Below are 57,671 nucleotides of genomic sequence, written 5' to 3'. Positions count from 1 at the left end.
TGACGGCTGGGAAAAATTCTAAACATCGCGCACCCGGTTATTCGGCTATTTACAACGAGCCGGATAACCGTTGTTCCCCTGTTGGCGGTCGTCACCCTTCATTGCTTGCAGCAATTTCATCAATCACGATACACAATCACTGGATCATCGCCTAACTCTCCATTAGGCTGTGTCCCTCGTTAAATTGCGCGCTTTCGCGCAGGGTGCATCCGTCAGTGGCACTGTATTGATCGTGTGTGCAGTCGTCAATTCCACGGCCTGTTGCGGGCAACGCCTGAAGACGGTATGGCGCCGCATAAAGTCACACCTGCTGGAGAACGATAATGTCATCACCTTTGACCCAAGAAGCCGCCCTGGTACATGAAGCGCTGTTGGCGCGCGGACTGGAAACGCCGCTGCGCGGGGAAATGCTGGACCGGGAAACCCGGAAAAGCCGCATCGCGGAACACATGACGGAAATCATGAATCTGCTCAGTCTGGATTTGACGGACGACAGCCTGACAGAAACGCCGCACCGTATCGCCAAGATGTATGTCGAAGAGATTTTCGCTGGTCTGGATTACACCAACTTCCCCAAAATCACCATCATTCAAAACAAGATGAAAGTGGATGAGATGGTGACGGTGCGCGATATCACGCTGACCAGCACCTGCGAGCATCACTTTGTGACCATCGACGGCAAAGCGACAGTCGCCTATATCCCTAAAGATGGCGTCATCGGCCTGTCCAAGATCAACCGCATCGTGCAATTTTTCGCTCAGCGTCCGCAGGTACAGGAGCGTCTGACCCAGCAAATTTTGATCGCGCTGCAAACACTGTTAGGCACCAATAACGTCGCCGTTTCTATCGATGCTGTGCATTACTGCGTCAAAGCGCGCGGTATCCGCGACGCCACCAGCGCCACTACCACCACGTCGCTGGGCGGTCTGTTCAAGTCCAGCCAAAATACGCGTCAGGAGTTCCTGCGCGCGGTGCGCCATCACAACTAATGGTTCGCAGAAAAACTCACCGGCGTCTGTGCAAAGACGCCGGTTGTTTTGCATCCCTCACACCGCTCTTTTCCCTTCGTTTGCGCTATCCCTTTGCCCCTGGTGGTAAAACCGTAGGTTTTTAGGCTATCAGTCATTACAATTTATGAACCGAACAATCCCTAGATTTACTTAGACTGCGAGCTACCTTTACGCCTATGGTCACTCCATCCCGAGTACAACAACCCCGCATCGCCACGTTGGATTTTGTCCGCGGCGTGGCGTTGCTTGGCATTCTGCTGATGAACGTTTCCGCCTTTGGTTTGCCCGAAGCCGCCTACCTCAATCCCGCCTATAATGGTCTGCCCTCTGTGCGCGATGCCTGGACCTGGGCGATCATGGATATTTTTGTGCAGGGGAAATTTCTGACTATGTTTGCCTTGCTGTTCGGCGCAAGCTTACAACTGTTACAGCCGAGAGGGCGGAGCTGGATCCACGCACGACTGTTCTGGTTGATGATCTTCGGCCTGATTCACAGCCTTTTCTTCTGGGATGGCGACATTCTGCTGGATTACGGGCTAATTGGTCTGGTGTGTTGCGGCATGCTGCGGATGGCTGACAGCCCCAGCATGTTGCTGCGCGCAGGGACGATCATGTATCTGGCGGGCATCGCCATACTGGTGGTGTTGAGCCAACTACTGAGCCAAACCGGCGGCCGATTTTGGCAACCGGGTCCCGCCGATCTCGCCTATGAGGCGCACTGGTTGGTGACCGGCGGCCCGGAAGCCTGGAGCAATCGCCTCTCAATGCTAAGCCAAAGCCTGTTGTCGATGGGCGTGCAGTACGGTTGGCTGCTTTGTGGGGCGATGCTGCTTGGCGGCGCGCTAATGCGCAGCGGGTGGCTGAAGGGCGAATTCAGCCTGAGCCACTATCGTAAAGTCGCGTTGGTGTTGCTGGTCCCCGCGCTGATCATCGACAGTGCGGGCGTGGCGGCGCAGTGGCATCTGAACTGGGAGTATCGCTGGTGCGGACTGTTGTTGCAGATCCCCGGCGAACTGAGCGCGCCGCTGCAAGCCATCGGCTATCTGGCGCTGTGCTATGGTTACTGGCCGACGCTGCGGCACTGGCGTTTGACGAAGTGGATTAGCGATATCGGGCGGATGGCGCTAAGCAGCTATCTGCTGCAAACGCTGATCTGCACCACGCTGTTCTACAGGCTGGGCTGGTTCATGAAGCTCGACCGGCTGGCGCTGTTGGCGTTGGTGCCGCCGATATGGCTCGTCAATCTGCTGTTCGCGCATTACTGGCTGCGGGTCTTCCGGCAGGGGCCGATGGAGTGGTTGTGGCGTCGTCTGACGCGGTTTGTCGCGGGCAAGCCCGATGTCGCCATCAGCGAATAAATCCGGTCTGCTCAAGGATGGAATGCGTCGGCGGACTTCTTGCCGATCGCTTCCGTCGGGGAGGCCGGCAGATACTCGGGCGGCACGGCCGGATAACCTGGCTCATCGGCGGAAATCGTATGAGGGGCGGGGATCGGGATCATCGGACCGAGAAACCGTGGTTCGCGCTTCAAAATATACAGATCGAACAACGTGCCCAGACGGGCGCCGAACTCCCGAATCCTTACCATCCAAATATCCTTAGGCGACGGCACCGCATAACACTGGGCCTGAATACCCAGATGCAGCGCAATAAACAACGCGCGTTCACAGTGGAAGCGCTGGGTGATGATGGTGAAGTCATTGGTGTCGAATACTTTGCGGGTGCGAACAATCGAGTCTAGCGTGCGGAAACCCGCGTAGTCGAGCACGATATCCATCGGCGCTACGCCTGCGGAAATGAGATCCCGCCGCATTGTCATCGGCTCGTTATAGCTATGCTGCGCGTTGTCGCCGCTGAGGAGCAGATAACTGACTTTCCCGCTGTTATAGGCGTTAAGCGCGCCCTGAATGCGGAACAGATAATATTGGTTAACGCCGCCTGCGCGGTAGTATTTTGCCGTCCCCAGCACGACGCCGACGGGGCGGGCGGGAAGGTCTTTCAGGTCGTCGAAAATGTAGGGGGCCGTGCGCCAGCTGATGCAGCGATCAAGCAGAAATGCGCCTCCTGCCAGCACCAGGATGCTGGTGAAAAGACCAAATGTCAGGCGTTTCCACATGCGTCTGCCTTACTCAGCACGAATCAAATCATGCGGCAAGGCTACTTTACCTGCCTGGCTCGCGCAAGGCGAAGCGTCCCGGCGGAACGCTTAATGATGAATTTTAGTGCAAGGGATCAATCAAAAGGACAATAACACCGGGGACGGGAGGAACAGTCTTCCCCGGTGCGGCCTTATCAGACCCGGCTGCCCCACAAGTCATATTCGTCTGCGTGTTCAATTTTCACCGTGACGATATCGCCCGGCTTGAGGCGAGTTTCGCCATTCAGATAGACCGCGCCGTCGATTTCCGGGGCGTCGGCCATGCTGCGGCCGATGGCGCCTTCTTCATCCACTTCGTCGATTAATACCGGCAGCGCCAACCCGATTTTCGCCTGTAGTCGCTGTGCGGAAATCTGCTGCTGCAACTGCATGAAGCGGTGGTAGCGCTCCTCTTTAATCTCTTCCGGTACGGGGTCGGGCAGCGTATTGGCGGTGGCGCCTTCCACCGGACTGAACTTGAAGCAGCCCACGCGATCCAGCTGCGCTTCTTTCAGGAAATCCAGCAGCATCTGAAAATCCTCTTCCGTTTCGCCGGGAAAACCGACGATGAAGGTTGAGCGCAGCGTCAGCGCCGGGCAGAGTTCGCGCCAGCGTTTGATGCGTTCCAGCGTGCGCTCGACCGCGCCGGGGCGCTTCATCAGCTTGAGGACCTTCGGACTGGCGTGCTGAAGCGGAATATCCAGATACGGCAGAATTTTGCCTTCCGCCATCAACGGGATGACCTCGTCGACATGTGGGTAGGGGTAGACGTAGTGCAGGCGGACCCAGATCCCCAGCGTCGCCAGCTGCTCGCACAGGCTGACCATGCTGGACTTGACCGGCTGACCATTCCAGAAACCGGTGCGGTGTTTGATGTCGGTGCCGTAGGCGGAGGTATCCTGCGAAATGACCAGCAGTTCTTTCACGCCGGCGTCGGCCAGACGCTTGGCTTCATCCAGTACGGAACCGACCGGACGGCTATCCAGTTTTCCGCGCATTGAGGGGATGATGCAGAAGGTGCAGCGATGATCGCAGCCTTCTGAGATCTTAAGGTAGGCATAGTGACGCGGCGTCAGCTTCACGCCGGATTCGGGCACCAGGCTGGTGAATGGGTTGTGTTCCGGCTGTGGAACATAATGATGGACGTGCGATAGCACCTGCTCGTAGCTGTGCGGCCCGCTGATCTCCAGCACGTTGGGATGCACTTCGCGGATTTGATTTTCTTTGGCGCCGAGACAGCCGGTGACGATGACTTTACCGTTTTCATTGAGCGCTTCGCCGATGGTTTCCAGCGACTCCTGAACGGCGCTGTCAATGAAGCCGCAGGTGTTGACGATCACCAGATCGGCGTCGTGATAGCTCGGTACGACCTGATACCCTTCGGTGCGCAGCTCCGTGAGAATGCGTTCGGAGTCCACCAGGTTTTTGGGGCAGCCCAGGCTGACAAAACCAATTTTATTGCCCTGCGGCTTGTCGCCGCCATTCTTTTGCCGGGCCAGCGTTTTCTCCGGGGCCGCCAGCGTGGTGGTCTGCGAAGGATCGAAGGTGTTAACAGTCATAGCGTCTCATACATCGGGTTGTACGGGAAAAGTCGGCGGATTATACCTGAATCAACGGCAGGAAACAGATCCGGCCGCCAATCTTGACGGCGGATCGGGGCGTTTAGCTGAGGGGGATCATGACTTTGCTTTTGAACGCCGGACGCGTCGTCAATTGCTGGTACCAGCGCTCCAGATGGGGACGAGGCTGGCGTGTGATGGGCATGCCGAACCAGCCGTAGGCGATGCAGCCCAGCGGGATATCGCCGACGCCGAAGTGCTCTCCGGATAACCAGGGCTGAGTCGCCAGTGCGCTATCGGCAATGCTCAGCAGCGATTCGCAACGGTCAATATGGGCTTCCACGGCGGCCTTATCGCGCTGGGCGGGAGGCGTGCGGATCATATTGATGAAGACAGGGCCAAAAAACGCCGCAAAAGAAAGCGCCCAGTCCATCCATTTTTCCGCTTCCGCGCGCGCTTTCGGGTCGGCCAGATAGAGAGAACCTTGTCCATACTGTGCCGCCAGATAACGCACGATGCTGTTGGACTCCCACAGCACCAGCTCATCGTCCCGCAGGCAGGGGATCAGTCCGTTGGGATTCAGCGCCAGATAGTCGGGATCGTGATTACCCCCGAAAGTCCCACCCAGCGGAATGTGCTGGTATGTCAGTCCCAGCTCCTCCGCGCACCAAAGTACCTTCTTCACGTTCGTCGAGTTCTCGCGTCCCCACAGGGTTAGCATTGTGTTTATCCTTCTGTTACGTTTTGACCATCAAGGTCGATGAGACCAGGTGGCCAAGCGCCAAAAACAGGTCCCTCGTTATGCCGGTATAATCATAGGGTTTTTTATTATTTATTTATTACGCTGATTCCCCTAATAATCATGATAACCAATGACAACAATGACTCAGACAGGAAGGGTATTATGACATTTTCGCATGCTATGCGAGCGACGTTTGCCGCCGCGCTGTTGGCCTCGGGTATTCACGGCGCTTTCGCTCAGAGTGACGCACACACCATCGTATTCGGCGTCGCGCCTGGCCCCTACGGCGATATGGTTAAACAGGCCATCAAACCGGAGCTGACGCAGAAAGGCTACAAAGTCGTGGTGCGTGAATTCAGCGACTACGTGCAGCCGAACCTCGCGTTGTCGAACGGCAGCATCGACGCCAACCTGTTTCAGCATACTCTTTATCTGGACAAGTTCGCGGCGGATAAAGGTCTGAAACTGACCCGACTGATCGCGGTGCCGACCGCCAGCATGGGTTTCTATTCGCGCAAAATCACCTCGTTGGATCAACTGAAGAAAGGCGACATCGTGACGTTATCCAACGATCCCACCAACCTGGCCCGAGGCCTGCGTTTCCTACAGTCGCTGGGGCTGATTACCATCAAGCCGGACATCGATCCGACCAAAGCGTCGGAAAAAGATATCGTGGGCAACCCGCGAGGGCTGGTGTTCAAACCGCTTGAAGCCGCTCAGCTGCCCCGCACGCTGGATAGCGTGACGGCCTCGTTGATCAACGGTAACTTCGCCATTTCCGCCGGACTGAAACTCTCTTCTGCGCTGAAGCAGGAGACGCTGGATGAAAACCTCAAGAACGTGATTGCCGTTCGGACGGCGGACGTGGATAAACCGTTCGTGAAGGACATCAAAGCCGCCGTCGAGTCGCCGGCCTATGCGGCGGTTATCGATAACCCGGCGACGATGTTCAGTCAGTTCCAGAAACCGGAATGGATGCACGCGCAGACGCCTGCGCCGACGGCCGCCCCATAACGGTCCGGCTGCGTGACCTTTTATAGAGCCGGTCAGTGACCGGCTTTCTGTTGTTCCGTTATTCGGTTGGGAGCGCGCGAACCATGATTCGCATAGACAACGTCAGCGTTGACTTTCCTCATGGAAAACAACGAGAAACGAAAGCAGTGGATAATGTTTCATTGCATATCCGCCGGGGCGATGTGTATGGCATCGTCGGGGCGAGTGGGGCCGGGAAAAGTACTTTGCTGCGCACCGTCAACCTGTTGCAGCGCCCGACCTCGGGCCATGTCAGCGTGAACGGCGTGCGCATCAGCGACCTTCGCGGCGCCAGACTGCGGCACTGTCGCCAAAAAGTCGGCATGATTTTTCAGCACTTCAATTTAATGCAGACGCGCACCGTCGCGCAAAACGTTGCGTTCAGCCTGAAGTCAGCGGGTAAGTCCCGGGCGGAGATAGAGCGGCGGGTGCCGGAGATTCTGGCGTTGGTCGGGCTGGCGGATAAGGCTCAAGCCTACCCCGCGCAGCTCAGCGGCGGGCAGAAGCAGCGGGTCGGCATCGCGCGGGCCATCGCCAACCATCCGGAAGTGCTGTTGTGTGATGAGCCGACCTCGGCGTTGGATCTGGAAACCTCTGCCGCGATCCTCGCGTTGCTGAAAGAGATCAATCTGAAGCTCGGTATCACCATCGTGCTGATCTCTCATGAAATGAGCGTCATTAAGACGATCTGTAATCGCGTAGCGGTGATGACCGGCGGGCGCGTGGTGGAAGAGGGTGAAGTGTTCGATATTTTCGCGACGCCGCAGCATGATTTCACTCGCCAGCTGGTGTCGCATACGCTGAATCTGGAGCTGCCTACCCGGCTGAAAGAGGAGTTGCGGGGGACGCTGCTGAAGATCCTGTTTGTCGGCGATTCCGCCGAACAGCCGGTCCTGTCGGATGTCGCGACGCGCTTCGGCGTGTCCGTGAATATTCTGCACGGCAAAATCGAGTATATCGGCAATCGGGCGCTGGGGATTTTGGTGGCGTTACTGACGCACGCGACGGACCCGTTGCAGGTGACGGCCGCGGTTGAGTATATCCGCCATAAAACCGCTAACGTGGAGGTGCTGCATGGATGAATTGTGGGGTGATTTGATCGCCGCTTTCAGTGAAACATTCCAGATGGTGGGTATTTCTACCTTCTTCGCCGTAATCGGCGGCTTGCCGCTTGGGCTGTTGATCTACGTCACCGATCGACATCTTTTCTGGGAGAACCGCTTTTTCTATCTGCTCAGCACCGTGCTGGTGAATATCATCCGTTCTATCCCCTTCGTCATTTTGCTGGTGCTGCTGCTGCCGTTGACGCAGATCCTGCTCGGCAACACCATCGGCCCTATTGCGGCCTCGGTGCCGATGTCCGTCGCCGCTATCGCTTTTTATGCGCGGCTGGTGGACAGCGCGCTGCGGGAAGTCGATCCGGGGATCGTAGAAGCCGCTGAGGCGTTCGGCGCCAGTCCGATGCGTATCATCGGCACGGTGTTGCTGCCGGAGGCACGATCCGGACTGCTGCGCGGCCTGACGATTACGCTGGTCAGCCTGATCGGCTACTCGGCGATGGCGGGTATCGTCGGTGGCGGCGGAGTGGGGGATCTGGCGATCCGCTTCGGCTACTATCGCTATGAAACTCAGGTCATGATCGTGACGGTCATCGCGCTGGTGATTCTGGTGCAGATTGTACAAACGCTAGGCGACTGGCTGGCGAAACGCGCCGATAAACGCGAACGCCGCTGATCGCCTTCAAGCGCTTTTCTCACTGCCCGAGGGCGGCGGTGGGAAAAGCGTGACGAGTGGCTTCCCGCTTTTTCCACTGACACCCTCGCTGTTTCATCGCATCCACGCTCTTATCAAGGTTTGAGTAACTTTACACACTGAGACGTTTTATTACGGCACATGAACGGCTAATTTTGAGTGTGTCAGAATATGTCTGCATAGAGTTTCTCTCCGTCATTAACGACGTAAGGACAGAGCGGTTAAACGATGAAAATAATGAAGCGTTTTCCCCACTTACAGGCTGGTGTCGCCAGCCTGCTCTTCGTAACGGTATCCTCCGCCGCTGCGGAACAAGCGCCGCCCCCGCCTCAGATTGAGGCAAAAGCCTATATCCTTATGGACTTCAATAGCGGCCAGGTGCTGGCCGAATCCCAGGCGGATGAACGGCTCGACCCCGCTAGTCTGACCAAGATCATGGCCAGCTACGTGATCGGGCAGGCGGTAAAAGCCGGTAAAATCAACCCGACCGATGTGGTGACCGTCGGAAAAGATGCCTGGGCAACCGGTAATCCGGCGCTGCGCGGTTCCTCGTTGATGTTCCTGAAACCCGGCGACCAGATTGCGGTGTCAGAACTGAACAAAGGCATCGTCATTCAGTCCGGCAACGATGCCAGCATCGCGCTGGCGGACTACGTGGCGGGCAGTCAGGACGCATTTGTCGGACTGATGAATCAGTACGTCAAAGTGTTGGGGTTGACCAATACGCATTTTCTGACGGTTCATGGGCTGGATGCCGAAGGACAGTACAGCACCGCGCGCGATATGGCACTTCTTAGCCGGGCGCTAATCCGCGATGTGCCTGAGGAGTATGCATTGCATAAAGAGAAGTCTTTCACCTTTAACAATATTCGTCAGATGAACCGCAATCGTCTGCTGTGGAGCAGCAACCTGGCCGTGGACGGGGTGAAGACTGGGCATACCAGCGGCGCAGGCCATAATCTGGTGGCTTCCGCTACGCAAGGAGAGATGCGCCTGATTTCTGTGGTGCTGGGCGCGCCGACCGATGCTATACGTTTTCGCGAAAGTGAAAAGCTGCTGACCTGGGGATTTCGATTCTACGATACGGTCACGCCCGTACGCAGCGATACGGTGCTGACGACGCAACGCGTGTGGTTCGGCGAGAGTGCGCAGGCGCGTTTAAGCGTGGCTGAAGACGCCGCGCTAAGTATACCCAAAGGGCAGGGAAGAAATCTGCGGGCCAGCTATACGATCAGCTCGCCACCGCTGACGGCGCCGCTGAAAAAAGGGCAGGCCGTCGGGACGGTGGATTTTCAGATTGAGGGTAAATCTATCGCTCAGCGTCCGCTGGTGACGATGGACGACGTTCCGGAAGCCGGGTTCTTTAGCCGCATGTGGGATGCGGTGCTGATGAAGCTGAATCAGTGGTTTGGCGGTCTGTTGGGGTAAGCAACTGACCTGGCGTCTTCGGTGGCGGGGTGAGCAATTGAATGCCCTGTTCGGCGCAGTAGCCGGTGTAGTCGGCGGCCGGTAAACGATCGCTGACCAGTGCATCGAAGAGCGTCAGTTCGCCGATGCGGGCCGGACTGCGTTTTTCGAACTTGCTGTTGTCGACAACCAGAACATTACGTTGACTCGCCGATAACGCGCGGTGTTTTATCGCCAGTTCGGCGACATCAAGACAGGTGGCGCCCACTTTGAGATCGACTCCTTCCGCAGAAATAAACGCGACATGCGGGCAGAGATGGTCCATATCGTGCTGGTGGCCGATAGGGGTAAACAGGGCTTTGCTCGCGTTGAACACTCCGCCTAGCAAAATCGCCTGACACAAGGGCTTGGTTTGTAGCGCCATAAAGGTATTGAGCGAGTAACAGACGCCAGTAAAGCAGATATCGTCCGGGATCGCTTCGATGATGAAGCTGGTCGTGGTGCCGCAGTCGAAAAAGACGATATCGTTGGCTTCAACCAACTGTGCCGCTCGCTCGCCGGTCTGGCGCTTCTCTTCCACCTGACACTGTTCCCGATCGGCAATGAGATAACCGCCGACGTTGTGGCTTCTGGGATCGCTGACCACATAGCCGCCCAGCAACATCACGCTGGTCTTTTCACTGTTCAGGTCGCGTCTCACGGTCATCTCAGAAACGCCCAGCAACAGCGCCGCCTCTTTGAGGTGCATTTTGTCGGTTTTCTTTAAAGCTCGTGCCAGTGTATTCAGCCGTTCGATGCGGCGCATTACCATGATGGTCCCCAGTAAATAATGTCAATAATGTGCTATGCGGAAGGCATCCGTCTCCGTGTTAACGATGCCCTCATCGACAGCAATAGGCTGTTGCCAACGCGAGGTTGCCCAAGTTCAGAGGTCTAAAGGGTGGCGCACAGCGTGTTCTGTGTGCCGTGCCAGGGTGCGGACAACCGCAGCCTGAAGCAGCAGGAACAGCCATGTTCATGCGGGAAATAGCCTGAGCCGGTGAGTCGGCAGACGGGACAGTAATATAGCGGTTTAGCTAACGGTGGTGCAAACAGACGGTAAGAAACTAATAAAACATGCATTCAAATAAGCATAACTAATTACAATTCAAGGTAATTAGCTTCCTATTTAAGTTATGCGTTCGCAAATTAAGCTGAGAAGCCGGGGATGACGGATTGCTTCTTCCCTCAGCGGCAAAAGTGACGCGGTGTCACTTATTAGACGCAGCGCGCGGAGATAAACGGAAAGGCGAGTTTACCGCGCTGCGCTTTTCGATCAATTTTGGTTTGTTTTCATACGCGTTCCGTTACAACGGCAGCTCCGGCCAGATGATGACAATGAGCGACCCCGCCAGCGTCAGGAGAACATTGGCGATGGCATACGTCCCTGCATAGCCAAGCGCCGGAATATTGCTGCGCGCTGCATCACTGATGATATCCATGGCAGGAGCGCAGGTACGGGCTCCCATGATGGCGCCGAATAGCAGCGCGCGGTTCATGCGGAGGATATAAACGCCGAAGAGAAAACAGATAAATACCGGCACCAAACTGACCAGTAGTCCGGACAGCAGCATTTGCAGACCAATGGCGCCCAGGCTGCTGTTAATGGTGCCGCCCGCGCTAAGACCGACGCCAGCCATAAAGACCATCAGCCCGAACTCCTTCACCATGTTCAACGCTCCCTGCGGGATATAGCCGAAAGTAGGGTGGTTGGCTCGTAGAAAACCCAGCATGATGCCTGCGAACAGCAGCCCTGCGGCGTTGCCGACGCCGAATGAAAAGTGGCTGAACTGGAACGAGATCAGCCCGATCATAATGCCGATGATAAAGAAGGCGCAAAAGGCCAGCAGATCGGTGAGCTGGCTATGAATAGAGATAAACCCGATGCGGTCTGCAATGTTTTTCACTCGTCGGGTGTCGCCGCTGACCTGCAAAACATCCCCTTTGTTCAGCACCACGCCGTCGTCAATCGGCATTTCAATCTGGCTACGGACGATGCGGTTGAGAAAGCAGCCGTGGTCGGTCAGCTTGAGTTGGCTAAGGCGCTTGCCGACGGCATTATGGTTTTTCACCACGATCTCTTCGGTGACGATGCGCATATCCAGCAGATCGCGGTCGAAGACCTCTTTGCCGTCGCGAAAGTTGGGATTGAGCCGGGCGTGGGCATCCGGATAACCGACCAGCGAGATTTCGTCGCCCAGTTGCAGCACCGCATCGCCGTCCGGACTAGCCAGAATACCGTTACGTCGGATGCGCTCGATATAGCACCCTGTTTGACGGTAAATGCCCAACTCACGCAGATTTTTGCCGTCGGCCCAGGCCACCAGCTCCGGCCCGACGCGATAGGCGCGGATAATCGGCAGATAGATCTTGCGCTGACTGTCGGCGTCCAGGCCGCGCTCACGTGCGATTTGCTGAGCGCTGGTCGGCAGATCCTGATGTTGCAGTTTAGGTAAGTAGCGCGCGCCAAAGATCAGGCTAACCAGGCCGATGAGATAGGTCAGGGCATAGCCCAGGCTGAGGTGTTCCTGTTCGATGCCGAGCATGGGCGTGGCTCCGAACGCGTTTCTGAGCGTGTCGCCTGCGCCGACCAGTACTGGAGTTGAAGTCATCGAGCCTGCTAGCATCCCGGCGGTCAGTCCGATCCCCCAGCCGAAAACCTTTCCCAATATCAGAGCAAGTATCAACGCGCTGCCGACCATAATCAGAGCCAGCATCAAATAGTTTTTGCCGTCGCGGAAAAAAATTGAAAAGAAGTTGGGGCCAGCTTCGACGCCTACACAAAAAATAAACAACATGAATCCCAGGCTGAGGGCTTCGGCATTGATGGCGAAATGTTGTTGGCCCAGAAACAATGAGACCACCAAAACTCCAATAGAATTACCAAGTTGTACGGAACCTAGCCTTAACTTCCCTAAACAAAGACCCAAACACAGAACAACGAACAGCAGCAGAATGTAATTCCCGTTTAACAAATCAGCGACGTTTATATTCATGGGATGCAACTTATTTTTTACTATTAAGTTCTTGATATAAAAGTAATTTAGGCTAAATTTACTCCATCACAAGGACGCTGGCGTCGACAGCAGAGTTGCATGAAATGAAGGGAATCAGCCGTGTCTGTAACGATTGGTGTGGCGGTCGCTATTCTAAAAGTTTATTTGCGTGACAACCAGCTGTGTATGCAGATAAAACGCGCCAAGAGCAACGTCTTGGCACATCAGGGAAATACCATGATGGGTGGCCTGTGCTGTATGACGAGGCCGGAAGGTATTGTCACCTGTTTATAGTGAGAAGACGAAGCATGGCAAACAATAAAGGTTGGATTGGGATAATCAGTTGTCTTGTGTTGTTTACACTGGTTTTTCTCAGTCAGAAGATGATGTCGTTCAAAGTGACGACGGTACAAGGGAGTAATGGAGAGCCGGGCATGTTGCTGTTTTTACTGCCAGGTATGATCTCCAGCTATCTGACGGGTTGCGACAGAATGCGCTATACCCTGATTGGCTCCTTGATCGCAGTTCCTCTTTGTCTATGGCTGCTGCGTTCAGGCCATGCATCTTGCGGATCATTCTGGCAAGACCTGGCGTATGTGGTGGTGTCTGTATTCTGGACTCTACTGGGTGGGTTGCTTGTGCTGTTTCTGAGGGCGGTGGTCCGTCATTTTTTTCACAAATAACATTCGAGGGTTCTACTCAATTTCGTCAAAAGAGCCAAGTCATTCGTAGAGTCAGTCTGCTCGATCGATATAAGAAAGGCGCGGGCAGCGCCTTCTGTTGGATCAATGCTCACCAAGTGACGCTGTCACTTGAACAGATTTAGATGTTCTTTCGCATAAGCTTCAAAATCCGTGCAGCCGCCGATGTGCTGCTCATCAAGGAAAATCTGCGGAACGGTCATAACCGGTTTGCCGACGGTTTTCGACAGGTCTGCTTTTGTGATCCCTTCTTCCTGAATATCCACGTAGCGATAGTTGAAGTCATCGCGCTGAGCGGTCAGTTTTTCCGCCAGTTCTTTGGCGCGTACGCAATAGGGGCAACCCGGACGTCCGAAAATTACAGCAAACATGCTTACTCCTTTATTCAAACTTAAATTTAGCCAACCCACCTACTATGCCCGCTCGACCAATTAATAAAAAGCAGTCATTGCCTGTCGTATTGATTTCTTAAGGCTATCGATACCGCAATGATGACGAGCGCATGACGTTGTGAGTCGGGCGGGCTGTCTTATAATTGTGGGCTAAGCGACGTTTGCTGTCGCCTTTGTACCCGTTGATTGTCGCGCTGTCGCCGACTGCCGGCGCGACAGCCCTTTTATTACGCGTGAGGATTGCCATCGTGACTCCCACTATCGATTTACTGTGTCAACACCGCTCCATTCGCCAATTTACCGACCAACCGCTGACGGAAGAGCAGCGTCAGGCCATTTTTCAGTCCGCCCGAAGTGCCTCGACCTCGAGCCTGTTGCAATGCAGCTCGATTATACGTATTACCGATAACGCGGCGCGTCAGGCGCTGGTCACATTGAGCGGCGGCCAGGCGTACGTGGCGCAGGCAGCGGAATTCTGGGTTTTTTGCGCGGACTTCAACCGACACCTACAAATCTTCCCGGCGGCGGAAGTGGGGCTGGCGGAGCAACTATTGCTGGGCTGTATCGATACCGCCATTATGGCGCAGAACGCGCTGGTCGCGGCGGAATCGCTCGGGCTGGGCGGCGTATATATCGGCGGGATCCGCAACCACATCGCAGAGGTAACGGAGTTGCTGGAACTGCCTGAGCAGGTGCTGCCTCTATTTGGGCTGTGCCTGGGCCATCCGGCCGCTCAGCCGGATCAAAAACCGAGACTGCCCGCAGAGTTGGTGATCCACGAAAATACTTACAAGCCGATGGATAAAAGGGTGCTGGCGCAATACGACCAGCATCTGGCGGAGTATTACCAGCACCGCAACGGTAATCAACGAAGCGGTGACTGGAGTGATCATATCAGAACGGCGCTGGCGAAAGAGCAACGTCCATTCATTCTGGATTATCTGCATCGTCAGGGATGGATCAAACGCTGACGGCGCATGGCGTAATAAATACCGGTGTCGAGCCGCACTCCATCTTTCCGTTGGCGATAATGACCACTTGAAAAATGGACTGGCCGTTTAGGCAGCAAAAACAGGGGGACTCGGCGGCGTCGCTATTGATATACTAGGCTCGCGTTCGGGCACAGTGTCAGGCAGCAGAGGTACGATGGCGTTCAATCTGTTTTACGCTATCGTTGTTGTTCGACAGCGTTGTGACTGTTCGTCACTCCCCGCAAGCTTTATGCGCATGCCCAGAGGTGTCGCCGTTGCTTCCACCTGCGGGAGTATTATTCCGGATATAGGCTCACGATAGTCTTGCGGGCCGGTGTTTTTTTTCACTGATAGGTAAGTAATGAGGCAAGTTTATATGGATTCAATCATCGTCCCTGATTTGAATGTGCTACGGCGGTGGCTGGATCAACTGGGCATCATTTATTTCGAATGTGACTCCTGTGAGGCGCTGCATTTACCCCATATGCAAAATTTTGACGGCATATTTGATGCCAAGGTCGATATCGTTGACAAGGTCATCGTATTTTCCGCGTTGGCCGAAGTGAAGCCGACCGCGCTTATCCCGCTGGTGGGAGACCTGAGCCAGACCAATGCCAGTTCTTTGACAGCCAAGGTATTTTTGGACATTCAGGACGACAACCTTCCTAAGCTGATCGCTTGTCAAACCTTTAGCGCAGGCGCGGGGATCACTCTTGAACAGTTCCGCTACTTCATGCAGCAGGCCGAAGAGCAAACGTCGATGGTGATTATGGAAGCTGGCGCCAATAATCTGCTGTTTATTGGCGATGAAGAAGAGAGTCCTGCTAGTCGTGTTATCGCGCCCAGTCTTCATTGATCGTGTTAGTAATCAGTCAATACCATCGCATTTTCTTATTTTTATCCCTCAAGATTTTATTTTAGTTTCATCGCCTATTTGCCATATATTCCACGGCATTTAGGCGACATTGGATGTGTACTAGCAACCAAATACAAGTAAATCCTTCATAAACCCCGGTTTTAACTCCCCTCTATGGTGCCTCCAGTTCAGTACGGTTATGCTTTAAAGCGGTAGGTGTGCATGAGGTCCGCCGTGCTTCGACGGTCAGTCGCTATACTGAATTCTGACGTAAGTCGGTGAAAACACATTGCGAATGCTGCCCAGCTCGACACACTCGCGTTATTGATAGATTCACTGTTGATCCTAATTTATCCCCTGAGATGGAGGACTGAACGGATGTTCACCCAACATATAAAATGGTTATCGGGTGTGGTTGCCGGTGTGCTGATGGCCGCGTCCGTCACGGCATCGGCGGAAGATAAAACGCTGCATGTGTACAACTGGTCTGACTATATTGCGCCGGATACGCTGCAGAACTTCCAGAAAGAGTCGGGCATCAAGGTCGTTTATGACGTGTTTGACTCAAACGAACTGCTGGAAGGCAAACTGATGGCGGGCAGCACCGGATTTGATCTGGTAGTGCCTTCGGCCAGCTTTTTGGAGCGCCAGCTCAGCGCAGGCATTTTCCAGCCGCTCGATAAAAGCCGGCTACCTAACTACCAGAACCTCGATCCTGAGCTGATGAAACTGATTGAGCCTCACGATCCGGGTCATCAATATGCGGTGCCGTATCTGTGGGCGACCACCGGTATTGGGTATAACGTCGACAAGGTTAAAGCGGTACTGGGCAAAGACGCGCCGCTCGATAGTTGGGATTTGGTGCTGAAGCCTGAAAACCTGGAAAAACTGAAAAGTTGCGGCGTTTCCTTCCTCGACGCGCCGGCGGAAATTTATGCCACCGTGCTGAATTATCAGGGCAAAGATCCTAATAGCACCCAAGAGAGCGACTACACCCAATCCGCCAACGACCTGCTGCTGAAGCTGCGCCCGAGCATCCGCTACTTCCACTCCTCGCAATACATCAACGATCTGGCTAATGGCGATATTTGCGTTGCTATCGGCTGGGCAGGGGACGTTATGCAGGCGGCGAACCGCGCTAAAGAGGCGAAAAATGGCGTCAATATCGGCTACAGCATCCCGAAAGAGGGCGCGCTGGCTTTCTTCGACGTGCTGGCGATCCCAAAAGATGCCAAAAATCTGGATGAAGCCTATGCGTTCCTTAACTACCTGCTGAAACCGGATGTGATCGCAGGCGTCACTAACTACGTCTATTACGCTAACCCGAACAAGGCCGCTTTGCCGCTGGTGAAAGACGACGTTAAAAATAATCCGGGCATTTACCCACCGGCCGACATTCGCGCCAAGCTGTTTACGTTAAAAGTACAGTCCCCGAAAATCGATCGCGTGATCACGCGTTCGTGGACCAAGGTCAAAAGCGGTAAATAACGCACCTTCTGACCTCGGCAATCAGGCGGCGACGATCGCCTGATTGCCCCTTCATTTGTCGCAGTCAGCTGACTGTGATGTATCTTGCTTCTGCCGGAGAGCACTATTTTGAACGAAGCGATTTCCCGCCCTCAGTCTAAAACCCAAAAGGCGGCCACTCCGTTGCTGGAGGTCCGCAATCTGACCAAATCCTACGACGGGCAACTGGCCGTCGATGACGTTAGCCTGACCATCTATAAGGGTGAACTCTTCGCTCTGCTCGGTGCGTCCGGCTGCGGTAAATCCACGCTGCTGCGTATGCTGGCTGGCTTTGAACGGCCGACGCAGGGGCAAATTATGCTGGACGGTCAGGATTTGTCGTTAGTGCCGCCCTATCTACGTCCTATCAACATGATGTTTCAGTCCTACGCCCTATTCCCCCATATGTCCGTAGAGAAGAATATTGCTTTCGGCCTCAGGCAGGACAGGCTGTCGCGCGGAGAAATTAAAGATCGGGTGGCGGAAATGCTCTCGCTCGTTCACATGCAGGAGTTCGCCAACCGTAAGCCGCACCAGCTTTCCGGTGGTCAGCGTCAGCGCGTTGCGCTCGCGCGAAGTCTGGCGAAACGCCCCAAGCTGCTGCTGTTGGATGAACCGATGGGCGCCTTGGATAAAAAGCTGCGCGACCGGATGCAGTTGGAAGTGGTGGATATTCTGGAACGGGTCGGCGTTACCTGCGTAATGGTCACACACGACCAGGAAGAAGCGATGACGATGGCGGGACGTATCGCGATCATGAATCGCGGGAAATTTGTGCAGATCGGCGAGCCGGAAGAGATCTACGAAAATCCGACTACCCGATTCAGCGCGGAGTTTATTGGCTCGGTGAACATGTTCGAGGGGCTGTTGCAGGAACGTCAGGACGATGCATTCATCCTACAAAGCCCGGGGCTGGTGCATCCGCTCAAGGTGGCTTCCGACGTCTCGGTGGTCGACGGCTTACCGGTGTCCATCGCGTTGCGACCCGAAAAAATCATGTTATGCGAAAATGAGCCGGAAGACGGCTGCAATTTTGCGGTGGGTGAGGTGGTGCACATCGCTTATCTGGGCGATTTATCGATCTATCACGTTCGTCTTAAAAGCGGACAGGTTCTCAGTGCACAGTTGCAGAACGTCTACCGCTATCGCAAAAATGCGCCGACGTGGGGCGATGAAGTGCGGTTGTGCTGGGATGCGGACAGCTGTGTGGTGCTGACGGTGTAGCTGGGGAGCACACATCAATGACGATCTTATCTGAACAACATCAGACAACGGGGAAAACCGTCGGCCTGCTCAGGCGCTGGCGGATGCGGTATGGCCACAAAGTGGTGATCGCGCTGCCGTATTTATGGCTCCTGTGTCTGTTCATGCTGCCTTTCCTGATTGTTTTCAAAATCAGTCTGGCGGAAATGGCGCGTACGGTGCCGCCCTATACGGACCTGATGACATGGGCCGATGGCACGTTGAATATCGCGCTGAACATCGGTAACTATTTGCAGTTGTTGTCCGATCCGCTCTACATCGAAGCTTATCTTCAGTCGCTGCAGGTCGCGGCGATTTCGACGCTGCTGTGTCTGCTGCTCGGCTATCCGCTGGCCTGGGCGGTTGCCCACAGCAAGCCCTCTACTCGCAATATTCTCTTGCTTTTGGTGATCCTGCCGTCGTGGACGTCGTTCCTGATCCGGGTTTATGCATGGATGGGGATCCTCAAAGAAAACGGCATCCTGAACAACTTTCTGATCTGGCTGGGTGTCATCGACAGTCCTTTGACGATCCTGCACACAAATCTGGCGGTCTACATCGGAGTGGTGTACTCCTATTTGCCGTTTATGGTGCTGCCGATCTACACGGCGCTGACGCGTCTGGACTATTCGCTGGTGGAAGCGTCGCTGGATCTCGGCGCTCGGCCGTTTAAAACGTTCTTCAGCGTGATCGTGCCGCTGACCAAGGGCGGTATTATCGCCGGTTCGATGTTGGTGTTTATTCCGACGGTCGGCGAGTATGTCATCCCGGAACTGCTGGGCGGCCCGGACAGCATCATGATCGGTCGTATTCTGTGGCAGGAATTCTTCAATAACCGCGACTGGCCGGTGGCGTCCGCAGTGGCGACGGTGATGCTGCTCCTACTGATTGTCCCCATCATCTGGTTCCATAAACACCAAAATAAAACGGCGGAGGATCAGGCATGAATGATTTACCCGCAGTGCGATCCCCCTGGCGTATAGTAATTTTGGTGCTGGGATTTACCTTCCTGTATGCGCCGATGCTGATGCTGGTGGTCTACTCATTCAACAGTTCCCGCCTGGTGACGGTATGGGCCGGATGGTCCACGCAGTGGTATACGGCGTTGTTCCATGACTCTGCGATGATTAGTGCGGTTGTGCTCAGCCTGACCATTGCGGCGGCGTCGGCGACGATGGCCGTCGTGATTGGGACGATGGCGTCGCTGGTGATGGTGCGTTTCGGCACCTTTCGCGGTTCGAACGGCTTTGCCTTCATGCTGACTGCGCCACTGGTGATGCCCGACGTTATCACCGGGCTGTCGCTGCTGCTGCTGTTCGTCGCGTTGGGTCATGCTATTGGCTGGCCGGCGGAACGCGGTATGCTGACCATTTGGCTGGCCCATGTCACCTTCTGCTCCGCCTATGTGGCGGTAGTGGTGAGTGCGCGCCTGCGTGAGCTGGACCACTCGATTGAAGAAGCGGCGATGGACTTAGGCGCCACGCCGCTCAAAGTGTTTTTCATCATCACCGTGCCGATGATTGCCCCCGCGCTGGTTTCCGGCTGGCTGCTGGCGTTTACGTTGTCTCTGGACGATCTGGTGATCGCCAGTTTTGTCTCTGGACCCGGTGCAACCACGCTGCCTATGCTAGTCTTCTCCAGCGTGAGGATGGGTGTAAATCCTCAGATCAACGCGCTGGCTTCGTTGATACTCTTGGTGGTCGGCATAATTGGTATCATCGCCTGGTGGTTTATGGCTCGTGCGGAAAAACAGCGGCAGCGCGACATGCAAAAAGCCCGTCAGGGCTGAGCGTCACACGGCGAGTAAGCGCCGGTTCATTAGTCGTGATAACGCCACCTTCATTCGGGGTGGCGTTATGTTTAGGGGGAGAGACCTATTCTGTCTATAAAAAAAGATGTAGTGCGTTTGTACCGACGCGGCACGCCTGTCGCGGTGATGGTGGCGGGAACCGGTATCATCGCCACCCGCTGCGTGGGGCTGGCGTTGGTGATTGGCGAGCTGGGGCCTGGCGGGTTCGGCGGCTGGCTAAGCGACAGCGCAGCGCAATGGGACACCACGCTACTGATGCTGGCGGCGTGGTTGCTGTTCTGCCTTGAGGTTCGTTGCGGTTTTGCGGTGCTGTATGGACGTAACTGGGGACGCTGGTGCTATCTGGCTTGCCAATGTCTGACGATGCTCTACATTCTCATCGCATCGGTGGCAAATGTGTTGCCGCCTATCTTTTATCTGAGCGCCGATGATGAGATGGGTGTGCTTCAACAGCTGCTGGAGCACAAGGCGGCGGATGTGGTCACGCTGCTGCTCCTGTTTGTCCCCAAGCGCAGCCAACGCTTTTTTATGCGTCACAAATAATCTTTCGCTGATGGGGGTGCTACAATTCGCCTCCTTTGGTTTCTTAACAGGTTTCAGATTTACCGTGATGGATTGCGCCCGCTACAACGACGGCACCTGCCGTTCCTGCCAATGGTTGGAAAAAGAGTATCCGCAGCAGTTGGAAGACAAACAGCAGCATCTCAACGAACTGCTGGCAGACCATCCGATTCGTCAGTGGCTGCCCGCGTTTCCTTCGCCGCATAGCGCTTTTCGCAACAAAGCCAAGATGGTGGTGAGCGGTAGTGTCGAGCGCCCGCTGTTGGGCGTACTGCATCGCGACGGTACTCCCGTCGACCTGTGTGACTGTCCGCTTTATCCCGACAGTTTCCAACCTGTCTTCACAGTACTGAAAACGTTTATCGCGCGGGCGGGATTAACGCCTTATCAGGTGGCCCGTCGGCGTGGCGAGCTGAAATATCTGCTGCTCACGGAAAGTCGGTCGAACGGGCATTTTATGCTGCGGTTTGTTTTGCGCTCGGAAACCAAGCTGAACCAGCTGCGCGCGGCTCTGCCGTGGCTGCAGGAACAGCTGCCGCAGCTGGCGGTGATCTCCGCCAACATTCAGCCTGTGCATCAGGCGATCATGGAGGGGGAGCAAGAAATTCCGCTCAGCCGCCAGCAGGTGCTGGAGGAAACGTTCAATCAGATACCGCTCGCCATCCGTCCGCAAAGTTTCTTCCAGACCAACCCTGACGTGGCCGCTTCGCTATACGACACCGCCCGACGCTGGGTGCAAGCGCTGCCGGTCCGCAGCCTGTGGGATCTGTTCTGCGGCGTTGGCGGATTTGGACTTCACTGCGCGACGCCGGAGATGACGTTGACTGGTATTGAAATCAGCGCCGAGGCTATCGCCTGCGCGCGACGCTCCGCCGAACAGCTCGGGCTGAATAAAGTGCACTTTGACGCGCTGGACTCGACGCGGTTTGCCACCGGAGAAGGCGCGGTGCCGGATTTGGTGATTGTGAATCCGCCTCGTCGCGGCATTGGGGACGACCTTTGTCAGTATCTCAGTCGGATGGCTCCGCTGTATATTCTGTATTCCAGCTGTAATGCTCAAAGCATGGCGAAGGATATGTCGCGGCTCGCGGGCTATCGCGTTGAGCAAATCCAACTGTTCGATATGTTTCCGCATACCGCTCATTATGAAGTGCTGACCTTGCTGAAGCGGGTAGCGTAAATTCAGCGCAGGGTTTCAGACCGAAATAATGTCGATGGGAAACGTCTGCGAGTTGAATCAGGCAGGCGATGCAAAGCATGAAAAGGGAGAGCGGTGATGAATGGGGCGGGATGAAGTCGGGCTGCACCGCAGCCCGATGACGTTAGCGAGTGTTGGACTTACTGCGCCGGGAACCACTTATCGCTAATCGTTTTATAAGTGCCGTTCGCCTTCACATCGCTCAGCGCCTGATTCAATTTCGTCAGTAAGGCGGTGTTGTCCGGACGTACGGCAATCCCCAGACCGATGCCGAAGTAGACCGGGTCGGTGATTTTTTCACCCACCGTCCCCAGTTCAGGACTGTTTTTCAGCCATTCATTGACGACAGCGGTATCACCGAATACCCCATCGATGCGGCCGTTTTTGAGGTCAATGATGGCGTTTTGGTAACTATCGTAAGACACCGTCTGTATCTCAGGATGTTTGTCATTGAGGTATTTTTGGTGAGTGGTGCCGTTTTCCATACCGATACGCTTGCCTTTGAGATCGGCAAATGTAGCGAACTTACCTTTCTGCGAGATCACAATGGCGGAATTGGCATAGTAAGGCTGTGAAAATGCGACCTGCTTGCTGCGTTCCGATGTGATGTCCATACCGGAAATGACGGCGTCGTAACGACGGAATTTCAGTGCCGGGATGAGGCTGTCGAAAGCCTGATTGGTGAAAGTACATGTCGCCTTCATCTGATCACACATCGCCTTGGCCAGATCGATATCGAAGCCGGCGATCTGATTATTCGCGTCCATGAATTCGAACGGCGGATAAGTCGCCGAAGAGGCAAACCGAATGCTGTTTGCTGCCGTCGCGCCAAAGGTCATTCCCGCCAACAGCGTGGCAAGTACCCATTTCTTCATTGTGTTCACTCCAGATCGTTATTGTTAGACGAAATCATGTTCCGCCCTAGAGGCTTACCTTGCCATTGAGTGAATTTATATGCAAATAAACTAACTGTAAATTCAATAATGCAAAAGGCGATTGACGGTACTAAAGAAGAGGAACGCTCGCCGATAAGCGACGCATCTCATTCATCGGGCGGGCATGCTGAGTGCACAAAAAAGCCCGAGAGAGTCTGGCTCTTTCGGGCTGGCGAATCACGATTGTGCATCGTTACGCATCATGACTTTCAAAGGCCAAAGCCCTGCGCTCAACCATCCGCAGAATTAACGTTAGCAGACCATTCACACAAAGGTAAACGATGCCGGCCGCGCCGAACACTAAAACGTCATAAGTCCGACCATACAGCTGTTGCCCGTAGCCCATCACATCCATGAGCGTAATTGTGTAGGCGAGGGACGTCCCTTTAAACACCAGCACGACTTCATTCGAGTAGGACGACAGCGCGCGTTTGAAGGCGAAAGGCAGCAGAATGCGCAGCGTCTGGCGTTTGTTCATCCCGAGAGCTGAGCAGGACTGCCACTGTCCGTCTGGAATAGCGCGTACCGCGCCATAGAACAGCTGGGTGGTGTAGGCGGCGCTATTGAGCGCCAGCGCGATCATGGCGCACAACCACGGCTGAGAGAACAGCGACCACAGCCAAGGGATCTGCTTGATGGCGTCGAACTGGCCCGGACCATAGTAGATCAGGAAGATCTGCACCAGCAGCGGGGTGCCGGTAAACAACGTAATGTAAGCGCGGGAGGCCGTGAAGAGCAGCGGCGTCTTCAGCGTCAGCACGATGGTCAGCAGCAGCGACAAAAATAGCGCCACAACCAGCGCGGTGACCGTGAGCGTGATGCTGGTATGTAGCCCTTTGAGCAGCTCAGGAATGTAGTCAAGCATCAGGAGGGCCTCCGTTCGAAGCGAGTGGCGCGGGTTTCAATACGTTTAAGGACCCACTGGCTCAACAAGGTGATTACCAGGTAAATGGCTGCCGCCATCATGTACCAGGTGAAAGGCTCTTGGGTACGCGTTGCGATGCTTTTGGTCTGCAGCATGAGATCGTTGACGCTGATAAGCGAGACCAGCGCCGTGTCTTTCAGCAGCACCAGCCACTGATTTCCCAGCCCTGGCAACGCATGGCGCCACATCTGCGGCATGATGAGGCGTCGGAAGATCGCGCCTTTTGTCATTCCGAGCGCCTGTCCGGCCTCCCACTGACCGCGCGGGACCGATTTCAACGCGCCGCGGAGCGTCTGTGACGCATAGGCGGCATACAGCAGAGCCAGCGCGATCACGCCGCACAGGAACGGGCTAACCTCAAATGTCTCAATATCCAGCTGCACCGGGATTTGGAACAGATACAAATTGATGCTAAATCCGTCCGCCAAAATCAGCAGTAGCTGGGAAGAGCCGAAGTAGATAAACAGCACGACCAGAATTTCAGGTAGGCCGCGCAGCAAAGTTACCAATGCGGTTCCCGCAGCACTGACGATTTTCCAGCGCGCCGTTTCCCACAAGGCAAACAGCATCGCCAAAATCAGGCCTAAAAACAGGGCGCAAAGGGCAAGGCCGACGGTCATTCCGGCGGCGCTGGCTAAAGGGTGTAATTCAATCATCGGGTATCAGACTATTGCTGGAACCATTTTTGATAAAGGGCCTGGTAAGTCCCATCCTGTTTGATGCTGTTCAGCGCGTCATTGAATTTCTGCAGCAGCGCATCATTATGCAAACGAACGGCGATGCCCAGACCGGCGCCAAAGTACGCTTTGTCCGTCACCTTATCGCCGACGACGGCCAGATTGGGGTTCTGCTTCAGCCATTCGTTGACCACGGCGGTATCCCCGAATACGGCAGAAACACGGCCGTTTTTCAGATCCAGCACCGCATTCTGATAGCTGTCGTAAGGCACGACGGTGATGTCCTGATGCGTTTCCAGCAGGTACTTCTGATGGGTGGTGCCATTCTGCACGCCAACGCGTTTGCCTTTAAGCGCGGAAACATCCTTCACGCTGTCTTTCTGTGCGATGAACAGTGCAGAGTTGTCATAGTACGGTTGGGTAAAGTTGACCTGTCGCTGACGCTCCGGCGTGATGTCCATGCCAGCGATGACGGCATCGAAGCGACGGAATTTCAGGCCCGGTATCAGGCTGTCGAACGACTGATTGTTAAACGTGCAGGTCGCTTCCATTTTCTGACACAGGGCATTAGCCAGATCGATGTCAAATCCCTGAATCTGGTTATCCGCACCGACAAATTCGAAGGGGGGATAAGAGGCTTCGGTGGCGAAACGCAGGGTGTTTGCTGCGCTAGCTGACAGGCTCACTCCGGCTAGCAGCGCGGCCACAAATACCTTTTTCATAGGGCTTTCCTGAATCATCAGTGTGATAGGTAGCTGGCAAACTCTTGGGTTTGCGGCTGTGTGAAGTGCGAGGCGTCGCCATGCTCCACAACGCGTCCGTCTTCCATATACACTACGCGGCTGGCGGTTTTGCGCGCGAAATCGACCTCATGCGTGACGATGACCTGGGTGATGCCGGTTTGGCTCAGCTCCTGAATGATGCCCACGACCTGTGCGGTGATTTCCGGGTCCAGCGCCGCGGTGGGTTCGTCAAACAGCAGGACCTGAGGTTCCATCATCAACGCGCGGGCAATCGCGACACGCTGCTGCTGTCCGCCCGAAAGATGCAGCGGATAGCGGTCGGCGAAGTCGTTCAGACGCAGGCGTTGCAGCAGTTTTTCAGCACGGGCACGAGCCTCCTGACGGCCTAAACCCAGCACGCGGCAAGGCGCTTCGACCAAGTTCTGTTGCACCGTGAGATGCGGCCACAGATTATACTGCTGAAACACCATTCCTACGTTCTGGCGGAGTTCGCGAATAGCGTCGTCACCTGGCGTGCGGGTGAAGTCAAACTGTTTACCGGCGATAGACAACGAACCGGAACGCGGCATCTCCAGCAAGTTTAGCACTCGCAAAAGGGAGCTTTTTCCCGCACCGCTGGGGCCTAACAAGACCAGTGTTTCACCGGCCGGACAGTTAAGGGTGACATCGAATAGCGCCTGATGCGCCCCGTAGAAACAGTTGATGCTGTTTAGTTGAATACTCATGCGCAATAATTGAATAGACATTGATGCCGCAAATGGTAACGTTGGCAGAATAGTTATGCAATCGCCACGGGTTAAAATTTGCAAACATGCGTTTTATTGGCTACTTATTAGCATAAAATTATGCCTCACTGTCTTCATCTCCTGATTTCTCAGATGATATACACATCCAACAAACGATTATCCATCGCCTTATCTACTTTCTACAGCAAAACAGTGGTGAATACGCCGGAGGATTCGGCGCGCCAGCAGGCTATACTGTCGTCTCGGATTTAGCGCAGGCGACGTCACCTTTTTATTGTCGCTGCGCGAACATCCTAACGATGTATTCGACGACTCATCCGCATATTTCTAGGAGATTGCCATGCAACTGTCTACGACCCCCACGCTGGAAGGCTTTGTGATTACTGAATACTGCGGCGTGGTCGCGGGCGAAGCGATACTCGGCGCAAATATTTTCCGAGATTTTTTCGCCGGGATCCGAGATATCGTCGGCGGCCGCTCAGGCGCTTACGAGAAAGAACTGCGGCGCGCGCGCCAGATTGCGTTCAAAGAACTGGAAGAACAGGCGGCTGAATTAGGCGCTAATGCCGTGGTAGGCATTGATATAGATTATGAAACCGTCGGCAAGGACAGCAGTATGCTGATGGTCACGATCAGTGGTACTGCCGTCAAACTCAGCCGCTAACGGTGGCTGGCACATGCGTAGCGTGTTGTTTTTCGGGTTTCTGACGATGTTGGCCGGATGCAGAGCGCCCGTCTCGGACGAGCCTGTATCGCACATTGGCCGAGACTACCAACTGTATACGGCCGATGTTTCGCGTAATCAGACCTCCCGCGTCAGACTACTGGTCATTCACTATACTGCGGAAGACTTTGATAGTTCGCTGCGTCTCCTGACGCGGGGAGAGGTCAGTGCGCACTATTTGATCCCCGAAAAGCCGCCGCTCAGCGCGGGCGTCCCCGTGGCATGGCAGCTGGTGCCGGAGTCTCAGTCCGCATGGCATGCGGGGATCAGCTATTGGCGCGGTGCGGTTCAACTGAATTCTGTCTCCGTGGGGATTGAGCTGGAGAATCAGGGTTATCGTTGTTCGTTGTTGGGGGGATGTCGCTGGGTGCAGTATAACCCGCAACAAATGGCGCTGCTGACGCATCTGGCGCGAGATATTCTGGAACGCCACCAGATTGCGCCTCAGAATGTGGTCGCCCACAGCGATATCGCACCGCAACGGAAGGTTGATCCCGGACCGTTATTCCCCTGGAAAGCGCTGGCGGAGGCCGGTATCGGCGCCTGGCCTGATGCGGGCCAGGTAGAGTTTTATCTGGCGGGCCGCGCGCCGGATGAGCCGGTCGCTGTTCGTCCGCTGCTGGATAAGCTGGCCCGCTATGGCTACGAGGTGGATGGCAAGATGACGCCACGACAGCAACAGCGCGTGATCGCCGCCTTCCAAATGCATTTTCGCCCCCAGCGTTACGACGGTGTTCCCGACGCGGAAACCGAGGCTATTGTGGATTCGTTGCTAGAGAAATACGGCGGCCAGTAGCGGTATACAGACTTAGGCGACGAACAGCGCAATCAGGATCGGCGACAACAGACTCAGTATGAAACCGTGCACAATGGCGGGTGGAACCATGTCGACGCCGCCGCTCCGTTGTAGTACCGGTAGGGTAAAGTCCATCGAGGTGGCGCCGCACAGGCCAAGTGCGCTGGCGCGTCGGGAGCGAATGAGGTTCGGGATCAGCATGATGGCGATCAACTCGCGCGCAAGGTCATTAAAGAACGCTGCGCTGCCGATGACAGGACCGTAGGCATCGGTCATCAAAATGCCCGACAACGAGTACCAGCCATAACCGGAGGCCATTGCCAGACCGGTTTTCAGGGGCAGGCCGAGCAGCAGCGAAGCGAGAGCGCCGCCGCACAACGCGCTGACGGCCACGACACCAGCGATGATCGTGCCGCGACGATTAATCACGATTTGCCGCAAGGTCATACCGCTATTGCGCAGTTGGATCCCGACCAGGCATAGCAGAACAAGCAGCGCATATTCCCCTCCCGATGCCGCAAATTTTAATGGAGGCCACTGGCTTAGCCCTAACAGGAATCCCACAAACACCACCATGCAGAGTTGCAGAGATTCCAGCATCATTTTTAGTCGGGAAGGGGTCTCTTCGTGGGTAACCGCTGTGGCGGTCCAGGTGCTGCGTTTTTCCAGCAGCCACAGCGCCAGCAGATTCGCCGCTATAATGCAGGCGGTGCTGACGGCGGCATATTGCAGCACGGCCAGTAGGTTGCTGCCCAGATTTTCCAGAAATGCCAGACTGATGCCCATCAGGAACAAGATCACATACACCATCCAGCTCAGTAGACGGTTCACCCCTTGTAGCATAGTTTTATTGCGCACCGGGATCAGATAGCCAACGATCAGCGGCAGCAAAATAATCAATAATCCTGAATACATGGGGAAGACCTTCCTCGGGAGAGTGGCGCGGTTTGGCAGGCAAGATAAGTTGTAATTGAGTGATTTTAAATAAAAAAAGAAAATGGGTAAAGCGGTGGCGAGGGGAGATGTCGACTTGTCTTCCTGTTGGTAATGACGTAACCGATGAGGGGGCAGATGTATCGGGAACGCGTTGATATTGGGGGGGCGGGAGATTAACCGGCGGTCTCTGGCGCGGGATAACTTCCATTTCATCCCCGGCGACGAGAACAGCCGCGAAAACCATCAGCAGGTCGTTTTCACGTTTTGTGAAACCGATGTCGGCACCATCTGTCCGCGCGCTATCTTAAGTTGTTGCTCTTATTTATTCACGGCGCCGACCGCCTAAAACGGATCATCTATCGCCTGGAAGGCGAGGTCGATGAACTAAACACGGTCATGACACGGCAAAGTTTTCTGTATGAGCATGGGCAATCGCGTTCTTTGCAGAATAGTGATGCGCTGATTCGTCCTATGTTTTCACGTGTGCTGTGGCTGGCTGATTAGCGGACAGGGATGACATCTTGGCTTGCCGGTTGTGCCAGCCTATTAACGTTTATCTCGTACTGAAACCTTTATTGCATCAACTCACCTTGCTTAATATAAAGAAATTTCGGATTAAATTTATTATTTCACATCAAGGCCCAATGTTTTTTTACAGGAGAAGGGAAAGTCATTATAATCCCGCCGATTTTTTTTGTTCCTGTTTTATATAAAACTTCATTTCACTAAAGCAGAAAAATAAGGATATGTTTTGATGGAAAATGCAAAGGCGATAATCTCTTCTCGGCCCATCTTTATTTCCCGTCCCGGCATTGCCAGTAGTCTAGGTGCATTTATTGCGGGTTTGTTAATATTGTGTGGTGCTTTGTTGTTTGCTAAAAGCGAAGTGCCTGATATTTATCGTGACTACATCATCAATAAAAGCCCATTGGTCATCGAGAATTCGGATATTTCCAACGGGGAATGCCGAATGAAATACAGCATCACATTTTGCTCTGCGGATGTAAAATATAAGTATAAAAATGAAAATCATGCTTCAAAGATTAATATCCTGTTTCTGGATCTTTCTCGCGGCAATTACACAACGGATGTCGTTATCTCGTCTGAGCATCCTGAATTAGCGACGCTAACGCTGGGATTAGACAAGTTGAATAACCGAATTATCGCCGCTGGCGGGCTTATCGGTGCTTTACTTATTCTGGCTGCTCTAAGCTTAATTAACAGCGTGAAGTTTTTTCGTGCCGGCCGCCGAGCGAAATGTTTGTCGGAATTAACGCTCGTTCCTGTCGAGACAGACGAGATCAGAAAATTGCTTTTCATACGAGTGCTGCCGTATACCTATATCGGCGAAGATAAAAAGAAAATTAAACTGGCGAGTCTGCTGAAGAGAAACGAACAACCTATTTATCTGGACGACAGTAAGAAACGAGCGTGGGCGGTCTTACTAAAAGAAGCCAATATTCCTGTTTTACTCGATGACCGTTTGATGCGACTAGAGCTGAGCGATGAAGAGCGCGAATCACTTCGCGCCGCGTTCGCAGGCTGATCGCACATAATGCTTTCTGTCGTCGCTATTAACCGAGTGAGGTGACTTGTTGGGTTAATAAGCCTCTGCGGTAGATAAGATAAAAAGGCTGGTCACCTCGATGACCAGCCTTGGAGCAAGATTCTCGGGCGCGACAATGCGCCACACCCAGCCAGTTGTTAGGCCACCGGTTCGTTAATGAATGGCACAACCAGGCTGGCATGATTGCCTTTCGGTCCCTGGTGCACACTGTAATTTACCACTTGGCCAGCTTTCAAAGTGCGGTAGCCGTCCATCTGAATGGTTGAGTAGTGTGCAAAAATGTCTTCCCCTCCGCCCTCGGGGCAAATAAAACCAAAGCCTTTGGCGTTATTGAACCATTTAACAGTACCCGTCTCCATACATCTCCATCCTTCGTAAGCGTTTTTTTACGGTGGGGTTATTGGTTAAGGTAAAATAAAATCGATTAAAGATTAATCAATTTCAGTAGGATTCTATTTAAATTGCCGGGGTCGTCAAGCGCGATGGGGTGGGCGGCGCGTCGGCGTCGCCAAACTTTGATTTGGGTAACGGAATAGAGGTAAAGACTATGCCTATTGCAGAAATGGGTTGATGTACTTTAGTTGCCGGGTGATTTTGGTCTGGCAATGGTAAAATAAAAAACAGACGTGCTACTGTTAGGTACAGTAGACCAGGGCAAGATACAGTAAAGATTTGGAAAAAAGATGGGAAATCATAGTACGTGGTCGCACACTGAGGACCAGACTAAGGCTCGGCATGCCGAAGCGTTGCAGCCGCCGTCCATGTATAACGTGGTACTCAATAACGACGATTACACGCCGATGGAATTTGTTATTGACGTACTGCAAAAGTTTTTTTCTTATGATATCGAACGTGCAACGCAACTGATGCTTACGGTTCATTACCAGGGAAAGGCCATCTGCGGCGTCTATAGCGCTGAAGTTGCAGAAACCAAGGCCGATCAGGTTAATCGTTATGCTAAAGATAACGAGCATCCGTTGCTATGTACGCTGGAAAAAGCCTGATTTAAGGCAATATATTGGGGGAGGTGCCTATGCTCAATCAAGAACTGGAACTCAGTCTCAACATGGCTTTCGCCAGAGCGCGTGAGCACCGTCACGAGTTTATGACCGTGGAGCATCTGCTGCTGGCTTTGCTCAGCAATACTTCCGCGCGTGAAGCACTGGATGCATGCACGGTCGATCTGGATGCTTTACGTCAGGAACTGGAAACCTTCATTGAACAGACAACGCCAACGCTGCCTGAGAGTGAAGCGGAGCGCGACACGCAGCCGACGCTGAGCTTTCAACGAGTGCTGCAGCGTGCGGTATTCCACGTACAGTCCTCCGGACACAGCGAAGTCTCCGGCGCCAATGTGCTGGTTGCCATCTTCAGCGAACAGGAATCGCAGGCCGCCTATCTGCTGCGGAAGCATGATGTCAGCCGCCTTGATGTGGTGAATTTCATTTCTCATGGTACGCGTAAAGAAGAGTCCGGGCCGTCGGTCAGCCAGGAAAATCCGGTTAACGAAGAGCAGGCTGGAGGGGAGGAGCGTATGGAGAATTTCACCACCAACCTTAATCAACTGGCCCGCGTAGGCGGTATCGACCCACTTATTGGTCGTGAACGTGAACTGGAACGCACGGTTCAGGTGCTTTGCCGCCGTCGTAAAAACAACCCGCTGTTGGTCGGCGAATCCGGCGTAGGTAAAACGGCCATCGCAGAAGGTCTTGCCTGGCGTATCGTTCAGGGCGATGTTCCTGAAGTGATCGCTGACTGTACTATCTATTCTTTGGATATCGGCTCGCTGCTCGCAGGCACCAAATACCGCGGTGATTTCGAGAAGCGCTTTAAGGCGCTGCTGAAACAGCTGGAGCAGGATCAAACCAGCATCCTGTTTATCGATGAGATTCATACCATCATCGGCGCAGGCGCCGCCTCAGGCGGACAGGTCGATGCGGCGAATCTGATTAAGCCGCTGCTGTCGAGCGGTAAAATCCGCGTCATCGGCTCCACGACTTATCAGGAATTCAGCAACATCTTTGAAAAGGATAGGGCGCTGGCGCGTCGCTTCCAGAAGATCGATATCACTGAACCCAGTGTCGAAGAGACCGTGCAGATTATTAACGGTCTGAAACCGAAATATGAAGCTCACCATGACGTGCGTTACACCGCGAAAGCCGTGCGCGCCGCCGTCGAGCTGGCGGTGAAATATATCAATGACCGCCATTTGCCGGACAAAGCGATCGACGTGATTGATGAAGCCGGCGCGCGTAGCCGACTGATGCCGGTCAGCAAACGCAAGAAAACCGTTAACGTCGCGGATATTGAATCGGTCGTGGCGCGTATTGCGCGTATTCCTGAGAAGAGCGTTTCCGCCAGTGACCGTGATGTGCTGAAAAACCTGGGCGACCGCCTGAAAATGCTGGTGTTCGGTCAGGATAAAGCCATCGGGGCGCTGACTGAGGCCATCAAAATGAGTCGCGCCGGGCTGGGCCATGAACGCAAGCCGGTGGGGTCGTTCCTGTTTGCCGGGCCGACGGGAGTGGGTAAAACCGAAGTCACGGTTCAGTTGGCGAAAGCCATGGACATCGAGCTGCTGCGCTTCGATATGTCTGAATACATGGAGCGTCACACGGTGAGTCGCTTAATCGGCGCGCCTCCGGGCTATGTCGGGTACGACCAGGGTGGGTTGCTGACGGACGCGGTGATTAAACATCCGCATGCGGTTCTGCTGCTCGATGAGATTGAAAAAGCGCATCCCGATGTGTTCAACCTGCTGCTGCAGGTGATGGATAATGGCACCCTGACCGATAACAACGGTCGCAAGGCCGATTTCCGTAATGTCATTCTGGTCATGACGACCAACGCTGGTATCCGTGAAACTCAGCGTAAATCCATCGGGCTGATCCAGCAAGATAACAGTAGCGATGCGATGGAAGAGATTAAGAAGGTGTTTACGCCGGAATTCCGTAACCGTTTGGACGGCATCATCTGGTTCAACCATCTCTCGACCGATGTTATTCAGCAGGTGGTGGATAAATTCATCGTTGAATTGCAGGCGCAGCTGGATGCCAAGGGCGTCTCTCTGGAAGTTAGCGAAGATGCGCGTGACTGGCTGGCAGAGAAAGGCTACGACAAGGCGATGGGCGCGCGGCCGATGGCGCGGATCATCCAGGAAAACCTCAAGAAACCGCTGGCCAACGAACTGCTCTTTGGATCGCTGGTGGAAGGGGGATCCGTCACCGTGGTACTGGATACCACGACGCAGCAGTTGAGCTATAGCTTCCAGAGCGCGCAGAAACGAAAAACCGAGGGCGCGGTATAGCGTAACGACACGCTATTGTTTACCCTAACGTTAAGGGCATCCGAATGGATGCCCTTTTTTTTTAACAGACGCTGATGGTTTTATTGAGAGCGAGAGCTGTAGCGCTTTACTCGTCTTGCTCCTGCTGGAGCGGATAAAGACTTAGCAGCTTGAGAGTGATGCCATTCGTCCAGCCAAAACCGTCTTGCAGTTCGTATTCACCGCCGCCGCCGCCGCCAAGTTCGCCGGTTTCAACCGCATATTTTTCCACCAACTTATGCTCGTGTGCATAGGTATGCCGAACGCTGTTCAGAAAGCGGATCGCGATTTCCTCGGCGAGCGACTCGTGCTGATAATAACGTAGCCCTTCCACGGCAACCCATTGTAATGGTGCCCAAGCATTCGGCGCGTCCCACTGCTGATGAGAATGTAGAGTTGTCGTTACCATCCCACCTTCCTGAACCAGTTCGTTATGGACGGCCTGAGCGGTCTCTTGGGCGTGATTTTGTGTGGCGGCCTGAACGTACAGCGGAAATAGCGTTGCTGCCGTCAACTGTTGGCTCACTTTTCTTTGGCGCCAATCATAATCCGCATAGTATCGCTTTTCCGCGTTCCAAAAGTAGCGATTCAGCGCCTGTTTACGCTTGTCGGCGCGGAGGGCGTAACGATCGGCATCGGCCATTTTGTTGGCTAAGCGACTGGCTTTCGCTAGCGCCATTTCATTGTGATAGAGCAGCGCATTCAGATCGACCGGCAGGATATCGGTAGTGTGGATCGTCGACAGCTTCATCGGGTCCTTCAGCCAGCGGGAACTAAAGTCCCAGCCGGAAGCTGCTCCCGCTCGCAGGTCGCGGTACAGCTGCGGTCGTTCGCTTTCCGGTACCTGGCTGGCGGTCGTGATGTCGTCGAGCCAGGACTCGGTCCTGGGTACGCTGCGATCGTCCCAATAGCGGTTCAGCACATCGTCGCCGAGGCGGACGACGCGTTTGTCAGCCTGTCCGGGCTGTAGGCTGTTTTCGCCGTCCATCCAGTACTGATATTCCCGCTTCATCTGCGGCAGATAGGTCGCCAGCAGATTGTCGCCGTCATGCTTTGCCAGCAGCTCTACCATTTTGGTGAAGAAAGGGGGCTGGGAACGGCTCAGGTAATAGGTGCGATTGCCGTTGGGTATGTGCCCGTAACGGTCGATCTGGTAGGCAAAGTTTTGCACCATGTTGCGGATAAGAACCCATTGGTCGCTTTCCGCAAGGCCTAACATGGTGAAATAGCTGTCCCAGTAATAGACTTCGCGGAAGCGTCCGCCCGGCACGACATAGGCGTTGGGCAGCGGCAGGAGCGAGTCCCAGCGGGTAATGTCGGGCGTACTGCGCGTGAGGTGTGACCACAGATCGATGATATGCTCCCGCAGCGTTTGGCCGCCGGGTGGAATATAGCCTTTACCGTCCGCAGGAATAGTGAAGTTATGCAGGACAAAATGTTGCAGATCAAAATTGTTCAACCGACGCTGCATATAGTAATCCGCCATGATGGCCGAGGGCGAGTACCGGGGAACCGCGTCAACAAACGTTTTTTGATCCGGAAACATTTTCGATTTCTGTACCGCTTCGAAAAGCGGTCTCATCGTGATATCCGGCGGAGCCGTGACGATACGCTGCGCCTGTGGGGGTTCTACGTGTGCGTTTTTCATCACCAGAACAGGAAAAGTCAGGATTGTGGTTATCTGTAAAATAATCAATAACGGATATGTCCTCATTGCCTGGAGGGTTAACGTCGCTGGTTTACTCCTCTATTATGTGCAAGTTGAGCAATAAAAAAGCAACAATTTTGTAAATATTGCTCAATGCAATTATCTTAGGGCAAAGTGTTTTCTGAGGCGTCAATCGAAGCGTGATGTGCACAAGGGGTCATAAACTGAGCTGATAAAAATGTGCAGGCGGGCAGAAAAGACAAAAGCCCTAACCGCAAGCGGAAAGGGCAGGAGGGCGAACATCCTCGTGGGATCGCGTTAAGCGATGGCGGGCCTGTTAGCGGCTACGGAAGACAATGCGGCCTTTGCTCAGGTCGTACGGGGTCAGCTCCACTGTGACTTTGTCACCCGTCAGGATGCGGATATAGTTTTTACGCATTTTACCGGAGATATGAGCGGTAACCACGTGCCCGTTTTCCAATTCAACGCGGAACATGGTGTTGGGCAGCGTATCCAGTACGGTGCCTTGCATTTCAATATTGTCTTCTTTGGCCATCGAATCCTCTAGGTTTTACTACCTTAGTTTTTAACCGGCAAGATAATGCCGAAAAACCCACATTATGTAAAGAAGCGTTGCGACTCAGCGCTTGATTAATTCGTCACAGGTGGGTCGTTTAGTTAGGCGAGCGGCAGCGTTTGTCTATGCCAGCACGGTTCACCCAGCGTAATGGGTCGCAGTCGGGACAGGTGTTGCAGAAACTCCCGGCGCGGTATTTCCGTGGCTCCCAGCGATGCCGTATGTTCATTCAGTATCTGGCAGTCAACCAGTTGTCCGCCGTGGCGGACAAAGTGACGCAAAAATGCCAGTAAACCGCACTTCGAAGCATTGTCTGCACGGCTAAACATCGACTCGCCGCAGAACAAGGCGCCTTGAGAGATGCCATATAGACCGCCGATCAGCCTGTCATTATGCCACACTTCCACCGATTGCGCCTGTCCTGCCTGATGCAGCTGGCAATATGCGTCAATAATGTCATCGTCGATCCAGGTGCCTTCTTCCCGTTCGCTGGCGCAAGCCGTAATGACACGAAAAAAGGCCTGATTCAACGTGACATGATACTCGGTCTTGCGGATGAATTTTTTCATACTGCGGCTGAGATGGAATGCCTCAGGAAAAAGGACGGCGCGCGGGTCGGGCGACCACCACAATACGGGATCTCCCTGTGAGTACCAGGGGAAGATGCCGTGCTGATAAGCCGCCATCAATCGTGACGGCGCCAAATCTCCGCCAAACGCCAGCAGACCGTTAGGATCGTTCAACGCCATCTCCGGATCGGGAAATTGCACGGAAAAGGGCGATAGCTCAATCAGTTGCATGTATGGCCTCAGTTAAAGGTGTTGATGAAACTGCCAATAGCGGCCTTGCTGAGCCATCAGCGTCTGATGGTCGCCCTGTTCGACCAGCTGTCCGCCGTCTATAACGCACAGGCGGTCCATGCTTTCTAAACCGTGCAGACGGTGGGTGATGACCAGCAACGTTTTATCTTTGCAGTGCTCACGCAGGAGCTGGAGCATTCGCTGTTCAGTTTCTGCATCCAGCCCTTCGGTGGGTTCATCGAGCAGAATCAGCGGAGCAGGATGTAGCAAAGCCCGCGCGAGACCGACTCGGCGCTGTTCGCCGCCGGACAGTTGACGACCGCCTTCACCCAGCCAGGCATTCAGCCCTTCTTGCTCCAAAAGATGCGCCAAACCTACCCGTTGCAGGGTTTGGGCCAGCTCCTCGTCACTAGCCTGTGGCGCGGCCAGCCGAAGATTCTCGCGCAGCGTGTCACTGAAGAGATGTACACGTTGAGGAACCACACTCATCATGTTGCGTAGGTTCTCTTCGGACCAGGCGGATAGGGGCGAACCGTTAAGGCTGATTTCGCCCTCGGTACAGTCCCAGGCACGGGTGAGCAATTGCAACAGCGTGGATTTACCGCATCCGGTTTTGCCCAACAGCGCGATGTGCTCGCCGGGATGAAGACTCAGCGAAATGTGCTGAAGCACCGGCAGAGGCTGATCCGGATAGGTAAAGCTCACATTGTCTAACGTCAACGCGGCTTGAGAAGCGGGGGCTGGTCCCTCGGCAGCGAATACGACGGCAGGCGTCAGCTTCATCAACTGGTCGACTCGAACGGCGGACGCGGCGACCTGTCCAATATGTTGGAAGGCGTTTGCGACCGGTCCCAAGGCTTCGAAGGCGGCCAGCGAGGCGAAAACAAACAAGGCGATCAGCGCACCCGGCTGTGTATCACCGCCGACGCCGTTGGCCGCCATCCACAGGATCAGCGTGACGGTAAGTCCGCTGCTCAGGATGATGAGGGATTGCGATAGCGCGCTGAGCGTCGCCTGCTCACGTTGCCGTGATAACCAGCGGTTTTCCAGTTGATCCAGTCGATGACGGAAGGCGACTAACGAGCCGAAGATGGTCAGTTCGGCCTGCCCCTGTAGCCAGGCGGTCAACTGCAAGCGGTATTGCGCGCGCAATTGCGTCAGCGCTTCGCCAATCGGCTGACCTGTCCGGTAAAACACCGGCGGCATGATGACCAAGAGCAACAGCATGATGGTCGCGAGCGTCATCGCCAACGTGCTATCCAGCCAGCTAAGACCCAAGGCCACCACCACGATTACGAAGAGAGCGCTGACCAGCGGGGAGATCACACGCAGATACAAATGGTCCAGCGTGTCGACGTCCGCCACCAGACGGTTAAGCAGATCTGCCTGTCTGAAACGGCCGAGTCCGCCGGGGGAGAGCGGCAGAATGCGGCTAAAGGTATACACGCGCAGATGCAGCAGTACGCGGAATGTGGCGTCGTGGCTGACCAGTCGTTCGAAGTAGCGGCTCACCGTGCGTGTAATCGCCGCGCCTCGGACGCCAGCGGCGGGTAGCATGTAGTTGAAGGTATAAAGCCCTGCGAGTCCGGCCAGCGCCGAACCGGCAAGGAACCAACCGGAGAGCGTCAGCAGTCCGATACTGGCGAGCAGGGTAACGATGGCGAGCACCACTCCCAAACTAAGCCGCCAAAAGTAGCGGCGATAAAGCCCCAGAAAAGGCATCAATGTCCGGATGACCTGTTTTTTCTTCATCTCAGAGCTCTCCTCGGCGTTGTGCCATCAATTTCGCAAAAGGCCCTGGCGACGTGCTCAGCTCACTAAAATGACCTTGTTGTACCAGACGTCCCGCAGCCATCACCCACACCTCATCATAGCTACTGGCCTCGTGTAGCTGATGCGTAATCAGCAGGGTTGTCTGTCGCGCTGCGGCAGCGCCCAGCGCATTCATCACCCGTTGTTCACTATGTGCATCCAGACTGGCCGTGGGCTCGTCCAGCAACAGTAAATGACTGGGGCGGAGCAGGGCTCTTGCCACCGCGACACGCTGAGCCTGCCCGACAGAGAGCCGCGCTGCGCCATCGCCCAGCTCGGTATCCAGCCCTTGCGGCAGCGAAGGCAGGAATTCGTGGACATAGGCGTTTTCTACCGCCGTTTGAAGCGTCTGTTCATCTGCTTCGGGATGACCTAGCAGGATATTCTGCCGCAGGGTCTGTTCCGGCAGATGCGGGTTCTGACCTACCCAGCTCAGTTGCTTGCGCCAGGCATCGGGGGCAAGGGTGTTCAGCTCCACGTTATTGACGGTCAGAGATCCTCGGTACGGCAGGAAGCCGAGTAATACATTCAGCAGCGACGTTTTGCCTGCGCCGCTGGCGCCGACCAACGCGATCCGTTGCCCGGACGCAATGGTAAACGACAGCGGTCCGGCAAGTACGGCCCCGGTCGGGGTAAGAATCGTCAGATCTCTGGCAACCAATTCCAGTGGTTCGACGGCATCAAAATCCGTCTGGCCACGCCCCACGCTTTCACCCTCCTCGGACAGGAAGGTGAACAGCGTTTCCGCGGCGCCGACCGCTTGGGCTTTAGCGTGATAGAACGCACCCAAATCGCGCAAAGGCTGGAAGAACTCTGGCGCAAGGATCAGGACCAGAAACCCGGCAAACAAAGTGACGCCAGTCCCGTAATGACCAAAGTTAAGCTCTCCCAGATAAGAGAAGCCGAAATAGACCGCGACGATGGCAATGGAGATAGAGGCGAAGAACTCCAGTACGCCGGAAGAGAGGAAGGCCATTCGCAACACCTCCATCGTGCGGCGGCGAAAATCCTCGGAGGCTTGTCGGATGTGAGCGGTTTCGGCCTGACCACGAAAGAACAACCTCAGGGTTTCCAGGCCCCGTAGGCGATCCAGGAAATGGCCGCTGAGGCGTTCCAGCGCGAGGAAATTGCGGCGGTTGGCTTCTGCTGCGCCCATGCCGACCATGGCCATAAAAATCGGGATTAACGGGGCGGTCAAAAATAGGATCAGTCCCGCCGCCCAGTTGATAGGAAAGACGAAGAGGAGGATCAGGAGCGGCATCAGCGCCGCCAAATACATTTGCGGCAGATAGCGGGCATAGTAGTCCTGCATGTCGTCGACCTGCTCCAGAATAAGCGACGCCCAGCTTCCAGCCGGTTTACCCTGAATCCAGGCCGGTCCCAACTGCTGCAAGCGATTCAGTACCTGGCTGCGAATCTGTCGACGAATGACCTCGCCGCAGCGGAACCCCACTCGCTCCCGTATCCAGCTCATAATAGCGCGTAGACAAAATGTGGCAGCCAACAACGAAAACGGCGCGAGTAACTGTTCGCGAGGGGTGTGATCGATGATGAGCGCCTGCAACAGTGCGGCGAGCAGCCAGGCTTGAGCGATGATGAGCAGGCCGCTCACCAGTCCTAACAGAAGCGAAAGGCGCAACCAGCGTTGTGCCAACCGGCTTTGCTGTTTCAGCCAGCGGGTGAGTTCTTTTTGTCGGGAATTTTTCATCAGATGCCGATTGTCTTCTTATGGGAATATTGCGAAATAACGCTTGTATAACCGTGGGTTAACATTTTTTAGGGCGTTCGGTCAGATTGGCGTCATGTTACCCTGACGAAGGGGTCATGAAAACGAAAAGAGGAGGAAAATAAGGGTGGGCGATCAATTTTTACAATTCGTGAAAGAAAAGACTGAGGGAGAGAAAACTCCCTCAGACGATGATGCTCAGCTATTGCCCAGACCATCCAGATAGCGCTCGGCATCTAATGCTGCCATACATCCCGTACCGGCAGAGGTGATTGCCTGACGGTAGATATGATCCATGACGTCACCCGCAGCAAACACGCCGGGAATGCTGGTCTGCGTCGCATTGCCGTGAATGCCGGATTGCACCTTGATATAGCCGTTTTCCAGTACGAGCTGGTTATCGAAAATAGCGGTGTTCGGGCTGTGCCCGATGGCGATGAAGGCACCGGCGACTTCCAGAGTTTCCGTTGCTTCGCTGTGGGTATCGCGAAGACGAACGCCGGTAACGCCCATTTCGTCGCCCAGCACCTCATCTAGCGTACGGTCGGTGTGGAGCACGATGTTGCCATTGGCGACTTTCTCGTTCAGCCGGTCGATCAGAATTTTTTCAGAGCGGAAAGTATCGCGGCGATGAATCAGGTGAACTTCGGAAGCGATATTGGACAAATACAGCGCTTCTTCTACGGCCGTGTTGCCGCCGCCGACGACCGCGACCTTCTGATTACGATAAAAGAACCCGTCGCAGGTCGCACAGGCGGAAACGCCTTTACCCTTGAACGCTTCTTCGGACGGCAGACCCAGATAACGTGCGGACGCCCCTGTCGCGATGATCAGAGCGTCGCAGGTGTACTCATCGCTGTCGCCGAACAGGCGGAAAGGACGTGTCTGTAGGTCGACGCGATTGATGTGGTCGAAGACGATTTCCGTATTAAACTTGGCGGCATGGGCGTGCATACGTTCCATTAGCGCCGGACCAGTCAGGTTATCGGCATCGCCTGGCCAGTTTTCCACTTCCGTCGTGGTGGTCAACTGACCGCCTTTTTCCATCCCGGTAATCAATAGCGGATTCAGGTTGGCGCGCGCAGCATAGACCGCAGCGGTATACCCGGCGGGGCCGGAGCCCAGAATTATCAGTTTGCGATGTTTGGCTGTACCCATGAGTTCCTTAACTCCTGTGGAGGGACGATGGAGCGATTGTAAGGAAATTACCGGCCTAAAAAAAGCGTCAGGGTATGTTGTTAACTATTTATCTTATCGTTAACAACCATTGAAAAAAGTGAAACGGGGCTGGTACTGGGATGTAACGCCGTAACATACTGTCGGCGATGAGCTTCAAAACGCTGCCTGACAGCGTTTCAGTGATTCGAATCTGGCAGTTTCTTCTGGTTTTAATTGTTTTGCTTTGACAATCGGCTGCGCTTTTGCGAAAACATCCTATGAAGAGGAAATTTTTTGTATATGAATAGTTGAATGCTCGGCTTTTTAACCGTTTTTTGCATTGTTAAATTGACAGGCGACAGCATAGCTCATGCACCTGTTTGTCGTACGCGAAATGCGGAATAAAAGACGTGACTTTTAATGTACAAGAGAGACAGGGGTCTTCTTTAGGGGCAACTTTGGCACATTGATGTGGGCCGGAGTGAGCGATGAGCAGGGAAGAGTGAAGAGAGACAATAATAATGGTAGACACAAAAAAACGTCCGGGAAAAGATCTTGATCGTATCGATCGCAATATCCTGAACGAATTGCAAAAAGATGGTCGTATCTCTAACGTGGAGCTTTCTAAGCGGGTAGGTCTATCTCCCACACCGTGTCTGGAGCGCGTAAGACGTCTGGAGCGACAGGGATTCATCAATGGTTATACGGCGCTACTCAATCCGCATTATTTGGATGCTTCGCTTTTGGTGTTCGTGGAGATAACGCTGAATCGTGGCGCACCGGATGTATTTGAGCAGTTCAATACTGCGGTACAGAAGCTGGAAGAAATTCAGGAGTGCCATTTGGTTTCCGGGGATTTTGACTACTTGCTTAAAACCCGCGTGCCGGACATGTCTGCCTACCGTAAATTGTTAGGGGAAACGCTGCTGCGTCTGCCTGGCGTTAACGACACGCGCACCTATGTGGTGATGGAAGAAGTTAAGCAGAGCAACCGGCTGGTCATCAAGACCCGCTGACAGTATGGGTGCAAAGCCCGGCAAACTCAGCTACAATCCTGTGAATTTATACAGCTATAGCGCCGGGACTTTCTCGGCGTTTTGTCATGACCCCCTTACCGGAACCTGGAGAAACGCTTGAGCCAGGAATACACTGAAGATAAAGAAATTACGCTGGAAAAACTCAGCGCGGGGCGGCGTTTAATTGAGGCGTTGCTTGTTGTTGCAGGATTGTTCGCCTGTTACCTGGCGGCTGCGCTGCTGAGCTTCAGCCCCTCCGATCCTAGCTGGTCTCAGACCGCCTGGCATGAACCCATTCACAACCTGGGCGGTGGCGTTGGCGCCTGGATGGCCGATACGCTATTTTTCGTGTTCGGCGTACTGGCTTATGCCATTCCCCCCGTGATGATCTCGCTATGCTGGCTGATTTTTCGTCAGCGAAACCGTCAGCATGCGCTCGACTATTTCACCTTCTCCCTACGTCTGATTGGCGCTCTGGCGCTCATCTTGACCTCGTGTGGTCTGGCCGCCGTCAATGTGGACGATCTGTACTATTTTGCCTCCGGCGGCGTGCTTGGCAGCTTGCTCAGCAGTGCTATGATCCCACGATTTAACAGCATCGGCTCTACGTTGATTTTGCTGTGCGTATGGGCAGCTGGCCTGACCCTGTTCACTGGCTGGTCGTGGCTGACAATTGCGGAAAAGATAGGGGCTGCGGTGATGGGTTGCCTGACCTTCTTCTCCAACCGCGAACGCCGTGATGACTTTATCGATAAAATCGACGAAGGGGATCTCGCGCATGATAGGGTGCATGAATCTGAAATGACGTCCTCAGCTGCGCCGCGCGAACAAGTTGTGGATGAAGATGATGTGCTGCTTGCTGCCCCTGCGATGCCTGCTGCTCAGTCAACCGCCGTTGAAGAACAGACTCTTTCGACACCCTCTGCCGAGCCAGCGCTAGAGAACGCTGTGAAGGGCCTGTCTGCGACCGGGGCACCCGATGACAACGTCACGGTGCCAACTACCCCGATTGACAGCCAGAAGGTTGTCACCGTAGAGACGGCTAAGCTCGCCAGTGAAACGGAAAAAAGTGAAGTGCCTCCGCTGTATTCTTTCGACGTGCCTGAATCTCCGGCTGCCGAGCCTTTGACTGAAAACCCGGCGCATCATACTCCTTTAGTCGACCGGGTGCCCCCCGTGCCGTCGACGCCAGTCACGCCGGTAGCGGCAACAGCAGCGGCAACGGTATCGACAACTGAGGCGGCGTCTTCGCTGCCGTTTACACCGGCATTGTCAGCGGATGACATGAATCCGCAGATCAAGCAAGGGGTCGGGCCGGAATTGCCGCGTCCGAATCCTGTGCGTATTCCGACGCGGCGTGAGCTGGCATCATATGGTATCAAGCTGCCTTCGCAGCGCCTTGCGGAACAGCAGGAGCGAGAAGCTCAACGTCAAGCGCAGCCGAATGGCATCGACGAGCCAGTGGAGAGTATCGAAGCAGAACAAGAGGACGATGCGTTGTTGCATCAGCTCGCTCAGGACTTTGCGGAGCAGCAGCAGGAGCGTTACGGTCACGACACGTTGAACGATGGACCGGAAGAGCACTCCGCCGATCAGGGAGCGCCGTCGTCGCAAGCATCTCAATCGCCTCGCCCCACGAGTGTTCCGCCGTTAGACAGTGTTTTCGCTATTTCTCCGCTGGCTGACCTGGTTGACGATACGCCAAGCGAGCCGATATTTACTTTATCTCCTGAGGAAGAGGCGGCCGCTGCCATTGATCATCATGCTTCGCAAAGCGCGGTTACGCCTTCTGTTCAGCCCGCGGCAGCGGCATCAACACCCGCGCCTGCTGCGGCGGACGATAAGGACGACGACTCATCTCCGTCCATCATGGATAGCCTGATCCACCCGTTCCTGATGCGTAACGACCAGCCGTTACAGAAACCTACCACGCCGTTCCCTTCTTTCGACCTGCTGACTCCACCATCAGGCAATGAAGACCCGGTGGATGATTTCGCGCTGGAACAGACGGCAAGACTCATTGAGGCGCGTTTAGCGGATTATCGCGTTAAGGCGACGGTCGTGGATTATCATCCCGGACCGGTCATCACGCGTTTCGATCTGGACCTGGCGCCTGGCGTAAAAGCGGCTCGAATTTCTAACCTTGCGAAGGACTTGGCCCGTTCACTCTCTGTGGTGGCCGTCCGAATTGTCGAAGTGATCCCCGGCAAACCCTACGTTGGTTTGGAGTTGCCTAACAAACGTCGCCAGACCGTATTCCTGCGGGAAGTCCTGGATTGCGACCGTTTCCGCGATAATCCGTCGCCGCTGTCGGTCGTATTAGGCAAGGATATCGCGGGCCAGCCGGTGGTGGCCGACTTGGCTAAAATGCCGCATTTGCTGGTGGCGGGGACGACTGGTTCCGGTAAATCCGTCGGCGTAAACGCCATGATTATCAGTATGTTGTACAAGGCATCGCCGAAAGATGTTCGCTTCATCATGATCGACCCAAAAATGTTGGAGCTGTCGGTCTACGAAGGTATCCCGCACCTGCTGACTGAAGTCGTAACGGACATGAAAGACGCGGCTAACGCGTTGCGTTGGTGCGTCGGCGAAATGGAACGGCGCTATAAACTGATGTCGGCGTTGGGCGTGCGTAACCTGAGCGGTTACAACGAACGTGTCGAGCAGGCCGAATCGATGGGGCGTCCTATTCCCGACCCATTCTGGAAGCCAGGCGACAGCATGGAAACACAGCCGCCGATGCTGGAAAAACTGCCTTACATCGTGGTGATGGTGGATGAATTCGCCGACCTGATGATGGCCGTGGGTAAAAAAGTGGAAGAGCTGATTGCGCGTCTGGCGCAGAAGGCGCGTGCCGCCGGTATCCATTTGGTGCTGGCGACGCAGCGCCCGTCGGTGGATGTCATCACCGGCCTGATTAAGGCCAACATTCCAACGCGTATCGCGTTTACCGTTTCCAGCAAGATTGACTCCAGAACTATCCTCGATCAGGGCGGAGCGGAATCCCTGCTGGGTATGGGCGACATGTTGTATATGGCGCCTAACTCTTCGATACCCGTGCGTGTGCATGGCGCATTTGTTCGCGATCAGGAAGTGCATGCCGTCGTCCAGGACTGGAAAGCACGCGGTCGCCCTGAATACATCGACAGCATCGTTAAAGGCGGTGATGAGGGGGAAGGCGGCAATCTGGGTCTGGATGGGGATGAAGAGCTTGACCCGCTGTTCGACCAGGCGGCGGCCTTTGTGGTGGAAAAACGCCGCGCGTCGATTTCCGGTGTACAGCGTCAGTTCCGCATAGGCTACAACCGTGCGGCACGTCTTGTTGAACAGATGGAGGCGCAGGGCATTGTCAGCTCCCCAGGGCACAATGGTAATCGCGAAGTTCTCGCTCCTCCGCCCATGGAATAATACTCGGACTTGAACGGCTGTCGTCTGTGCAAAGATGCGTAAAGCCCAAGATTACAGACAACGACGGCTGTTTCGGTTTACCTGGCTGATCTACAGTTAAGTAGTACACTTGGCGGCTGTCTGATACAGCCGCTGACCGATGCCATCAGGATAGTAAAAGGATCTTTGTATGATAAAAAAATGGTTAATGACCGGTTGTTTGCTGTCGAGCATGGTATCCGGCGTCGTTCATGCTGACGCCTCCAGCGATTTGCAAAGTCGTCTGAGCAAAGTTAACAGTTTCCATGCCAGCTTTTCTCAAAAGGTGACGGGCAATGATGGTTCTGCGGTGCAAGATGGTGAAGGCGAACTGTGGGTCCAACGTCCGAATCTGTTCAATTGGAAAACGACTTCGCCTGATGAAAGCGTACTGATTTCCGACGGCAAGACATTGTGGTTCTATAACCCGTTCGTTGAGCAAGTCACCGCAACCTGGGTGAAAGATGCAACGGGGAATACGCCGTTCATCCTGATTACGCGTAACAGCCCGAGCGATTGGAAAAATTACCATGTCACGCAGAAAGGCGATGACTTTGAGCTAATGCCGAAGTCTGCCAGTGGCAATCTTCGCCAATTCTCTATCAGCGTCACCAGCAATGGCACTATCAAAGGTTTTACCGCCACCGAACAGGACGGTCAGCGCAGTAGCTATGTCCTCAAAGATCAGCAAAACGGAGCGGTAGACGCGGCAAAATTCACTTTCACACCGCCCAAAGGGGTTGCGGTGGACGACCAACGTCAGTGAGGCGTCTGTGAGTAATCTGTCACTCGACTTTTCCCAGAATGAATTCCAGCCTCTGGCCGCGCGTATGCGGCCAGCCACGTTAGCGCAGTATATCGGCCAGCAACATTTACTCGGGCCGGGCAAACCGTTGCCGCGCGCGATTGAGTCCGGACAGCTTCATTCGATGATTCTGTGGGGCCCTCCGGGAACAGGAAAAACCACGCTGGCGGAATTAATCGGTCGTTATGGAGATGCCGATGTAGAGCGTATTTCGGCAGTGACGTCAGGCATCAAGGAAATTCGCGAAGCGATAGAGCGCGCGCGGCATAATCGTGAGGCTGGACGCCGCACCATTTTGTTTGTGGACGAAGTGCACCGGTTTAATAAAAGCCAACAGGACGCTTTTCTCCCTCATATCGAAGACGGCACGATCACCTTCATCGGCGCGACCACGGAGAACCCCTCGTTCGAGCTGAATTCGGCATTGTTATCCCGCGCCCGCGTCTATTTATTGAAAGCGCTGACAGCGGAGGATATCGAACTGGTCTTGACGCAAGCGCTGCAGGATGGCGAGCGAGGACTGGGAAAACAGCAGATCGTCTTGCCGGACGAGACGCGACGCCTGCTGTCTGAACTGGTGAACGGAGATGCTCGGCGCGCTTTAAATTTGCTGGAAATGATGTCGGACATGGCGGAAGTCGACGCCGCCGGTGAGCGTCATCTGACACCCGATTTGCTTAACGAGGTCGCCGGTGAACGCAGCGCCCGTTTTGATAACAAAGGCGACCGCTATTACGACCTGATCTCTGCCTTGCATAAATCAGTGCGCGGGTCTGCACCGGATGCGGCACTCTACTGGTACGCACGTATTATCACCGCAGGCGGCGACCCGCTGTATGTCGCCCGGCGTTTGCTGGCGATTGCATCTGAAGATGTGGGTAATGCCGACCCTCGCGGTATGCAGGTCGCAATTGCCGCGTGGGACTGCTTTACACGCGTGGGGCCGGCCGAAGGGGAGAGGGCGATTGCTCAGGCTATCGTCTATTTGGCCTGCGCACCGAAAAGCAATGCCGTCTATACGGCATTCAAGGCGGCGATGCGCGATGCCCGTGAAAAGCCGGATTTCGATGTGCCTGACCATTTACGCAATGCGCCTACCGCGCTCATGAAAGAGATGGGGCTAGGTGTCGAGTATCGTTACGCACATGATGAACCCAATGGATATGCGGCTGGCGAGAACTATTTCCCCTCGGAAATGGCGACTACGCAATATTATCATCCAACCTCGCGCGGCTTAGAGGGAAAGATCGGTGAAAAGCTCGCCTGGCTAGCCTCTCAGGATCAAAATAGCCCGACAAAACGCTACCGCTAGCCTACCCGTTGCGGTAAGGTTATCGCCGATGTTTTTCTGCTACAGGGGCCTTCGCAGGCCCGCTGTTATATTTATTTCATCCATAAAAAAGCACAGGACTAGCATGCTTGATCCCAATTTACTGCGTAATGAGCTAGACGCAGTTGCCGAAAAACTATTGGCTCGCCGAGGTTTCAAACTGGACGTTGAGGCGCTGCGTGAACAGGAAGCGCGTCGCAAGGTTCTACAGGTCGAAACAGAAAGTTTGCTGGCAGAACGTAACTCCCGATCGAAAGAGATCGGCGCGGCCAAAGCACGTGGCGAAGACATTGAACCGCTGCGCCGTGAAGTTAACGCATTGGGTGAGAAGCTGGAATCTGCGAAGAAAGAACTCGAACAACTTCAAAACGCGATTCGCGACCTGTCTTTGACGATCCCTAATCTGCCTGATGACTGCGTGCCGTTGGGCAAAGACGAGACCGAAAATCAGGAAATCAGCCGCTGGGGCGAGCCGCGACAGTTGGATTTTGAACCCCGCGATCACGTCGATCTGGGCGAGTTAAACAATGGCTTGAGTATGGCCGACGGCGTAAAGCTGACCGGTTCACGCTTTTCCGTAATGCGTGGACAAATTGCGCGCATGCACCGTGCGCTGGCTCAATTCATGCTGGACCAGCATACCGAGCAACATGGTTATGTAGAAGCCTATGTCCCGTATCTGGTTAACCAGGACTCTCTGTATGGTACCGGCCAGCTGCCGAAGTTTGGTGAAGATCTTTTCCATACCAAACCGTTGTCTGAAGAAGCGGACAGCAGCAATTATGCCTTGATCCCGACGGCGGAGGTGCCGCTGACCAATCTGGTGCGTAATGAAATCCTGGACGAAGAGTCCTTGCCGATCAAAATGACGGCACATACGCCGTGCTTCCGCTCTGAAGCGGGATCCTATGGTCGCGATACTCGCGGTCTGATTCGCGTTCATCAGTTCGATAAAGTCGAAATGGTGCAGATTGTACGTCCTGAAGACTCAATGCAGGCGCTGGAAGAGTTGACCGGACACGCGGAAAAAATTCTGCAGCTACTAAAACTGCCTTATCGTAAAGTACTGCTATGCACGGGCGATATGGGCTTTGGCTCGTGCAAAACCTATGATCTGGAAGTATGGCTTCCTGCGCAGAACACCTATCGTGAAATCTCTTCGTGCTCTAATATGTGGGATTTCCAGGCGCGTCGCATGCAGGCTCGCTGCCGAAACAAGGGGGAGAAGAAACCCCGTCTGGTACACACACTCAACGGTTCTGGTCTGGCTGTAGGGCGTGCGCTTGTCGCCGTGATGGAAAACTATCAGCAGGCTGATGGCCGTATAGAAGTGCCGGAAGTACTCCGTCCTTATATGAACGGACTGGAGTTTATTGGCTAAGCGATTCAAGCCCAGAGAAGCGCCCTTAGGGGGCGCTTTTTTTATGCCTGAACTTTCGCTCTCTAAACACCGTGTGAGGAAGGGCCGCAGTCACCCATAAATTCCATGTGGCGTTAAACGGTCATGGGTGAAAAGCGGTCATCGTTAAATTTGCAGCCAGCCGAGATGCGATCGAATGTGATTGAGACACCCTCTGTTAACAGCATGAACAAATCGTGCTGTCACTCACTTAACACAGATTGACTTTAACTTTGCTGGTGGCATGATGCGCGCAAAATATCTTCTCTCATGGTCATCGACCCATGTTCACCTATACACGCCCGGTCATTTTGCTGCTTAGCGGTCTCCTGCTGCTAACGGTCTGCATTGCTGTGCTCAATACGCTCGTTCCCCTTTGGTTGAATGCTCAACAGCTGTCTGTATGGCAAGTCGGGCTAGTGGGGTCCTCTTACTTCAGTGGCAACCTGATTGGTACGTTGTTGGCTGGAGCCTTGATCCACCGTTTAGGATTCAATCGTTCCTACTACCTTGCGGCTATTCTGCTGGCAATCGCCACCGCGGCTCTGGCGTTGTCTGTCGATTTCTGGAGTTGGTTAGTATGGCGCCTGGTTGCTGGCGTAGGCTGCGCGTTAATATGGGTTGTCGCGGAAAGCGCGCTGCTTTGTAGCGGTCACGCCACTCATCGTGGGCAACTGCTGGCGGCGTACATGATGGCGTACTATCTGGGGAGCGTCGTGGGTCAACTCTTGCTGAGCATGGTCCGAACCGATGTGTTCAGCGTCTTGCCGTGGGCTGTGACGCTGGTCGTACTCAGCGTATTACCGATGCTGTTTGCCCGCCTTTCCCCGCCACAAATCATGACGCATAAGGTGAATGTTTGGCAGATGTTACGTTACCGTACGGCCCGTTTAGGCATTAACGGCTGTGTGATTTCCGGTATCATCTTGGGATCGATGTATGGTCTGATGCCGCTTTATCTTGCCCATCAGGGGATGAGTGACGCTCAGGTCGGTTACTGGATGGCATTGCTGATTAGCGCCGGTATTTTTGGACAATGGCCGGTAGGCAAAATGGCGGACCGCTATGGTCGTCTGATGGTGCTGAGAGTGCTGGTGTTCGCGGTGATCATCGGCTGTATCATGATGCTAGGCTTCAGTCGCTATGCGATGGTGCCGGCGTTATTCATTTTGGGTTGCGCGGCATTTACGCTCTATCCCGTGGCTATGTCCTGGGCCTGCGAGAAAGTGGCGGCGGGAGAGTTGGTAGCGATGAATCAGGCTTTGTTGTTGAGTTACACGATAGGCAGCCTGACGGGACCGAGTTTGGCGGCAATGTTGATGCAGTCATACTCCGACAAATTGCTTTTCGTCCTCATTGGCGCCATTGCTTTCTGTTATCTCGTCATGCTGCTGAAAAAGGCCAATCATCAACACCCCAATCCGCTGGCAGCGGCCTGACGGATTATTCATTGAGCCGGTCATACGCAGACCGGCTTGTGACGACTGTTTAATAAACGACGTGATGACCGTAGCTTTCAAGAATGGATTTAACGCGGTTCATCGTTTCCGCCTTCGGTGGTTTAACGCCATCCAATTGGTATTCCTCACCCATAGCGACCCATTTGTGTTTACCTAGTTCGTGGTAGGGCAGGAGTTCAATCTTCTCGATATTACCCATTTCTTGGGTGAATTCTCCCAGCATATGTGCTGACTTATCGTCATCGGACCAACCGGGCACGACCACATATCGAATCCATGTTCTCTGGTTACGTTTGGCGAGGTAGCGTGCGAATTCCAGCGTACGATGATTGGAAACGCCGACCAGATTTTGGTGGATGGTATCGTCAAGCTGTTTCAAGTCCAGCATCACCAAATCGGTGGCATCCAGCAGTTCGTCAATAACCGGATCGTAACGACGAACAAATCCATTGGTATCAAGACAGGTGTTAATACCCTGTTCCTGACAGGCGCGAAACCAATCGCGAACGAATTCCGCTTGCAGAATAGCTTCACCACCGGAGGCCGTCACGCCGCCGCCGGAAGCATTCATGTAATGACGATAGGTGACCACCTCTTTCATCAGTTCTTCTACCGTAATCTCTTTACCGCCGTGAGTATCCCAGGTGTCACGGTTGTGGCAGTAGAGACAGCGCATCAAACATCCCTGGAAGAAGACGATGAAGCGAATGCCTGGACCGTCGACGGTTCCACAGGATTCGAAAGAGTGAATACGACCAATTACTGACATTGCGAGGTTTCTCCGGGTTGGGCCGAACAATAGCGGCCAGCTGGGGCGCAGAATGACGTCATTGTGCATGGAATACATCATGATGACGCTGCGTCGAATCTGTTTTGGCAGCCCTCCCTGGTAAACGGTCACAGCGGGCTGACAAAACAGGCTCGGAATACTCCGGCGAAGCGGTGAAAAAAGGCCCCACAGAGTGGAGCCTTTATTTTACGCCTTTCCAGGCAGACATGATAATTAGATGGACTGCGTGAAAGTACGCGTAATCACGTCCTGCTGCTGTTCTTTGGTCAGCGAGTTAAAGCGCACTGCGTAACCAGAGACGCGGATGGTCAACTGCGGATATTTTTCCGGGTTTTCCATAGCGTCGAGCAACATTTCACGGTTCATCACGTTCACGTTCAGGTGCTGACCACCTTCTACGTTGTTGGATGCTTCGTGGTGGAAGTAACCGTCCATCAGGCCTGCCAGATTGGCTTTACGAACATCGTCGTCTTTACCCAGAGCGTTCGGCACGATAGAGAAGGTATAGGAGATACCATCTTTAGCGTAAGCGAACGGCAGTTTGGCGACAGAAGTCAGAGAAGCGACAGCCCCTTTTTGGTCACGACCGTGCATCGGGTTAGCACCTGGTCCAAATGGGGCGCCAGCGCGACGACCATCCGGCGTGTTACCCGTTTTCTTACCGTATACCACGTTGGAGGTGATGGTCAGTACGGACTGAGTCGGGACGGCGCCGCGGTAAGTGTTCAGCTTCTGAATTTTCTTCATGAAGCGTTCAACCAGGTCACAGGCCAGGTCGTCTACGCGCGGATCGTTGTTACCGAACTGCGGGTATTCGCCTTCAATGTCAAAGTCGATAGCCAGGCCGTCTTCGTCACGGACAGGTTTTACTTTGGCGTATTTGATAGCGGACAGGGAGTCAGCCGCAACAGACAGACCGGCGATGCCGCATGCCATGGTGCGATATACATCACGGTCGTGCAGCGCCATCAGAGAGGCTTCGTAGCTGTACTTGTCATGCATATAGTGAATGATATTCAGCGCGGTGACGTACTGTTTAGCCAGCCAGTCCATGAAGTGATCCATGCGTTCCATGACTTCGTCGAAGTTCAGGGTTTCGCTCATGATCGGTGCAGATTTCGGGCCAACCTGCATCTTCATTTTTTCGTCCATACCACCGTTGATGGCATACAGCATGGTTTTCGCCAGGTTGGCGCGCGCGCCGAAGAACTGCATCTGTTTGCCCACAACCATCGGGCTAACGCAACAGGCGATGGCGTAGTCGTCATTGTTAAAGTCAGGGCGCATCAGATCATCATTCTCGTACTGCAGAGAAGAGGTATCGATGGAGACTTTAGCCGCGTATTTTTTGAAGTTTGACGGCAGTTTTTCAGACCACAGGATGGTCATGTTCGGTTCCGGAGACGGCCCCATGGTGTAGAGGGTGTTCAGGAAACGGAAGCTGGTTTTGGTGACCAGCGTACGGCCATCCAGGCCCATACCGGCCAGAGATTCCGTTGCCCAAATCGGGTCGCCGGAGAACAGCTCATCGTATTCAGGGGTACGCAGGAAGCGAACCATACGCAGTTTCATGACCAGATGGTCGATCAGTTCCTGAGCGTCCTGTTCGGTGATTTTGCCCGCTTTGAGGTCGCGTTCGATGAAGATATCCAGGAAGGTAGAAACACGACCGAAGGACATCGCGGCGCCGTTCTGAGACTTAACGGCAGCCAGGTAACCGAAGTAGGTCCACTGTACGGCTTCCTGAGCGGTCGTTGCCGGAGCAGAGATATCACAACCATATTTGGCTGCCATTTCTTTGATCTGTCCCAGAGCGCGATGCTGTTCAGCGATTTCTTCACGCAGACGGATAGTTGATTCCAGATCTTCGCCGTTTTCCAGTTTGCTCTGCAGAGAGCTGAACTGTGCGAATTTCTCTTTCATCAGGTAGTCGATACCGTACAGCGCAACGCGACGGTAGTCACCGATGATACGGCCACGGCCATACGCATCCGGCAGACCGGTCAGAACACCGGATTTACGGCAACGCAGGATGTCCGGGGTATAAACGTCAAACACGCCCTGGTTGTGCGTTTTACGGTATTCGGTGAAGATTTTTTTCAGTTCCGGATCCAGCTCGCGGTTGTATGCCTTGCAAGAACCTTCAACCATCTTAATGCCGCCGAAGGGGATAAGTGCGCGTTTCAACGGAGCATCAGTCTGCAGACCAACCACTTTTTCAAGCTTGCTATCGATGTAGCCCGCGTCATGTGAGGTGATAGTGGCAGCAAGATCGGTATCGAAATCAACAGGCGCATGAGTGCGGTTTTCCTGTTTGATGCCTTCCATGACTTTATCCCACAGCGCGCTGGTCGCAGGAGTAGCGCCCGCCAGGAAAGACTCATCGCCTTCATACGGCGTGTAGTTTTTCTGGATGAAGTCGCGAACATTGACTTCATTCTGCCATTCACCTTTGCTAAAACCATGCCATGCATTGGCTAATTTTTCATTCAGATCGGTCATTTTACACCTACCTTTTGTATGGATTTTTAAAACCCGATGTTGCGGCCGATAACACCCTAGTGCTTGTCTCCACCGCGCAAATAAATAACCCAATAAGTTAAGCCTACCAACAACCCGCCCCCAATGATGTTGCCGATAGTGACCGGGATCAGGTTATCGACAATAAAATTGTGGATGGTCAGGTGTTCGAATTGGCTCGGCGCCATCCCAATGGCATGCCAGAACTCTTCCGAAGCGAAGTTTTTAATCACAATTCCCATGGGAATCATGAACATGTTTGCAATGCTATGCTCAAAGCCGCTGGCCACGAACATGGCTACCGGCAAAACCATGACCAGACATTTGTCGAGCAGGGTACGGCCGGAGTAACTCATCCAGACGGCCAGACAGACCATCAGATTTGCCAGAATGCCGAGGCTCAGCGCTTCAGTGAACGTATGCTCCAGCTTGTGATTCGCTGTCTGCAGAACATTCAAGCCCCATGCGCCGTTAGCGACCGTGTGTTCGCCCGAGAACCAAATCAGCGCAACAAAGATCAGCGCTCCCACCAGGTTCCCAAAATAAACGTTCACCCAGTTACAGCTTAACTGACGCCAAGTAATGCGGTCGCTGGCCTTAGCCACAAGAATCAACACGGTGGACGTAAACAAATCTGCGCCGCAGACCACCACTAGCATCAGCCCTAGAGAAAAGCAGATACCGCCGATCAGCTTGGCCATGCCGAAAGGCATAGTGGCTGACCCGGTCGTGGCAGTGATGTAGAAAACAAATGCGATGGAGATGAAAACTCCCGCACATATCGCGAGGGAAAATGTAGTAAGCGGTTTTTTTGTCGCTTTATAGACACCTGCATCTTCAGCAACTTTTGCCATTGCTGTCGGTAGTAGCAGAGTAAAGGGGTTGTCAGCTTTCACACTAACTCTCTCTTAAAGTTTATCAGCGCAGTGATATTAACAAAGCATATTAATGCGAAATTTGATATGGATCATAACGGCGGGTACTTGGTGGGTATTGGACCGTCTGTTATGCGATGAAATTTAGGTTAACCGAATGATTTTTAACGAAAAAATATTTTTTAAAAAATATAAAAAACGTTTAATCGGATACATTGAAATAGGTGTTTTTTATTAAAAAACCGCGCTTATATCGTAATTATAGCGGTTAAGTTCATCGCCATCAGTCGAAATTTAACCAACCAGTAACATCGAAAATAATATCCATAATTAAATTAAGGTGTTAGAAAAAAATAACCCTAGCTCAATCAAAAATAATATTGACTGATGAAAAACGGAAACCGGGGTGAACAGCCGCGGGGAGTGTAAAGCATTGTTGCAGCAATGGGAATCCATCAGAGTGTAAATATATACCCAACTAATAAAAAACGGGATCATGTTGAGACACGGCAAGCATAAGCTTGCCGTACTGATAGGACGGTTAAGACTGCCAGTGTTTACGTTTGGCCTGTTGCAGCTTTTCATAGGCCGCCAGCAGAGACTGATGAGCTGGCAAAGCGGTCAGAGAGGCATCGACAGAGAAAAGCTTATAGAAGCAGGATTCGCCCGCGATGGCCGCGCTGGCATCTTCAACAGTATTCTGGCCGTACATCTTAACTAACGCATCGTAATACTGTGCCGCCTCTCTTTCCGGTTCCAGCGCTAGTTCCAAGAGGGTTTGCAGGCAGCGATAATAGTTGCTGTGTTCCTGGCTGAAGACAGACTGGTTGAAATCCCGTGACCATTCGACCCAGTTTAGCGCCTGTTCCAGATCGCCGCCCGCCAGCGCGAGCATGGATTTAAGTTCTCCGATTCGCAGCGTGAACCAGCCGTTATCTTTGCCGGTCGCGATACCTAACAGTTCGCGTACGCGGGTGAAGTCGTCCAGCCCTTCGTCGTCGAGTTGTTGCAGCAGCCCCAGATACTCTTCCTGTTCTAATTGACTGTCAGGCAAAGTCAGTAAGGTCTCGCGCAAATGCGCGCCCATGCTGTTATTGGCCAGCAGGAGGTCTTCGGCGGGATAAATATCTGAGATGCCGGGTACCAAAATACGGCAGGCGTAAACGGAGAGATGCTCATAATCAGCGATATACACCTCTGCGTCTTCCGTCCGGAAGATGTCCATCAGCGTCGCCAATTCCTGCTCGGTCGTACCGCTGAAATCCCAGTCGCTAAAGGCGTAATCGGACTCGTCTTTAAAGAGATCCCAGGAGATCAAACCGCTGGAGTCGATGAAGTGCGTCTCCAGGTTTGTGTGCTCGGCGACTTCATCATTGTCGAACGTCGGCGGGGTAAAGACATCCAGATCTTTCAACCCGCGTCCCTGCAACAGCTCCGTCACAGTGCGCTCCAGCGCGACGCCGAAGTTAGGGTGCGCGCCGAACGAAGCGAAGCAGGTGCCGTTGGCCGGGTTGAACAACACCACGCAGATCACCGGGTATTTTCCGCCCAGAGAGGCGTCAAAGGCGAAAATCGGGAAACCTTCCTGCTCTAACGTGGTGATGGCTTCGACAACGCCGGGATAGCGGGACAGCACATCCGCCGGAATTTTCGGCAGGCTAATGGCTTCCGCGATGATTTTGTTCTTAACATAGCGCTCGAACACTTCGGAAAGTCCCTGAACGCGCGCTTCGTTAGCGCTGTTGCCAGCAGACATCCCGTTGGAAACATACAGATTGCCGATAATGTTGACCGGAATATAAACCGTCTGAAGATCGGACTGGCGCGTGAAAGGCAGCGCGCAGATACCGCGTTCGGCGTTGCCGGACTGCAGATCGATAAGGTCGCTCGCGGCCAGTTCCTGTTCAGGATTGTAGAAAGCGTGCAGCCGCTCGTCGAGGATGCCGTCGGGCAGCGTATCGTCCTCTGGCAGGGCGAACCATTTTTCGTCCGGATAATGGACGAAGTCACCGTGAGCGAGGGTTTGGCCCAGATAGAAATCGGCGAAGAAATAGTTGGTGGACAGACGCTCGAAATACTCGCCAAGCGCGGAAGCCAACGCCGCTTTTTTCGTTGAGCCTTTACCGTTGGTAAAACATAACGCGCAATCACGGTCGCGGATATGGACAGACCAGACGTTAGGCACCGGATTCAGCCAAGAAGCTTCTTCGATATTGAACCCCAGGTCTTGGAGCTGCTGTTGAAAACGGGCGATGGAGTCTTCCAGGGCGGCGTCTTTGCCTGGGATAAACGTTTGGGTCATGTTGCTCACTCGGTTGTTTTTTTGCAAAAAAGGCATGATACGGCCTTTTATGCGCCGACTCTATTTATTCTCTGTAACAGGCGGGCAACAGGTGGAAGGACGGCATCGGCTCGCGGTTGGCAACGTTTTCGGCAACCGGGGTGAATAAGCGTTGCAGGCGCGAATAACGAGTGATAAAACCAATAATCAAGCAAAACCAGCGACAACTCAGGTCGCCATTTTTTTTATATTTTAGACAGAATGTGGTGAGGGGAAATGACTCAGGTTTTTAATTTTAGCGCCGGTCCGGCGATGCTGCCGACCGATGTATTGCGTCAAGCGCAACAGGAATTGTGTAACTGGCAGGGGCTGGGGACGTCAGTGATGGAAATCAGCCACCGTAGCAAAGAATTTATCCGGGTCGCCACCGAGTCAGAACAGGATCTGCGCGATCTCCTCAATATCCCCTCCAACTATAAAGTCCTTTTTTGCCACGGCGGGGCGCGTGCGCAATTTGCGGCGGTGCCGATGAACTTGTTGGGCGACAATCACAAAGCTGACTATATCGATGGCGGTTATTGGGCCCACAGCGCCATTAATGAAGCGCAGAAATATGGCACGCCTAACGTCATTGACGTGAAAACGCGCGTGGATGGCCTGCGGGCAGTAAAACCAATGCGCGAGTGGGCGCTGTCGGACGATGCCGCTTTTGTCCATTACTGCCCGAATGAAACCATCGACGGCATGGCCATCGAAGAGC

General features: G+C 54.1%; 52 protein-coding genes (2 of these 52 cut by a window edge). 29 read left to right on the top strand and 23 right to left on the bottom strand.

From position 1 onward, the window contains the following. The 3 genes from BLU64_RS08740 to yeiB all read left to right on the top strand — a co-directional run. Positions 1–22, top strand: partial view of a methyl-accepting chemotaxis protein gene (locus BLU64_RS08740; RefSeq protein WP_074728412.1) — the final stretch only. 1,646 nt of this gene lie to the left of the window's left edge; 22 of the gene's 1,668 nt are visible here — the last part of the coding sequence; the start codon falls outside the window, past its left edge; its stop codon occupies positions 20–22. Positions 23–323: 301 nt separating this feature from the next. After that, a complete protein-coding gene (gene folE, locus BLU64_RS08735; protein WP_074728410.1) occupies positions 324–989 on the top strand; it encodes a GTP cyclohydrolase I FolE in 666 nt (221 codons plus the stop codon). A gap of 197 nt (positions 990–1,186) precedes the next feature. Continuing rightward, entirely contained in the window at positions 1,187–2,368 is a 1,182-nt protein-coding gene (yeiB, locus tag BLU64_RS08730; protein ID WP_074728408.1) for a DUF418 domain-containing protein YeiB, read from the top strand. Positions 2,369–2,379: 11 nt separating this feature from the next. Here the strand turns inward: yeiB and sanA are convergent, their stop codons facing one another. The 3 genes from sanA to BLU64_RS08715 all read right to left on the bottom strand — a co-directional run bounded on the left by sanA (position 2,380) and on the right by BLU64_RS08715 (position 5,427). Beyond that, the gene (sanA, locus tag BLU64_RS08725; RefSeq protein WP_051625559.1) at positions 2,380–3,126 is read right to left on the bottom strand and encodes an outer membrane permeability protein SanA; all 747 of its coding nucleotides are present in this window, start codon (positions 3,124–3,126) and stop codon (positions 2,380–2,382) included. Between the two features lie 176 nt (positions 3,127–3,302). Continuing rightward, complete coding sequence (gene rimO / locus BLU64_RS08720) at positions 3,303–4,706, bottom strand: 30S ribosomal protein S12 methylthiotransferase RimO (RefSeq protein ID WP_235195110.1); 1,404 nt, start codon at positions 4,704–4,706, stop codon at positions 3,303–3,305. A 103-nt stretch (positions 4,707–4,809) separates the two neighbouring features. After that, positions 4,810–5,427, bottom strand: coding sequence for a glutathione S-transferase family protein (locus BLU64_RS08715; RefSeq protein ID WP_026743418.1), 618 nt, complete (start codon positions 5,425–5,427; stop codon positions 4,810–4,812). Positions 5,428–5,610: 183 nt separating this feature from the next. On the opposite strand from BLU64_RS08715, the gene BLU64_RS08710 reads away from it, so the two are divergent. The 4 genes from BLU64_RS08710 to BLU64_RS08695 all read left to right on the top strand — a co-directional run bounded on the left by BLU64_RS08710 (position 5,611) and on the right by BLU64_RS08695 (position 9,660). Then, entirely contained in the window at positions 5,611–6,462 is an 852-nt protein-coding gene (locus BLU64_RS08710; protein ID WP_026743419.1) for a MetQ/NlpA family ABC transporter substrate-binding protein, read from the top strand. Positions 6,463–6,545: 83 nt separating this feature from the next. Next, on the top strand, positions 6,546–7,562 hold the full coding sequence (locus BLU64_RS08705) for a methionine ABC transporter ATP-binding protein (RefSeq protein WP_026743420.1): 1,017 nt from the start codon (positions 6,546–6,548) through the stop codon (positions 7,560–7,562). Then, positions 7,555–8,214 carry a methionine ABC transporter permease gene (locus tag BLU64_RS08700; protein ID WP_026743421.1) on the top strand — a complete coding sequence of 220 codons (660 nt, stop codon included), beginning with the start codon at positions 7,555–7,557 and terminating at the stop codon, positions 8,212–8,214. Before BLU64_RS08705 ends, BLU64_RS08700 begins: the two co-directional genes overlap by 8 nt. 255 nt (positions 8,215–8,469) lie before the next feature. Next, the gene (locus tag BLU64_RS08695) at positions 8,470–9,660 is read left to right on the top strand and encodes a serine hydrolase (RefSeq protein ID WP_026743422.1); all 1,191 of its coding nucleotides are present in this window, start codon (positions 8,470–8,472) and stop codon (positions 9,658–9,660) included. Here the strand turns inward: BLU64_RS08695 and deoR are convergent. Continuing rightward, positions 9,596–10,450 (bottom strand): DNA-binding transcriptional repressor DeoR, encoded by an 855-nt coding sequence (deoR, locus tag BLU64_RS08690; RefSeq protein WP_071999793.1) that lies wholly within the window; start codon positions 10,448–10,450, stop codon positions 9,596–9,598. The two genes, BLU64_RS08695 and deoR, sit on opposite strands and share 65 nt — an antisense overlap. A gap of 535 nt (positions 10,451–10,985) precedes the next feature. Next, positions 10,986–12,674 carry an aspartate:alanine antiporter gene (locus BLU64_RS08685; protein WP_026743423.1) on the bottom strand — a complete coding sequence of 563 codons (1,689 nt, stop codon included), beginning with the start codon at positions 12,672–12,674 and terminating at the stop codon, positions 10,986–10,988. Between the two features lie 308 nt (positions 12,675–12,982). Between BLU64_RS08685 and ybjM the strand changes: the two genes are divergently transcribed. Beyond that, a complete protein-coding gene (gene ybjM / locus BLU64_RS08680) occupies positions 12,983–13,357 on the top strand; it encodes an inner membrane protein YbjM (protein ID WP_026743424.1) in 375 nt (124 codons plus the stop codon). Positions 13,358–13,482: 125 nt separating this feature from the next. Here the strand turns inward: ybjM and BLU64_RS08675 are convergent, their stop codons facing one another. Continuing rightward, the gene (locus BLU64_RS08675) at positions 13,483–13,746 is read right to left on the bottom strand and encodes a GrxA family glutaredoxin (protein ID WP_026743425.1); all 264 of its coding nucleotides are present in this window, start codon (positions 13,744–13,746) and stop codon (positions 13,483–13,485) included. A 269-nt stretch (positions 13,747–14,015) separates the two neighbouring features. Here BLU64_RS08675 and nfsA point away from each other — a divergent pair, with 269 nt between their 5' ends. From nfsA to rlmC, 8 genes are all read left to right on the top strand, one after another. Continuing rightward, positions 14,016–14,738: an oxygen-insensitive NADPH nitroreductase gene (nfsA, locus tag BLU64_RS08670; protein WP_026743426.1), complete on the top strand. Its 723-nt coding sequence runs from the start codon at positions 14,016–14,018 to the stop codon at positions 14,736–14,738. Positions 14,739–15,114: 376 nt separating this feature from the next. Beyond that, on the top strand, positions 15,115–15,594 hold the full coding sequence (locus BLU64_RS08665) for a type III secretion system chaperone family protein (protein ID WP_026743427.1): 480 nt from the start codon (positions 15,115–15,117) through the stop codon (positions 15,592–15,594). Between the two features lie 378 nt (positions 15,595–15,972). Then, positions 15,973–17,082 carry a spermidine/putrescine ABC transporter substrate-binding protein PotF gene (potF, locus tag BLU64_RS08660; protein WP_026743428.1) on the top strand — a complete coding sequence of 370 codons (1,110 nt, stop codon included), beginning with the start codon at positions 15,973–15,975 and terminating at the stop codon, positions 17,080–17,082. Between the two features lie 108 nt (positions 17,083–17,190). Then, on the top strand, positions 17,191–18,324 hold the full coding sequence (gene potG, locus BLU64_RS08655; protein ID WP_026743429.1) for a putrescine ABC transporter ATP-binding subunit PotG: 1,134 nt from the start codon (positions 17,191–17,193) through the stop codon (positions 18,322–18,324). A gap of 17 nt (positions 18,325–18,341) precedes the next feature. Further along, complete coding sequence (potH, locus tag BLU64_RS08650) at positions 18,342–19,289, top strand: putrescine ABC transporter permease PotH (RefSeq protein ID WP_074728406.1); 948 nt, start codon at positions 18,342–18,344, stop codon at positions 19,287–19,289. After that, the gene (gene potI / locus BLU64_RS08645) at positions 19,286–20,131 is read left to right on the top strand and encodes a putrescine ABC transporter permease PotI (protein WP_026743431.1); all 846 of its coding nucleotides are present in this window, start codon (positions 19,286–19,288) and stop codon (positions 20,129–20,131) included. Before potH ends, potI begins: the two co-directional genes overlap by 4 nt. Before the next feature lie 111 nt (positions 20,132–20,242). Then, complete coding sequence (locus BLU64_RS08640) at positions 20,243–20,695, top strand: YbjO family protein (protein ID WP_036153256.1); 453 nt, start codon at positions 20,243–20,245, stop codon at positions 20,693–20,695. 67 nt (positions 20,696–20,762) lie between these two features. Then, complete coding sequence (gene rlmC, locus BLU64_RS08635; protein ID WP_074728404.1) at positions 20,763–21,893, top strand: 23S rRNA (uracil(747)-C(5))-methyltransferase RlmC; 1,131 nt, start codon at positions 20,763–20,765, stop codon at positions 21,891–21,893. Between the two features lie 158 nt (positions 21,894–22,051). Here rlmC and artJ (BLU64_RS08630) read toward each other — a convergent pair whose 3' ends face one another. From artJ (BLU64_RS08630) to artP, 5 genes are all read right to left on the bottom strand, one after another. After that, complete coding sequence (gene artJ, locus BLU64_RS08630; protein WP_026743434.1) at positions 22,052–22,786, bottom strand: arginine ABC transporter substrate-binding protein; 735 nt, start codon at positions 22,784–22,786, stop codon at positions 22,052–22,054. 253 nt (positions 22,787–23,039) lie between these two features. Continuing rightward, complete coding sequence (artM, locus tag BLU64_RS08625) at positions 23,040–23,711, bottom strand: arginine ABC transporter permease ArtM (RefSeq protein ID WP_026743435.1); 672 nt, start codon at positions 23,709–23,711, stop codon at positions 23,040–23,042. Further along, positions 23,711–24,427, bottom strand: coding sequence for an arginine ABC transporter permease ArtQ (gene artQ, locus BLU64_RS08620; protein WP_026743436.1), 717 nt, complete (start codon positions 24,425–24,427; stop codon positions 23,711–23,713). The genes artM and artQ overlap by 1 nt, the downstream gene beginning before the upstream one ends. A gap of 11 nt (positions 24,428–24,438) precedes the next feature. Next, positions 24,439–25,170 carry an arginine ABC transporter substrate-binding protein gene (gene artJ, locus BLU64_RS08615; RefSeq protein WP_026743437.1) on the bottom strand — a complete coding sequence of 244 codons (732 nt, stop codon included), beginning with the start codon at positions 25,168–25,170 and terminating at the stop codon, positions 24,439–24,441. A 17-nt stretch (positions 25,171–25,187) separates the two neighbouring features. Next, positions 25,188–25,916, bottom strand: a complete 729-nt coding sequence (gene artP / locus BLU64_RS08610) for an arginine ABC transporter ATP-binding protein ArtP (RefSeq protein ID WP_164477207.1) — start codon at positions 25,914–25,916, stop codon at positions 25,188–25,190. A gap of 361 nt (positions 25,917–26,277) precedes the next feature. Between artP and BLU64_RS08605 the strand changes: the two genes are divergently transcribed. Then, positions 26,278–26,601 (top strand): heavy metal-binding domain-containing protein, encoded by a 324-nt coding sequence (locus tag BLU64_RS08605; protein WP_026743439.1) that lies wholly within the window; start codon positions 26,278–26,280, stop codon positions 26,599–26,601. A gap of 13 nt (positions 26,602–26,614) precedes the next feature. After that, a complete protein-coding gene (locus BLU64_RS08600) occupies positions 26,615–27,457 on the top strand; it encodes an N-acetylmuramoyl-L-alanine amidase (RefSeq protein ID WP_026743440.1) in 843 nt (280 codons plus the stop codon). Between the two features lie 12 nt (positions 27,458–27,469). Here BLU64_RS08600 and BLU64_RS08595 read toward each other — a convergent pair whose 3' ends face one another. Continuing rightward, the gene (locus BLU64_RS08595; protein ID WP_026743441.1) at positions 27,470–28,372 is read right to left on the bottom strand and encodes a LysO family transporter; all 903 of its coding nucleotides are present in this window, start codon (positions 28,370–28,372) and stop codon (positions 27,470–27,472) included. 309 nt (positions 28,373–28,681) lie between these two features. Between BLU64_RS08595 and BLU64_RS17615 the strand changes: the two genes are divergently transcribed. Continuing rightward, complete coding sequence (locus BLU64_RS17615; RefSeq protein ID WP_081825723.1) at positions 28,682–28,897, top strand: DUF2813 domain-containing protein; 216 nt, start codon at positions 28,682–28,684, stop codon at positions 28,895–28,897. A gap of 250 nt (positions 28,898–29,147) precedes the next feature. Further along, positions 29,148–29,939 carry a hypothetical protein gene (locus BLU64_RS08585; protein WP_026743443.1) on the top strand — a complete coding sequence of 264 codons (792 nt, stop codon included), beginning with the start codon at positions 29,148–29,150 and terminating at the stop codon, positions 29,937–29,939. Between the two features lie 158 nt (positions 29,940–30,097). On the opposite strand, the gene cspD is transcribed toward BLU64_RS08585, so the two are convergent. Beyond that, positions 30,098–30,319: a cold shock-like protein CspD gene (gene cspD / locus BLU64_RS08580; RefSeq protein ID WP_026743444.1), complete on the bottom strand. Its 222-nt coding sequence runs from the start codon at positions 30,317–30,319 to the stop codon at positions 30,098–30,100. 324 nt (positions 30,320–30,643) lie between these two features. Here cspD and clpS point away from each other — a divergent pair, with 324 nt between their 5' ends. Further along, a complete protein-coding gene (clpS, locus tag BLU64_RS08575; protein ID WP_026740459.1) occupies positions 30,644–30,964 on the top strand; it encodes an ATP-dependent Clp protease adapter ClpS in 321 nt (106 codons plus the stop codon). A gap of 29 nt (positions 30,965–30,993) precedes the next feature. Continuing rightward, complete coding sequence (gene clpA, locus BLU64_RS08570; RefSeq protein WP_074728402.1) at positions 30,994–33,267, top strand: ATP-dependent Clp protease ATP-binding subunit ClpA; 2,274 nt, start codon at positions 30,994–30,996, stop codon at positions 33,265–33,267. A 106-nt stretch (positions 33,268–33,373) separates the two neighbouring features. Here clpA and treA read toward each other — a convergent pair whose 3' ends face one another. From treA to trxB, 6 genes are all read right to left on the bottom strand, one after another. Further along, the gene (gene treA / locus BLU64_RS08565) at positions 33,374–34,999 is read right to left on the bottom strand and encodes an alpha,alpha-trehalase TreA (RefSeq protein WP_051625560.1); all 1,626 of its coding nucleotides are present in this window, start codon (positions 34,997–34,999) and stop codon (positions 33,374–33,376) included. Between the two features lie 271 nt (positions 35,000–35,270). Further along, on the bottom strand, positions 35,271–35,489 hold the full coding sequence (infA, locus tag BLU64_RS08560; protein ID WP_002211347.1) for a translation initiation factor IF-1: 219 nt from the start codon (positions 35,487–35,489) through the stop codon (positions 35,271–35,273). A gap of 122 nt (positions 35,490–35,611) precedes the next feature. Beyond that, positions 35,612–36,310 carry a leucyl/phenylalanyl-tRNA--protein transferase gene (gene aat / locus BLU64_RS08555; protein WP_026743446.1) on the bottom strand — a complete coding sequence of 233 codons (699 nt, stop codon included), beginning with the start codon at positions 36,308–36,310 and terminating at the stop codon, positions 35,612–35,614. 12 nt (positions 36,311–36,322) lie between these two features. Then, entirely contained in the window at positions 36,323–38,062 is a 1,740-nt protein-coding gene (cydC, locus tag BLU64_RS08550; RefSeq protein ID WP_036153263.1) for a heme ABC transporter ATP-binding protein/permease CydC, read from the bottom strand. Position 38,063: 1 nt separating this feature from the next. Continuing rightward, on the bottom strand, positions 38,064–39,830 hold the full coding sequence (cydD, locus tag BLU64_RS08545) for a heme ABC transporter permease/ATP-binding protein CydD (protein WP_026743448.1): 1,767 nt from the start codon (positions 39,828–39,830) through the stop codon (positions 38,064–38,066). A gap of 216 nt (positions 39,831–40,046) precedes the next feature. Then, positions 40,047–41,006: a thioredoxin-disulfide reductase gene (trxB, locus tag BLU64_RS08540; RefSeq protein WP_026743449.1), complete on the bottom strand. Its 960-nt coding sequence runs from the start codon at positions 41,004–41,006 to the stop codon at positions 40,047–40,049. Positions 41,007–41,527: 521 nt separating this feature from the next. Here trxB and lrp point away from each other — a divergent pair. From lrp to BLU64_RS08510, 6 genes are all read left to right on the top strand, one after another. After that, positions 41,528–42,022, top strand: coding sequence for a leucine-responsive transcriptional regulator Lrp (gene lrp / locus BLU64_RS08535; RefSeq protein ID WP_011094192.1), 495 nt, complete (start codon positions 41,528–41,530; stop codon positions 42,020–42,022). A gap of 117 nt (positions 42,023–42,139) precedes the next feature. After that, positions 42,140–45,433, top strand: coding sequence for a DNA translocase FtsK 4TM domain-containing protein (locus BLU64_RS08530; protein WP_074728400.1), 3,294 nt, complete (start codon positions 42,140–42,142; stop codon positions 45,431–45,433). A 172-nt stretch (positions 45,434–45,605) separates the two neighbouring features. Then, on the top strand, positions 45,606–46,217 hold the full coding sequence (gene lolA, locus BLU64_RS08525; RefSeq protein ID WP_026743451.1) for an outer membrane lipoprotein periplasmic chaperone LolA: 612 nt from the start codon (positions 45,606–45,608) through the stop codon (positions 46,215–46,217). A 7-nt stretch (positions 46,218–46,224) separates the two neighbouring features. Further along, the gene (locus tag BLU64_RS08520) at positions 46,225–47,568 is read left to right on the top strand and encodes a replication-associated recombination protein A (protein ID WP_036153268.1); all 1,344 of its coding nucleotides are present in this window, start codon (positions 46,225–46,227) and stop codon (positions 47,566–47,568) included. 103 nt (positions 47,569–47,671) lie between these two features. Further along, the gene (gene serS, locus BLU64_RS08515) at positions 47,672–48,967 is read left to right on the top strand and encodes a serine--tRNA ligase (protein ID WP_074728398.1); all 1,296 of its coding nucleotides are present in this window, start codon (positions 47,672–47,674) and stop codon (positions 48,965–48,967) included. A 302-nt stretch (positions 48,968–49,269) separates the two neighbouring features. Next, positions 49,270–50,424 (top strand): MFS transporter, encoded by a 1,155-nt coding sequence (locus tag BLU64_RS08510; RefSeq protein WP_026743454.1) that lies wholly within the window; start codon positions 49,270–49,272, stop codon positions 50,422–50,424. 49 nt (positions 50,425–50,473) lie between these two features. On the opposite strand, the gene pflA is transcribed toward BLU64_RS08510, so the two are convergent. The 4 genes from pflA to ycaO all read right to left on the bottom strand — a co-directional run bounded on the left by pflA (position 50,474) and on the right by ycaO (position 56,932). Continuing rightward, a complete protein-coding gene (gene pflA / locus BLU64_RS08505; RefSeq protein WP_026743455.1) occupies positions 50,474–51,214 on the bottom strand; it encodes a pyruvate formate lyase 1-activating protein in 741 nt (246 codons plus the stop codon). A gap of 234 nt (positions 51,215–51,448) precedes the next feature. Continuing rightward, positions 51,449–53,737 carry a formate C-acetyltransferase gene (gene pflB / locus BLU64_RS08500; protein WP_026743456.1) on the bottom strand — a complete coding sequence of 763 codons (2,289 nt, stop codon included), beginning with the start codon at positions 53,735–53,737 and terminating at the stop codon, positions 51,449–51,451. Positions 53,738–53,793: 56 nt separating this feature from the next. Next, positions 53,794–54,651, bottom strand: coding sequence for a formate transporter FocA (gene focA / locus BLU64_RS08495; protein WP_026743457.1), 858 nt, complete (start codon positions 54,649–54,651; stop codon positions 53,794–53,796). A 520-nt stretch (positions 54,652–55,171) separates the two neighbouring features. Further along, positions 55,172–56,932, bottom strand: coding sequence for a 30S ribosomal protein S12 methylthiotransferase accessory factor YcaO (ycaO, locus tag BLU64_RS08490; RefSeq protein WP_074728482.1), 1,761 nt, complete (start codon positions 56,930–56,932; stop codon positions 55,172–55,174). Between the two features lie 255 nt (positions 56,933–57,187). On the opposite strand from ycaO, the gene serC reads away from it, so the two are divergent. Continuing rightward, positions 57,188–57,671: the 5' portion of a 3-phosphoserine/phosphohydroxythreonine transaminase gene (gene serC, locus BLU64_RS08485; RefSeq protein WP_026743459.1), read on the top strand. Its footprint extends 602 nt past the window's final position; 484 of the gene's 1,086 nt are visible here — the first part of the coding sequence; it begins with the start codon at positions 57,188–57,190; the stop codon falls past the right edge of the window.

Source organism: Lonsdalea quercina, assembly GCF_900107885.1.
Classification (GTDB): Bacteria; Pseudomonadota; Gammaproteobacteria; order Enterobacterales; family Enterobacteriaceae; genus Lonsdalea; species Lonsdalea quercina.
The sequence above is the reverse complement of the archived record's forward strand: the minus strand, read 5'-3'. Positions and strand labels throughout refer to the sequence as shown.

Coding starts and splice junctions, on each gene's coding strand:
- folE (WP_074728410.1), top strand. CDS start 324: ATGTCATCACCTTTGACCCAAGAAGCCGCCCTGGTACATGAAGCGCTG.
- yeiB (WP_074728408.1), top strand. CDS start 1,187: ATGGTCACTCCATCCCGAGTACAACAACCCCGCATCGCCACGTTGGAT.
- sanA (WP_051625559.1), bottom strand. CDS start 3,126: ATGTGGAAACGCCTGACATTTGGTCTTTTCACCAGCATCCTGGTGCTG.
- rimO (WP_235195110.1), bottom strand. CDS start 4,706: ATGACTGTTAACACCTTCGATCCTTCGCAGACCACCACGCTGGCGGCC.
- BLU64_RS08715 (WP_026743418.1), bottom strand. CDS start 5,427: ATGCTAACCCTGTGGGGACGCGAGAACTCGACGAACGTGAAGAAGGTA.
- BLU64_RS08710 (WP_026743419.1), top strand. CDS start 5,611: ATGACATTTTCGCATGCTATGCGAGCGACGTTTGCCGCCGCGCTGTTG.
- BLU64_RS08705 (WP_026743420.1), top strand. CDS start 6,546: ATGATTCGCATAGACAACGTCAGCGTTGACTTTCCTCATGGAAAACAA.
- BLU64_RS08700 (WP_026743421.1), top strand. CDS start 7,555: ATGGATGAATTGTGGGGTGATTTGATCGCCGCTTTCAGTGAAACATTC.
- BLU64_RS08695 (WP_026743422.1), top strand. CDS start 8,470: ATGAAGCGTTTTCCCCACTTACAGGCTGGTGTCGCCAGCCTGCTCTTC.
- deoR (WP_071999793.1), bottom strand. CDS start 10,450: ATGGTAATGCGCCGCATCGAACGGCTGAATACACTGGCACGAGCTTTA.
- BLU64_RS08685 (WP_026743423.1), bottom strand. CDS start 12,674: ATGAATATAAACGTCGCTGATTTGTTAAACGGGAATTACATTCTGCTG.
- ybjM (WP_026743424.1), top strand. CDS start 12,983: ATGGCAAACAATAAAGGTTGGATTGGGATAATCAGTTGTCTTGTGTTG.
- BLU64_RS08675 (WP_026743425.1), bottom strand. CDS start 13,746: ATGTTTGCTGTAATTTTCGGACGTCCGGGTTGCCCCTATTGCGTACGC.
- BLU64_RS08665 (WP_026743427.1), top strand. CDS start 15,115: ATGGATTCAATCATCGTCCCTGATTTGAATGTGCTACGGCGGTGGCTG.
- potF (WP_026743428.1), top strand. CDS start 15,973: ATGTTCACCCAACATATAAAATGGTTATCGGGTGTGGTTGCCGGTGTG.
- potH (WP_074728406.1), top strand. CDS start 18,342: ATGACGATCTTATCTGAACAACATCAGACAACGGGGAAAACCGTCGGC.
- potI (WP_026743431.1), top strand. CDS start 19,286: ATGAATGATTTACCCGCAGTGCGATCCCCCTGGCGTATAGTAATTTTG.
- rlmC (WP_074728404.1), top strand. CDS start 20,763: ATGGATTGCGCCCGCTACAACGACGGCACCTGCCGTTCCTGCCAATGG.
- artJ (WP_026743434.1), bottom strand. CDS start 22,786: ATGAAGAAATGGGTACTTGCCACGCTGTTGGCGGGAATGACCTTTGGC.
- artM (WP_026743435.1), bottom strand. CDS start 23,711: ATGCTTGACTACATTCCTGAGCTGCTCAAAGGGCTACATACCAGCATC.
- artQ (WP_026743436.1), bottom strand. CDS start 24,427: ATGATTGAATTACACCCTTTAGCCAGCGCCGCCGGAATGACCGTCGGC.
- artJ (WP_026743437.1), bottom strand. CDS start 25,170: ATGAAAAAGGTATTTGTGGCCGCGCTGCTAGCCGGAGTGAGCCTGTCA.
- artP (WP_164477207.1), bottom strand. CDS start 25,916: ATGAGTATTCAACTAAACAGCATCAACTGTTTCTACGGGGCGCATCAG.
- BLU64_RS08605 (WP_026743439.1), top strand. CDS start 26,278: ATGCAACTGTCTACGACCCCCACGCTGGAAGGCTTTGTGATTACTGAA.
- BLU64_RS08600 (WP_026743440.1), top strand. CDS start 26,615: ATGCGTAGCGTGTTGTTTTTCGGGTTTCTGACGATGTTGGCCGGATGC.
- BLU64_RS08595 (WP_026743441.1), bottom strand. CDS start 28,372: ATGTATTCAGGATTATTGATTATTTTGCTGCCGCTGATCGTTGGCTAT.
- BLU64_RS08585 (WP_026743443.1), top strand. CDS start 29,148: ATGGAAAATGCAAAGGCGATAATCTCTTCTCGGCCCATCTTTATTTCC.
- cspD (WP_026743444.1), bottom strand. CDS start 30,319: ATGGAGACGGGTACTGTTAAATGGTTCAATAACGCCAAAGGCTTTGGT.
- clpS (WP_026740459.1), top strand. CDS start 30,644: ATGGGAAATCATAGTACGTGGTCGCACACTGAGGACCAGACTAAGGCT.
- clpA (WP_074728402.1), top strand. CDS start 30,994: ATGCTCAATCAAGAACTGGAACTCAGTCTCAACATGGCTTTCGCCAGA.
- treA (WP_051625560.1), bottom strand. CDS start 34,999: ATGAGGACATATCCGTTATTGATTATTTTACAGATAACCACAATCCTG.
- infA (WP_002211347.1), bottom strand. CDS start 35,489: ATGGCCAAAGAAGACAATATTGAAATGCAAGGCACCGTACTGGATACG.
- aat (WP_026743446.1), bottom strand. CDS start 36,310: ATGCAACTGATTGAGCTATCGCCCTTTTCCGTGCAATTTCCCGATCCG.
- cydC (WP_036153263.1), bottom strand. CDS start 38,062: ATGAAGAAAAAACAGGTCATCCGGACATTGATGCCTTTTCTGGGGCTT.
- cydD (WP_026743448.1), bottom strand. CDS start 39,830: ATGAAAAATTCCCGACAAAAAGAACTCACCCGCTGGCTGAAACAGCAA.
- trxB (WP_026743449.1), bottom strand. CDS start 41,006: ATGGGTACAGCCAAACATCGCAAACTGATAATTCTGGGCTCCGGCCCC.
- lrp (WP_011094192.1), top strand. CDS start 41,528: ATGGTAGACACAAAAAAACGTCCGGGAAAAGATCTTGATCGTATCGAT.
- serS (WP_074728398.1), top strand. CDS start 47,672: ATGCTTGATCCCAATTTACTGCGTAATGAGCTAGACGCAGTTGCCGAA.
- BLU64_RS08510 (WP_026743454.1), top strand. CDS start 49,270: ATGTTCACCTATACACGCCCGGTCATTTTGCTGCTTAGCGGTCTCCTG.
- pflA (WP_026743455.1), bottom strand. CDS start 51,214: ATGTCAGTAATTGGTCGTATTCACTCTTTCGAATCCTGTGGAACCGTC.
- pflB (WP_026743456.1), bottom strand. CDS start 53,737: ATGACCGATCTGAATGAAAAATTAGCCAATGCATGGCATGGTTTTAGC.
- ycaO (WP_074728482.1), bottom strand. CDS start 56,932: ATGACCCAAACGTTTATCCCAGGCAAAGACGCCGCCCTGGAAGACTCC.